The sequence below is a fragment of the Brevibacterium sanguinis genome (genome assembly GCF_039528855.1).
Classification (GTDB): Bacteria; Actinomycetota; Actinomycetes; order Actinomycetales; family Brevibacteriaceae; genus Brevibacterium; species Brevibacterium sanguinis.
The window spans coordinates 219050-264204 of the sequence record NZ_BAAAMB010000006.1; the positions used below are offsets into that span (position 1 = coordinate 219050).

A 45155-nucleotide genomic window follows, 5' to 3' on the forward strand; every position below is an offset into this window, starting at 1 on the left:
GTGTCAGTTCCAGACTCCGCGGGTGTCGTGGACGATCTTCTGCGCGAGCAGAGTGCGATCGATGCGGGCGAACTCGTTGTGGTCGACGAGCAGGAGCACGATGTCGGCTTCTTTCACGGCCTCGTTGAGTTCGGTGAGGGTGACGTTCGCACGTGCCGAGAGGTCAGAGGGCAGGTCATCGATGTTCGGCTCGACTGCCATGATCGTCGCTTCCGGCAGCTCGTCGGAGAGCTGGTTGACGATCTGCCGGGCGGGGCTCTCGCGCAGGTCGTCGATGTTCGGCTTGAAAGCGAGTCCGAGTGCCGCGATCTTCACGTCCGAGATCCGCTTCGCCTGGGGGAGGAGCTTGTCGAGGACGAACTGCGGCTTCGAGTCATTGACCTCGCGCGCGGTCTTGATGAGCGACGAGTGCTCAGGCGTGGTCGCGACGATGAACCACGGGTCGACGGCGATGCAGTGGCCGCCGACGCCGGGACCCGGCTGGAGGATGTTGACGCGCGGGTGATGGTTGGCGAGGTCGATGAGCTCCCAGACATTGATGTCGAGGTTGTCGGCGATCATCGACAGTTCGTTGGCGAACGCGATGTTGACGTCGCGGTAGGCGTTCTCGGTGAGCTTGGACAGCTCTGCCGTGCAGGCATCGGTCATGAGGAACTCGCCCTCACAGAAGAGCTGGTACAGGTCGCGGGCGCGTTCGCCGGCGTTGCCGTTGAGCGTCCCGACGATGCGGTCGTTCGTCCGCAGCTCGATCATGATGCGACCGGGAAGCACGCGTTCGGGGCAGTGCGCGAAGTACACCGACTGCGAGGTGCCCGGCTTGAGAGTGAGATCAGGACGCGCGGCGAGGATCGTGTCGGCGAGGAACTCGGTGGCACCGGGGGGTGACGTCGACTCGAGGATGATGAGCTCGTTGCCTTCGAGGAGCGGGGCGATCTGCTTGCCCGCAGTCTCGATGTAGGAGAGATCCGGCTTGTGACCGTCGGTGAACGGCGTCGGCACCGCGACGATGTAGTTGTCAGCGTGAGGCGTCTCGGTCGTTGCCCGAAGGAATCCCTGCGAGACGACGCCGGCCACGGTAGTCGCCATATCGGGTTCGACGAACGGAACTTTGCCCGCGTTGATGACATCGACATTGTTCTGATTGATGTCGACACCGACGACATCCGCGCCTGTGCTGGCCAGGATCGCTGCAGTCGGCAGGCCGATGTAGCCGAGACCGATGACGGCGACGGAGGGGCGGATGCTGTCTGTGGGCGCGTTCATGAACGGTGACTCCAAGCTGTCGGTGTACGTGACTTTGCATGACGGAATGCAACTTGGTCGCGGACGCGGCGAAATCGATGCAGAGCATTGCTTTCGGGCGAGGGCATCAAATGGTTGCAATTCGACGAAAATCAGGTTCAACCATATCAATGACATAAAGGTGAATATCCAGCGGCGCAGTTGTGAACAGCACCCGTCTGGCCCGAAATCACGGGTCTCCGCGGTGCTATATTGGCTGAGACGTTGCCGCATCCCCGGTGCACGGCAAGTTGGTCTTCGGTCGTAGTGCGATCTTCACGCCCCTGCGACTGACGGCAATTCCCAACGACAATTCGATGATTTTCAGTGGGCTTGATGCCCGAACAGAGGAGTATGCGTGAGCAGTGCCGATTCGGCAGCCCAGCCGACAGTCCTGGTCATCTACGGCACCCGCCCCGAAGCGATCAAGGTCGCACCGCTGGTTCGCGCGATCGAAGCCAGCACCGAGCTTCGGGTTCGCACCCTCGTGACTGCTCAGCATCGGGAAATGCTCGACCAGGTCAATGAGCTTTTCGACATCGTGCCCGACACCGACCTCAACCTGATGGCGCAGGGTCAGACCCTCAACAGCATCGCGGCGCGGGTCATCGCGGAACTTGACGCGGCATTGGATACCGAGCAGCCGGACGCTGTCCTCGTCCAAGGTGATACGACCACTGTGATGGCAGCGGCGATTGCTTCCTTCAATCGGGGAATTCCGGTCATCCACCTCGAAGCCGGGCTGCGTTCGGGCAATCTGCTCAGTCCCTTCCCGGAAGAAGCGAACCGCAAGCTGACCAGTCAGGTCACCAGTCTTCATCTTGCTCCTACCCAGCAATCGCGGGACAACCTCGTCGTCGAGGGAGTTGACTCCGCGAGTGTCGTGGTCACCGGCAACACGGTCATCGACGCACTGCAGATCGCGGTGGACATGAACGTCACTCCAAGCGATCCCGACGTCGCTGACTACGTGCGCACGGAGGGTCCGACACTCCTTGTCACCACCCACCGCCGAGAGAATCTCGGCTCGGCCATGGAGAACATCGGCGATGCCCTTGCTGAGCTCGCCGCGAGCCGCCCCGAACTCACGATCCTGCTCCCCGCTCACCGCAATCCGCTGGTTCGGGAGTCCGTCCTGCCGCGAGTGGCACCGTACTCCAACGTCCTCGTCACCGAGCCGCTGTCGTATGGCGAGTTCACCTCGGTGATGGCAGCGTCCGATGTCGTGCTCACCGACTCGGGCGGCATCCAGGAGGAAGCCCCGAGCCTGGGCAAGCCGGTTCTCGTGATGCGGGAGAACACCGAACGGCCCGAAGCCGTCGAGGCCGGCTCCGTGAGGCTGGTCGGCACCGATCGCGAAAGAATCGTCTCCGAGGTGTCGCGTCTGTTCGATGACCCCGTTGCGTACGAGAGCATGGCGCGTGCAGTGAACCCGTACGGTGACGGCGCTGCTGCCGACCGGTCCGTCGCCGCGATCGCGCAGCTGCTGGGAGTCGGGCAGCGAATCGACGACTTCTCGCCGACTCTGACTCTGACCGTCTGAGCGGCGCAATCTGTGGCCGTTTCGACGCGCACTGTACTTGTCACCCGCATGGGAGTGGGGGTCTTCGATCCCCTCTGGTGGAAGGCAAGGCTCGGTCTGTTCCGCAGCGTCACCGCCGCCAGCGTGGCTGCCATGGGCGACAGAGACCTCGTTTGGGCCGTCCTCGTCGACGCGGACCTGCCGACACCGATACTCAGCGACATCCATGACGTCTTCGACGAACGCGGCCTGTCGGACCGGGTGCGCTTCCATTTCGTGCCCGACCATTCGCATCTCAGCGACGCTGTGCGGCACGCGGTGCGGGCAGAGACTCATCCACGACAACCCATCCATGCACAGCTCCTCGATGACGACGATGCGATCTCTTCACGACTGCACGATTCGCACTTGGCCGCATTCGAGCCGCAGACCCGAGGCGCTCAAGCAGCAACCACCCCGCGCGGCGTCGGTATCGACGCGCCCCGGGGAACGCGCGGTGAACTCGTCTATCCGAGTCACGTGCCCAATACGACATTCTTCGGCAGTGCCGAGGACGTCGGCGATCTCATGCTCTCGTCGCATCGGAAATGGCTGCGCACGGCCGTCCAACGCGGCGGCTTGGCGCACAGCGTGGAGTCAGCCACTGACGATTGGCTCTACCTCTACCACCAGCAGGGCGATGGTGACTACGAGTCCCGAATCGCGGAGTTCGGAGGCGCGATGCGACCATTGGGGCCGTCCGTTCTCGACCCGTTCGGCATCGACCTCGATGACTTCCGCGACAGCGTGCGAGCTCACTCATCCACGCCGCCGACGATGGGCCTGACCTGGCGGCGCACCCAGCCGCAGCAGTATGAGCTGCTCGACCTCCGGAAGCGCGCCCAGGCGATCAAGGGACAATGCGTCCGCATCAATTCGGATATCTTCGGTGATTCGGCGCCATTCTTCTATCTGCGGTCGCCTGTCCCCCGCAGGAGGCGTCCGGTGGGTTCCACCGAGTTCCTCGGCGTTGGCACCCCGGGAACGCGGATCGAACTGTGGCTCAAAGGCAGCCGCGACTTCAAACGGATGGGCACTGCGCAGTGCGACCCGCAGGATGGAACGTGGTCGATCACGCAGAACTTCCGCGCCGCGCGGTGGCAGATCGAGCTGAGGCAGATCGCGCGGGAGACCGTGGTGAACACGCTGTCCTACGTTCTGCACGTGGCCTGAGACACTCGAGACCCAGCGTCAGTGCAGAGCAGGCGCCGCATCAGCTGTTGTCGACGACCTCGCTGAGGATCTCGCCGAGGAGGCTGCGGGACGGCGGCACATGGCCTTCTCCCGCATCGACGAGCATCGGCGCAACGCGGTGACCACCGGGCAGACCGTTCATGAACGGAGTGTAGTGGTTGGTCAAGTGGTCGGCATCGCCGGTGTTCTGCACATAGACGACAGAGTTCTCGAGTGAACCGCTGTAGAGGCTTCTGACCTCTGTCGTCGCAGGGATCTCGGTGATCGTCTCCGCGTCCCAGGCACAGGACAGATAACGTTGGACGCTGGCGGGGACGTAAGCGGAGATGTCGGTCTGCGGATTGACCGGGACGGCGATCGACCCCGGGAACTGCGCCGAATAGTACAGAGAGGCGAACCCGCCGCCTGAGGCACCGAAGAAGATCAACCGATCCGGCTCTCGGACGAACCGGGAGATCAACCGGGCCAGGTCGTCCTGGAGGCGCGGCTGGTGCTTGTTCCCCGCATACCAGCCGAGCTTGAGGCGCGGATCGACATACAGCGAAGGATCGCTGACGAACAGTCTGTTGGCCGGGATGTCTGCAGAGAACGAAGCACCCGAGAACACGGGGTAGCGTTTGACGACCTTGGTGATCGCCGCGTGGAAGAACACGACGGTGGCGTCGCAGCCCCGGTCGTCGTACCTCAGGTCGATAGGCACTCCGCCGACCGTGACACCGTAGGTGCTCGTCGGTGCCGAGACCGGCCCATCGAAAGCATCGATCGAATCGAACTCGTAATGACCTTCAGCGGGAACGCTGCGCGAGACCATCGGTCACCTCTTCTTCTCGGCGCGCAGCCCACCGTCGGGCAACGGGTTCATGCGTCTGTGTCTGCCGGCCTGTTCATCCGGTCCTCGAGGTCGCTCAGCGATTTCCGCACCTTGGTCAGCGCTTCGTCTTCTGCTCGTCTCAGGCCGACCCGGTACAGCGCCGCCAACGCCTGAATTCGCAGTTCGGTGACGTCGAAGTCGTCGACGGGCGGTTGCTGCAGGGCTTCGGAGAGCCACCTGCGGCCTGCAGACCTGTTGGCCTTCACACGGTTGCGCGTGTCCTCGATGGCTTCGACGGCGACGGCAAGCGCGCTTCCGAGTTCAGTGCGCACCGTGTCGATGTCGCGGTCGTCGAGGCGGACAGCGCAATCGGGCAGCCGGAACATATCGAAGAGTCCAGGCATCTTGTGCCCGTGTGTCTCTGAGTACACACCTGCGGCGGGCACTCCCTGAGCGGTGGCCAGGATGACTGCGTGGAACCGTGAGGTCACCAGCGCGTCGACGGTGCCGAGCGCTGTGAGATACTCGCGGAAGCCTGTCGGGTCGATGTACTCGACGCTGTCGTTCCCGAACCTCTCAGTGAGGTGATCCGCGAGCACTCGGGAGATCTCTCTGTCCGATCGGGTCTGCACGATGATGCGGACCGTGCCGCCGTTGTCGATATGGGCTTCGGCTGTGGCGGCGAACAGGGCGAACGCCCGGGACTCGCAGTAGTTCGAATCGCGGAATTTCTGGTGGACGAACGACGTGCGCCGTGATCCTGAGCGCAGACCCATGTCCTCGGGACGGAGGACGATGCCGAGCGTGTCTGTCTCTGTGGGCGACTCGTCGGGGAACCGGAGCCCGGGGACATGAAACCCGGGGTCGGGCAGAACAGGTACGTCGCGTTGTGTGGAGTTCAGTCGTCGAGACTCTGTTTCGCGGAAGGCCGCGGCAGCAGTGCCATCGAGAACGAACTCTTCGATCAAGACCCCGAGCTGTGAGTGGAACGGTCCGATCGTGGCGGGCAGCTGCACGACCGGGAGACCCACAGCTGTGGCCGCAAGCCCCGGAAGGACCCGCCAGACGAGGTCGACGACGTTGTCGCCGGCGGCGGATTCGAAGAGATGCTCGCCGGAGTTGAGCACGACCACGTCATGATCGGTCATCCCGGTGTCCTGCGCGAATCGCCCTGGATCTGCCAGGTAACCGGTGAGCAGATCGATCTCCTCACGGCCGCCCCGTGGCGTGGCGTCGACGGGGACAGTGCGAAGCGAGAGACCCTTGAGCGTGAATGTCGCCCGCCGATAGAAGGCGTCGGACGGCGCGAGGGTGACGGCCGTCGAGGACGCGATGTCGATTCCCGCGCGGCGGAGCGTGTCGACGGCGCCCGCATTGATCGCGAGGTCACCCCAGTTCGATGCCACATGTCCGTAGAACAGCATTGCCTTTGTCACGTGGATCGACTGTCCTCCGATTGAGGTCGGTGAGCATCGGTGTGGTCCGCTCCGCTGAGCAGACCCGAGAGCACCGTGTCGACGATCTCGCCGATTCTGCGCCAGCTTCGGTCGCTCCTCACCCATTGTGCCGCAGCTGCGGTCATCCCGGTGAACGAACCCTGGTCCGTGACCGCTGCGGTGAGCGCCTCAGCAAGTGCGTCGACGTCGCCGGCCGGAATGACGAGACCGCGTTCTCCATGTCCGGCGATCTCGGCGAGCGCGGCGACATCCGAGACGATGACGGTCTTCTTCGCCGCCATCGCTTCGAACGGCTTCAGGGGCGAGACTGCCCTGGTCGCCGGGGTCGCCAGCCGGGGATACGCGCACACATCGATCATCGAGTACAGGCGGCTGACCGCCTCGTGGGGCATGCGGCCGGTGAAGTGGAGGACCGATTCGTCGAGGCCCACCTCTTCGGCAAGTACGCGCAGGCGATCCGACTCCGCCCCGTCTCCGACGAGGACTGCACGGAATTCGACGTTCCTCTCTTTGAGTCGAGCCAGAGCGCGGATGAGAATGTGCAGACCTTCGTACTCGACGAACGAACCGACGTAGCCGATGACAGGAACTGAGGCATCCCACCCCATGTTGGAGAGGAGAGTCTCATCCTTCTCTCGGGCGGAGAACTCATCGATGTCGACGGCATTGGGCAGCAGCTCCACGGGACGTGTCGTGGAGACGCGGGAGCCGATGATGTCCTTCATCGCTTCGGTGAGCGTGACAACGGCATCTGCCCCGCTCAGCACGGCATCCTCCAACCGCACGGTTCGAGCACGTCGGCCCTCCATGAGAGCGGAGTTCGACGCTTCGTAGACCAGCTCCCACATTCCGGAGACTTCGTACAGCACGGGCAGACCGAATCGCTTCGCAGCGATGAGTCCCGGCAGTGCCGAGACGTATGTCGATCTGAGGTGGACCAGGGACGGTCGCTCTCTTCTGATCAGTTCGACATAGTGGTCGACGGACTCCTGCATGTAGGAGTACTCACCGTCCCTGCGCGTGCGGCCGGAGCCGATGCGAACATAGCGCACGCCGTCGTGGTCGAGTGCAGAAGTCGCACCGGGAGAAAGGTGGTTGGTCGCTTCGGGGAACCCAGGACGAGTCGCTGCAACGACCTCGTAACCCTGGGCGCTGATGGCCTTGAGGATGCTGTGGGCCCGGACAGCGTAACCGCCGCTCTGCTCCGGTGCGCTCGCATGGAGGATGGAGAGGACTTTGCCGTCGATCCGCTCGATCTGCTCGGGCTTCTGTGACAGGGCATCGTCTCGCGCGGAGATGAGCTGAGCCGCCGCTGCCGCCTCACGCCGCAGGCGTTCATCGGAGGCCGACCGATGTGACGGTTTGGCGGGCAGGGCCGCGTCTTCGAAGCGTCCGGTGCCGAAATTCGCCCGCAGGAGACGGGCCGCGTGCGCCTTGCTGCGTTGGGATGACGGCACGGCGTGCAGGAGTGCCACGGCTTCCTCGAAGAAACCCGAGGCTCCGAGGTGTCCGGTGAGTCGGGTCTTCAGCTCAGGGCTCGAGTGAGCCGGCTCGCTGAACTTCACCGCTCGAGCGAACCCGCGACCGGCGGACTTCAGCGGCAACAGCTGCGCGAGTTCGGTTCGCATGGAGTCGACGACGGATCCTCGGTGGGGGAGGAGGGCGTCCGAGCGATACAGGGACAGGGCACCGACGGCAGCAGCGATGGTGGCCAGGTCCGCCTCGTTGTCGATGACGAGGTCGTCCGGCTTGCCGGCGAGCAGAAGTTCGCCCCCGCCTGCGGTGATGAGGCCGTAGCCCTCGGTGCGCAAGGGAGCGACCACCACCGGTTCCATCCATTCGAGGTGCCACGGCGCGATGTCGGCGACGAGGTGAGCCGCGTGGATCGGAGACTCGGTGACGAGCACTGGGACGACGGGGAGCAGCTGAATGGTGGTGAGCACCGATCGCAGCGCTTCTTTCGTCTCCGCCCCCGACTGAAGGTGAATGGTGAGCACATCGTGGTGGATTCCGACAGGTTGAGCGTCGAGGCGCTCAAGGAGAGCTCGCAGCCACGGGCTTGATCCATCTGCTGTGTCGGCGTCGACAAATTTCACAGAACCGTCCGCCCCGATGATCAGCGAATAGTTCTGACGTGCGTTCGCAGGCAGTTCAGTCCCGGGCGATACCTGCCTGAGCGCCGTCAGCCTGCGCTTCTGCCACGGCTTGGCGGCGGCGGGAGCGGCGTGGTCGGCGAGGAAACGCGCGGTCCCAGTATGACCTTGAGCTGTGAGGACGTCCGTGACGAAGCGGGCGCGATGCGGCGTTCCTTCGCGAACGGCGCAGCGGAACAGCACTCGGCAGGTGAGATTCGAAGACACCGTGGGGTTCAATGTCGCGCAGATCCGCCTGACTGCTCCGCTCAGATCGTTCGCGTGGTCGGACAGCAGGGCTGCCGACAGTTCGACGGCTTCGACGAGGTCGGTAATGGCAATGCCGTCGTCGGGCAGTGCGGTCGCCCGGGAGTCGACGGCCAGCGTTGGGGATTCACTCGTCACTGTTCACCTCCAACTGGTCGAGGACGCGGTTGATCTCGAGGATCGTCTTCGGTTTCGAAAGAGGATTGTGGCCGCCGGCCTGGTCGACGTACACCGCCACATCAACTCGTGGCGAGGGCGCACGGCCAACGGCGGTGCGCATTCCCTTGATGAGCGCAGGCAATTGGGCGTTCGCGTCGTTTCCGCTGGCGGCGTTGACGAGATATCGGGTTGTCGGGACGTGGCCGAAGGCTGCGAATGCGTGCGCGACTGACGTTCTGTCGGGGAACTCCTCCGATATCTCCGCTGCCGGCTTGCCGTCATAGGTGCTATGGCAGATCGTCCGGACGTTCTGCGGCATGTAGAGCGTCCAGTCGATCTGAGCGTTGTTGACCAAGGACGATGCGCCTTCGTCGCGTGCGGCGACTTGCAGTGCTTGGAATCCTCCGGCGCTGCTTCCGTAATAGAGACGTGACCGACTGGGAACGTCGAGGGCGGCCGCCACGTAGAACGCCGCTTGTGCCAGCGCAGGAATGGCGTAGCCGGTGCCTGAGCCCTGTCCCCATCCGATGGTGATCTGATTGTCGGACCGCAGGGTCGGGTCGGCGAGGAAGAGCACATCGGCAGAGATTTCATCGACCCAGGTGCGGCGTTGGAAGACCTCTGCAGGATCCTTGTCCTCCTGCCGACGGACCGCTCCGTTGAAGGCGATGAGCAGACGACCGGCGGTCTGGTCTCCGCTCCACAGCATTGCGGGGACCGTCACTGTTCCCGCGAGGACGTCGAATCGCTGTAAGCGCCCCGGCCGTCTGGTCAGCGGGTCGCCGACGAGCAGTGTTCCGAGTCGGTCTACAGGATGCTCCGCGGTGGTGTCGCGGTCAGTCATGCGGTCCTGCGTGGAACGTCGCAAGTTCGGGGTCGGTCCACGACGTCTTCCCGTAGAACTTCGTCAGTCGGCGGATCAGCGAGCGGCACTCGCTCTTTTCTTCGGGCGCGACGAATTCGAGCTTCTGCAGGAACCAGCCCTTGACGAAGGGCTCCAATCGCTTCGTGTTGTAGTCGTCGAGCAGACCGATATCACGCAGCCAGGTTGAACGGTCCTCTTCCAGGGGAAGGTATTTCTCGTAGAACCGCGGTCCGATCGCGTTCACTGTGGAGTTCGTGACCGCCGCATAATAGGTGTGAATCACAGTATTGGTGATGCCGATTCGCCGGGCGTGGAAGAGCATCTGCTGGAAGAAGTACGAGTCCTGTCCCACCGCACCGACCGGCTGATAGATGCCCAGACCCTTCAGCCACTGTGCGTCGGCAACGAGCGCCTGAATGCTCATCGGCTGGAACTTCACGCGCGAGAGGGCGTTGTCGGCAAGCACTCCTCCTTCACCGACGACCGGGCGGAGGATTCCTGCGTTCTTCACGGCGACGCGATTGTGCTTGAATCGCATCATGTTTCCTATGGCGAAGTCGTAGCCGTTCTCCTTGACCATGTCGAGGAGAAGAGCAAAGCCGTCATTGCTCTGCTCGTTGTCGGGATCGAGATAGGTCACATAGGGAGTGGTCGCGAGCTCGAGGCCCTTGTTCCTCGGTCGTGAGGCGCTTCCGGAACCGCCCGCAGGGAACCTGTGCACGCGGACATTGGGATATGTCCGATCGAGTTCGCCGAGAATCGCAATGGTTTCGATGTCGGTGGATCCGTCGTCGACGAGGAGGATCTCTGCCCGACTGAAGATCGACGACCGCCGCAGCGATTCGAAGCATTTGAACTTGAGATGCCTGCCGTTGTTGTAGACGGGGACGATGATGGTGATCTCGCGGTCTGTGCTCAGCTCGATGCGATCGGTCGGCGCCTCAGTGAGGTCGGTTGCGACAGACAGGGTGGAGGAAGAGGGGTTGCCGTTGGAACCCAGCGGTGATCCGCCGTGGACCCACCGTGCGCGGAATCGGGAGGATCGATCTTCGTGATCCCTGAACTCGTAGAGGGCCTCGGGTGCGGCGACCGGATGAAGTGAGATCTCGTCAGCGTTGGCGAATTTGAAGGCGTTGACGGCATCCTGCACCAGATTCGGGCCGGCGGCGTTTGCATCGTCGAGTTCGAGCACGATGTCCCCGTCGTCACCGGCACGTCGATGGTCGTCATCCGATCGCAGCTGAGCGATCGGACCGGCAAAGGTCTGAGCCGCGGTGAACTCGGCGAAGGCGCCGTTCTCGAGCCCCTTGACGTACACGGTGTGCTCTGGAGTCGGCGTGGTGATTCCCAGACTCGAGGTGATGGTGTCGATGCGGTCGAACGCGGTGTTCCCGGTGAACGCACTCCGGATGCCTGCAACCTGAGCCTGGCGAATGCTGGTCTCGGTCAGTGCTTCGACAGTCTGCTTCATATCGATCACGCTGTCGGGGATGCAGACATGCGGGTAGAGCGAGTTCACCCCGGCGTTGTAGTTGGACACGATGAACGTGCCCATCGCCTGCAGTTCGATGACGCGATTGGCGAACATGCTCTGACTTGCGATCACCGAATTGAGGTTGATCGCCACCGGCAGCAGTCTCTGCAGTCCAAGCAGCACATCATGGTCGAGCGGTCGGTGCAGATGCGAGATATAGCGTTCGGGGAAGAGGTACCGCTCAGCATTCGCGAATCGCTTGCCGTCGATTTCGAGATTCCGGTCGATGATCGTGAGATCGGCCTTGGCTTCGAGGAGACCGTCGAAGATCTTCTGCGCGGAGGATTTGCGTTCGTGGTACTTGTGGTCCAACCACGATCCTGCGAAGACGAACTCGCGTCCCTGGTGGCGCATGCTGCCCAGCGGATTGTGGTGGACGTAGTTGACGGCGAATGGCAGCACCGAGACCGGAATGTCGGCCTTGAGATAGGCCTGGTACTTCGGCACGCATTCTGCGGCGCTGGTGAACACGTGATCGGCGTACTTCGCCAACGACGCGAACCGCGCGTAGTTCGGAGGGTCCTCCTTCGAGTAGTACGCGACAGGAATGCCGCGCTCGCGGGCGAAGGGGATGACCCCGTTGTCGAGCGCGTTCCGAGAAGGAGACCCGGACAACGACACATGGAACCACTCGTCGTTGAGCCCTCGCCACGCCGATGTGAGGAGAAGAAGGTCGATGTCCTCCATCTGCTCGGCGTACAGATCGGGATGGATCGGGACAAGGTGAGCTGCGTCCTTGAGCGAATCGTAGAGGAACCGGTCGGCGATGATGCCGATGCGGACGTTTCGACGCTGGTCCCAGCGCTGGCCGTGTGGAACAGGGAGACTCTGCGACTCAGCGACGAGCGCTGCGACCTTCTCCTCGACGGGACCTGCGAAATCGGCGTACCGTTCGAGGTACTCTTCGCGTGTTGTCGCCAGATCGAGATAGGGGTGCTGCCCGAGCAGCCCATCGAGGAAGTAGTCGGAGCGGACGTGGTCATGCATCGTCCGATTGCGGGTGCGAACAGCGTTGAGCTGCCGGACTCGCAGGTTGATCTGATCTTGGCGCTTCTTGACCTCTGCACTCTTCATCAGCGAACCCCTGCCGATGTTCCGGCAGAGCCGTTGGGACGCCGGAACCGCCAGTAGGCGCGTTGCAGCCGCATTGCCTTGGACTCGAGGAGTCGCTCAAGTCGCTCGTTCACAGACGCGAGCTTCGTGTCCCGTTGGGCCAGCTGGGTCTTGAGCTTGGTGATCTCCTTGTCGCGCTTGCGAATGCCGCCGAGCAGCTTTGACTCCCGGTCATAGACCGCAAGAAGCTCCTTCACCATGGCGTCGTTCTCCTTCGACGTCTCGTCAACGATGCGAGCAACGTTTCGCCGGACGGTGTCCAGGTCGTCGGATTCACGCGTATCGATCATCTAGTCAGGCTCCAGGTGTCCGTTGTGCACAGTGAGACTTCGGCACACGACGACCAGCGTGCCGCGCAACGGTCGGCACACGCTGCCGAAAGTGAGCGATCCTGGCGCCATCGGCGTCAGGCGGCAACGGGATCCGCATCATGCTGCGTCGTCCACCATGCCTGACGGCTCAAAGTCCCACCGTGAGATTTCACAGTCTCATCGCCACGTTACCGACGGCCAAGTGCGAAATCCGCTGTCTTCACCAACAGTTCACATTGCCCTTGCGAAGTGTTCTGCCGCGTTCACCTGGAATGGGCTGTTCGCAGGTTCGCCTGCGGCCCGTTGGTCAGAAGCAGTAGTGGCCATCGGCGTAGCCGAAGGCGTGGACGTCGCTGTTGGCGAGCAGAAGGCTCTCCTCGACCGACCACGTATGGGCATGGTCTCCGCGGACCTGAACGAAGTTGAAGCGATCTGCAGAGTAGATCCGGGCACCGCGGTCGACCAGTCGACGTTGCAGCTCCGTGTCTTCGCCCAGTGTGCGTTCGGCGAAGGGGTTGTCGAGGAGCGTCGACCGCTTCGCCATCATGGTCGGCCCCATCACGAGATCCGTGTAGCGGTGCTCGCGCTCCGGGAAGCGGAGCATGACGACGTCGTTGCCGCGCAGGTGGAGATAGTGCGCCTGTTTGCCCACCAGATCGGCTGCCGAATAGCGCAGTGCAGCCAGCTGATCCGACAGGTAATGATCGCCGTAGACATCGTCGTCGTCCATCTTGGCGATGACTTCTCCGGAGGCCGCTTCGATTCCCCGGTTGAGGCACACGCCGAGCGGGAGGTCACCGGCGACCTCGACGACCTCGATGTTCTCGATTCCGGCGTCGCGTGCGCGCGCTGCGAGGTCTGCGGGCGGACGGAATCCGTGGGCGACAAGGATGAGCTCCCTGTCCGCATGCTGCTGCCGTGCATGCGTGGCGATGACTGCGCCGAGGTGGTCGGGCCGGTTCGTCGACACCACTGCGGAAACGCTGCTGGAGAACGGAGAGGCATGGGGGATCCCGATCGCATCCATCACGTCCATCGCCCTGTGACTGTATGTGTGCTCGGCCCAGATTCGCCGCTGTGCCAGATGCACCATGCGATCACGCAGCTCCGGGCTGCGGACGAGTGCGCGCAGACTCCATTCGGCTTCCTCTTCCGTCTCCGGTTGGCTCACCTCGGTGGTGGGGAAGAACGCCCGGGTCGCAGCGCTCGGTGTCGACACGACAGGAGTGCCGGCGGCGCTGATCTCGAAGATCCGGCGAGCGCACATGCTCGGAGAGTCGACGACGGAGTTCACATTGAGGAAGACCTTGTAGTGCTTGTAAGCGGTGAGCAGGTTCCGATAGGGGAGTGAGCCCACAACACGTTGCGCCAGCTCTCCGGGGAACTGATAACGGTCATCGTCGCCGAGGAACCGGGAGAAGATCTCCAACCCGTGCTCCATGCGACCCGACACGGTGTCAGCGGCACCGAGCAGCAGATCCATCTGCTCCCGGCGTTCAGGATACTTGTGAGCGAAGTACATCCCCGCGAAGGCGATGTCACGGGCTGCGGAGTTCTTCGCCGGGCGGGCAGGGTTGTGGATCGCAGGCTGCGCCGCGAAGGGCAGAGCGGCGACACGGTCATGGCCCAGATGATCCCGATACCGGGGCACCAGCCGGACATCGCTGGTGAAGACCACGTCGCAGAACTCGGCGAGCGGAAGGAAGTCGTCGAAGTGCGGAGGGTCCTCCTTGTTCCAGAACACAGTGGGAATTCTGCGGCGACGACATTCGGTCAGCAGTTCGAGCACCTCACTGCTCGGCCCGACAGGGCCCGTGAGCTTGTACTTCCACTCACCGGAGTTGCCGCTCCACGCCGATTCGATGAAGACGAAGTCCACATCGTCGAGCTGAGCTCGCCACGACCTGGGAGACAGTGCGACAGTGTTCCACTCGTAGCCGAAGCTCATTGCGGAGAACTCGTCGAGAATGACCCCGACCGTTGTCTCACCGAAGACCGGTAAGCGGGTCGGAACCGGTGCCTCGGGGAACAGTTCGAGGAGTACCTCTGGTGAGAGGCTGCCGGTGACCACGCGGTTCGTTGACTCTGCGGCTCCCTGGACCAGGGTGCGGCGCCGCGCCCAGGTCGCCAGTTGGCTGCGTCCGCCCTTCCGTAGATGCCACAGTGCGGTGCGCAGAGTGCGGAACGGCGTGTTGGCCAAGATGCGGTCGCCTTTCGGTGAAGTCACGGTGAGAATCGGCACAGTCGGAATCGGCAGCGTCACGATGAAGCATTCGGCTGCCGGCCGATCCATGTGGTGTGGACCCAGAATCGGCAGTGTCGAGAGTGAGCGTGTTGCGGTTTCGAGAGCCGAGTCACGAATGCCCTCACTGCCGAGTCACAAATGCCTTCTCGCTCAATAGTACAATCGTGAGGTCGGCCGAAGCCGACCGGTGTCGCGACGGCAAAAACAGCAATGACGGTGGTATGGCAGAGCGATGCGCGCCCATCGAGTGAAATGAGGATTGTGGGAAGCAGGACCGGGCCCGAAGCCTCACGCACCCGTTTTGCCAAGGATCTTCTGGCCGTTGTCCGATCCCTGGCAGACGGCCTGATCTTCGCACTCATCGTCTGCGTGATGGTGCTCTTCCGCTTCGACTTCCATCTCACGTCGCTCAGTCTCGCGGGGATGCTCGTCTCCGCGGCAATCGCCGTCGTCGTCTTCCTCGTCTGCGGTCCCCTCGCGGTTTACCGCGGTCGCTATCATGACGGATCCCCGGATCAATTCGCGGCAATTGCCGGTACCGTCGCTCTTGCCGTCGGCCTGATGTGGGTGGCCGAATTCGCATTCGTTTCCCGACTTCTCATTCCCACCAGCGTCCCCATTGCCGCAGGCGCAATGATGCTTGTAGTGAAGAGTTTGGAGAATTGGGTTCGACGGAACTATCGGCAGCGATTGCGGTCGGGTTCCCGCTCGTCCAAATCCGCGCTCATCATCGGTGCCGGAACCCAGGGCATGCGGGCTCTCGACATGATCGCAGAGGATCGCAGCCATGAGTACTCGGCTGCGGGACTACTTGACGACGATCCCCACAAGCGCCATCTGCGCTACAACGGGATTCGCGTCCTGGGACCGATCTCCGACGTGGCCAATCAGGTCGACAGGACCGGTGCGTCGGTCATCATCATCGCGATCGCCGATCTTCCTCCCGAAATGCTCCAGCGCATCGCCTCGAGCCTCGACGGCCGCCCCGTCGAGATCAAGATCCTCCCGACGATCGCCGAGTCCGACCTCGGCCGTCAGGAATCGCACGTCCCTGCTGTTTCGGATCTGCGGACGAGGAACTTCCGCGACATCAGCCTCGAAGACCTCATCGGACGCAAACCGATCTCAACGAACATCGACGACATCTCCTCCGCGATCAGCGATCGGGTCGTCCTCGTCACCGGGGCCGGCGGCTCGATCGGGTCGCAGCTGTGCCGACAGGTGGCACGGTTCTCTCCTGCGCGACTGGTGATGACCGACCGTGACGAATCCGGTCTCCACGCGACCCAGCTCGGGCTCGAAGGTTCTGCCCTGCTGACCAGCGACGACCTGGTGCTGGGTGATCTGCGGGACACGGCGTTCATCGACTCCCTCATCGCCGACGTCAAGCCGGACATCATCTTCCATGCTGCGGCCCTGAAACATCTGACGTTCCTCGAGCGATTCCCCGAGGAGGCCATTCGCACCAACGTCGGCGCGAGCCTGGATCTGCTCAACGCCTCTCTCGCCAATGACGTCGAATCATTCGTCCACATCTCCACCGACAAGGCCGCGAATGCGATGTCGGTTCTCGGGAGGACGAAATTCTCGATCGAACGCGCCATCGCCTCGGTGGCGGCGGAATCGGGGCGCCGGTACATGTCGGTGCGATTCGGCAACGTCCTCGGCTCGCGCGGATCGGTCCTTGAGACCTTCGTCGCCCAGGTCGCTGCCGGCGATCCGGTGACCGTGACCGATCCGGACGTGACGCGCTACTTCATGACGGCAGACGAAGCATGTGAACTGGTGCTCCAGGCCGCAGCGATCGGCCAGCCGGGTGAGACTCTCGTCCTCGATATGGGTGTGCCCATCAAGATCGACGATCTCGCTCGTCGGGTGATCGCGTTGAGCGGACGCTCGGACGCCCAGATCGTCTACACAGGGCTGCGCCCGGGGGAGAAGCTCACCGAGTCGCTGCTCTCGCCCGGTGAGGAAGACAACCGCCCGATTCACCCGCTGATCACGCAGGTGAAGATCGTCCCCGTTGAGATCTCCGCCTTGCGCGACCTGGTGACCCGCGCCCGAGACGCCAGCGCCTTCCGCAGGCGCGACGATCTCGCTTCCGACCTCGAGGCCATCCTCGACAGCTCTGACTCGGGCGGCGACCGCACGCTCACCACCGGCAGCTCGGATTCGGCCGTGCCTGCGAAGTCGCTGACCAGCACCACGGCGGATCCCTCACCCGACAACGGCACAGGTGCGGGGGACGCGAGCAGATGACTGTGCTGCCTGTTGTTGTCCTCATCGTCGCGGCAACAACGACGATCGGCACTGCCTTGGTGGTCTTCCCTCTGCTCCGCCGTGCGGGGGTTGTCGACGTGCCGTCCCATCGCTCCTCGCACACCGAGCTGACGGTACGCGGTGGGGGAATCGCGATCGGCTGCGGCGTCACCATTGCGACGATCGTCGCCACCGTCTGGAACATTCTCGAGAACGGCGCCTTCGGTCTCGGAGGCATTCTCATGTCCGTCGGCTTCCTCGTCCTCACGTGGTGCTATTCGGTCATCGGCATGAGCGATGACCTCGATTCGCTCCAGCCCATAGCCCGCCTGATCGGGCAGGTGGCACTGGCCCTGATCTTCAGCGGTTGCATCGCTCTGGTGTCGGATCACGGAATCTCCCAGGTCATCGTCTTCGCCGTCATCGGCGTGACCCTGGTCAACGCCGTGAACTTCGTCGACGGACTCAACGGCTACGTCACCGGCTGGGCGATCGTCACCGGGGCCTGGTACGCCTTCGTCGCTTCCTGGACCGGACAGGACGACGTCATGATTCTCGCCCTGGCGCTGACCGGGTCCGCATGCGGCTTCCTGCCCTTCAACGTCGGGAAGGCGCGAGCATTCCTCGGCGACACCGGAAGCTACGGGATCGGAGCCGCAGTCTTCGCTCTCGCCGTGTGGCTCTTCGTCTCGGGCGTGCCGATCGTCGTCGTCATCGCTCCGCTCGTCTTCGTGCTCTTCGATGTCGGTTCCACGATCGCGTGGCGGCTGTTCCAGGGAGAGAACATCCTTCTAGCCCATCGGAAGCACATCTATCAGCGGATTCAGCAGGCGGGCTGGTCCCACGGGACGGTGTCGCTCTTCCACGCCGCGCTCACCGTGCTGGCATGTGTGCTCGCCGTTCCGACTCTCATCTCCGGGAACACGGCATCGACCTATCCGGCCCACGTGTTCTGGGTGGGACTGCTTGCGCTCTACGCACTCGTTCCGCTGTGGCTGCGACGCCGCGATTCGGTGCGGGCGGTGCCGGCATGAGAATCCTCCTGCTCTCGCACTACTACTGGCCGGAGGTCGGAGCGCCGCAGCGTCGATGGGGCACCATGGTCGGTCATCTCATCGCCAGCGGTCATGAGATCGTCGTCGCCGCCCCGCATCCTCACTACCCCTACACCCGGCGTGACGAATTCTTCGGGTCGTCGGTCGGGCATCGGCGAACCCGTGTCCGAGCCCGTCTGGGCGGCAGCTGGGACACCGGTGAATTCGGTGAACGGATCATCCGCGTGCCCTATCTCCACAGCGGAACATCGATGGCTCGGCAGCTGCTCGATCAGGCCGTTGCCGCGACCGGGGCGATCAGCACCTCGCTGCGCACCATGAGGGGAACACATCGCCCTGACGTCATCATCTCGACGACACCGGCCCTGCCGACGCTGCTGGCGGGGGATTTCGTGTCCCGACTTCTCCGCGTGCCCCATATCGCCGAGGTGCGCGATGCGTGGCCGGATCTCATCCACGAACTTTCCCTGGTGACCAATGCGACGGGACGGTTCCTCCCGACGACGCTGACCGGGAGACTCGAAGACTCCGTGCTGCCCGGATACCTCACTCGCGCACAGCGCCGCGCCGCAGCCGTCGTCGTGACCACCGAGAGCTTCGCCCGTCGTCTGCGTGAGCGGGGGATCAACGCGACAGTGGTGCGCAGCGGGGTGAGCCGTGCGGAGATCGACTCCGGCTCATTTGACATCGTCGAACCGCTGCAGGGCCGCGAGCGCGTGAATCTCCTCTACGTCGGCACCGTCGGCCGGTCACAGGATCTGGGATCTGCCATCCGCGCCTCGGTACTGGTGCCCGGCGTCCGCCTGCGGATCGTCGGAGACGGCGCGGACAAGGCCGCCCTCGTCGCACTCGCTGAGGAGCTCGGTGCCCCGGTGGACTTCTTCCCGCAGACGACGGGCACCGAACTGGCAGCGCACTGGGAGTGGGCGGACGCCGGCCTCGTCAGCCTCGGCGACGTTCCCGCACATACGCGCACCGTGCCGTCGAAGCTCTATTCGCTCATGGTGCGCGGCGTCCCCGTGCTCGGCATCCTCGCCGGCGAGGCTGCGGAGATCATCACGGTCAACGGTGCCGGAACCGTCGCACATCCTGGTGACGTTGCGTCGATCGCCGAGGCGATGCGGCTCTTCTCCACCTCCGTCGTCGAACCGAGCCACCGGGCACGCCAGTGGGCGATCGACCACGCCTCGGTCGAGGTCATGGGCCGTGCCTACGAGGCTCTGTTGGAGGACGTGTGTCGGTGAATCCGCTCTTTCTCGGCCGCCAGATCGTCAATGCGATCGCCACGACCACGGCTCATGTCCGTGAGGACAGGGTGTTCTTCGGCATGCAGCTCGCCCGGCGTCTGCCCTCCTCGGCATCGCGAACGGTCGGCCGACTGCTCAATCGTCTGCCCGGTCCTGCGTCGCGCACGGCGGCGGCATGGCTGCTCGGGCAGGAGTCTCACGCCCGCGAACTCGTCTGCGAGTACGAAGAGGCGCGGCCGTCGCGTCTGCTCGGCGAGATCGCGCTCAACCTCGGACAGCTTGAGCCGGCGGCGCGGATAGCGGATCGCATCGCCAACGGCTCGTCACTGCGCTCACGCATCCTCTGGAGCGATGGTCACATCGATGATGCGATCTCAGCACTGTCCAAGGGCGGCAGGCGCCGGCGTCTCGTCGCGGAGAAGCAGTCCCTTGAGCCCGGTTGGTGGCCGGAGGTGCCGAGTGGTGCGCTGCCGGACCGCGGCCTGAACGGCCATGGCTCCGCGCTCCCGACGTCGCTGCACGTACTGACGAATTCCCTGCCGCACACACGCTCGGGCTATGCCTACCGGAGCCACCTCATTCTCAGGACCCTGCGTGATGCCGGTCATTCCGTCGTGGCCGCGACCCGTCCGTCGTACCCGATGACGATCGGCCGGCTCAGTCCGACTCCCGTCGAGTCTGTGGACGGAGTCGACTATCTTCGCCACGTTCCGCTGCTGCCGACGGACACACCCACTGCGCGGCTCAGCGAGCAGGCGAGCTGGATCGCCGGACAAGTCGCCGAGCGCGGAGTCGATGTCCTGCACACCACCACGCATTACGTCAACGGGCTGGCCACCGGCGCCGCAGCGCGCGCGACGGGCGTTCCCTGGGTCTACGAAGTCAGGGGAGTGCTCGAAGAGACATGGGCAGCCGCCGGCGGCGGAGAAGCGGCGCGCGCGGCCCGACGCGCCAGCCAGCGCTTCGCAATGATGCGGGAGAAGGAGATCGAGGTCGCCCGCGCCGCCGATGCCGTCATCACATTGGGGGAGACCATGCGTGAGCACCTCATCGCCAATGGCGTTCCCGCGGACGCGATCACTCTGATCCCCAACTCGGTTTCGGAGGCTGTGGTCGGTGCCGACGTCACACGGTCTCCCGCAGAGGTGAGAGCCGAACTCGGACTGCCCACCGACGGCATCTGGGTCGGAACGGCAGCCTCGATCGTCGGATACGAGGGTCTCGACGACCTCGTCGATGCTGTGGCCATCGCCCGGGGCCAGGGAGTCGATCTTCGGCTCCTCATCGCCGGGGACGGTGTCGCGCTTCCCACCCTGCGCGAACGGGCTGCTGTGCTCGGGGACAGCGCCGTGTTCGCAGGCCGCGTGTCACAGACCTCTGCGATCGAATATCAACTGGCCCTCGATGCCATCGTCGTGCCGCGGAAGAACGAACCGGTATGCCGACTCGTCACACCGATCAAACCCGTCGAAGCAATGGGTCTGGCCCGACCCGTTGTCATCTCCGACCTCCCGGCTCTGAGAGAATTGGTACCGGCCGACGCTGGGCTGTGGACGGAACCGGAGAACCCGCAGCGCCTGGCCGCCGTGCTGGCCGAGCTCGCTCTCGATGCCACGGCAAGGGAGAGCTTCGGAAATAATGGTCGGGAGTATGTATTGTCTTCGAGGCGATGGAAGGACATCGGTCAGCGCTATGGTGAGGTCTATTCTCGGCTCGTGGGAGTGGAGTCGACGTGAGTGATACGCGGAATCCGCTGGGGCTGACGTCCATCCCTTCGGTCTCGAGTGAAGGCCTTGTCCCTGTCGGCAAACGCACGAGCCTGCGCAGCTACCTGTCGAGCCTGTGGGACAGGCGCCACTTCATCATCGCCGAATCGCGGGCGAAGATGTCCGGGTCGACGCGGAAGAACCTCCTGGGCTACGGATGGATGTTCCTCAACCCGTTACTGTCCGTCCTCGCCTTCTGGTTCATCTTCGGCTTCATCCTGGAGTCATCGAAGGGCATCGACAACTTCATCGGGTACCTTGTCATCGGCGTGTTCTTCTTCCAATACACAGGCAAGAGCATGACGGGCGGGACGAACGCCATTCGGTCCGGTTCATCGATGATCAAAGGCTTCCAGTTCCCTCGAGCGGCTCTGCCGATCTCCACGGTGGTGCGGAACTTCCTTGATTTTATTCCGAGCTTCGTCGTCATGGTTCTCCTCATCGCCGTCATCCCGCCGCTGGAGAACATCACGTGGCGGGTCGTCCTCGTCCTGCCCGTCATTGCCCTGCAGACGATCTTCAACATCGGTCTGGCCTGTCTGCTCGCACGGATCGGGCACAAGATCCCCGACCTCAGCAACTTCATGTCGATCATCAGCCGATTCTGGCTCTATGGTTCGGGTGTCTTCTTCTCAATCGAGGACAAGTTGGCACGGTACCCTGAGCTCCTCGCAGCGATGCAGCTCAATCCCATGCATTCGTTCCTGACGCTGACGCGGAATTCGCTGCTCTACGGAGTCGATTCGCCGCTGTGGATGTGGCTCATCGCCACCGTGTGGTCCTTCGGCCTGCTCATCGTCGGATTCTTGTACTTCTGGCGAGGGGAGGAGAGCTATGGCCGGCTCTGACCTTGACGAACCGAACATCATCGCTGAGAACGTCCAGGTTCGCTACACCGTCAACACCAACGACCCGACCCAGCAACCGAAGAATCTCGTGCAGCGGGTCAGCCGGACAATCACCGGCCGCGGTGGAACGACCACGGTCCGCGCACTGCGCGGCGTCAACTTCGTCGCCCGCGAGGGCGAGATGGTGGGGATCGTCGGGACGAACGGTTCGGGCAAATCGACGTTCCTGCGCAATGTCGCCGGTGTCGAGCAGCCTGATCGCGGTCGGATCCTGGTGCGGTATCAGCCGCTGCTTCTCGGTGTCAGTGCTGCACTCCAACCAGCGCTGTCCGGCAGTGAGAACGTCCGTCTCGGCTGCCTCGCGATGGGGCTGACCCCGGACGAGGCGGCGAACGCCTTCGACTACGTGGTCGAACTGTCGGCGCTGGGACCGGCGATCCACCGTCCGATGGGCACGTACTCCTCGGGCATGGGGTCCCGGCTGAGGTTCGCGATCGCCTTGGCTGCCCGGCCGAAGATCCTCCTCATCGACGAAGCCCTGTCCACCGGGGATGCGACCTTTGCCGAGCGTAGCGAACGGGCCATGGACGAACTCCTCGCCGAGGCGGGAACCGTGCTGCTCGTCAACCACGCGGCGAAGGTGATTCAGGAGCTCTGCACCCGGGCAGTCTGGATGCACAAAGGTGAGATCCTCATGAATGGGCCCGCCGAGGCGGTCGCCGAGAAGTACCGCTGGTGGGCGTGGAATGTGGCCAAAGGCAAAGAGGACATCGCTGACAAGCTGCTCCACGACGTGATGAGCAATGCGAAGCACGAAGGCATCAACATTCTCGAACCCGAGTTGGTTAAGAATCCGATTCCTCGACACGCCGCGAGGCCGAGCACCCGCAAGAAGAATGCGGCAGCTGCGCGGCACGTCCGTCGACAGAAGCGTGAAGTGGAAGTGGAGGAGACTTCGCCGGAGCTGCTCGCCTCAGCCGAGTCACAGGCGTGGCCGGAGCGCATCGAAGCACCGGTGTCGCAGGCGAAGTTCCCCGTTCTTCCCAAGCCCGCATCGGAAGCGGTCAGCGCCCAGGCGAAGTATGACGAGCCGCCACCGCTGCGTCTTCGTCCCGGCGACAAGAAGGTCGTTCTCCGTGCCGCAGACCCGAAGGATCGTGCCTCGTCTGTGGCTGCGGATCATGACCTGACCGGTCGTCGTCTCGCGTCCCAGGCCAGGCGAATCGCAGACCAGCGATACCAGGAACGCCAACGCCGCCGGGACCTCGACGGCACCTCGCCGTCTCCTGAGGCCGCTGGCGACGCTGCAGAGCCTCGCGACCACTCGACGGTCCCGGCTGGACGGAGCAGCTCTCAGTGAACATCGCGATCTTCGGCTCGTGCGTCAGCCGGGATACGTGCGAGTTCATACCGGACGCCAAGGTGCTTGCCTATGTGGCTCGCCATTCCGTGACCAGTCTGGAGAATCCTCATGGGGTCGGACAGTTCGACCTTGCCGGTCTGAGCTCTCCGTTCCAGAAGCGCATGGTCACCAGTGATCTGCAGGGGAGCGGGCTTGACCGCATCCGCATGGCCCGTGGCGACGTCGACCTGGTGCTCATCGATCTCGTCGACGAACGGCGCGGGTTCTGGATATTTCCCGACGGCACGACGATGACGAACTCGCTCGAAGCAGAGGCGTCTGGTGCGGCGGCAGAAGCCGAACGGGCAGGAGCTCGGCTCGTGGACTTCGGTTCGGACGAGCATTTCAAGGCGTGGCGTCGTGGTTTCATCTCCCTGGTCGACGGGTTGAAGGAATCCGGTCTTTGGGCGAAGACGGTCATGCTCGATGTCGAGTGGGCCTGTGCGATCGACGGTGCCCAGCACCCGCAATCCGACCCCGTGGCCAAACTCGGCCGACAGTGGCGACGACTGCAACGGGGTGCGAAGGAGGCGAACCGCAGCTTGGCCAACCGGCGCTCGGTCCGCGAAGCGTGGTCGAGCCTCACCAAAGTCAGGCCCACGGAGGCGGAGACCTTCGCGGACAGGGCGGCTGCCGCCAACCGCGACTACATCCGGTATCGTAATGAGGCACGTTCGCTTTTGCGGTTCGCCATCGTACGTTCGAGCAATGAGGTTCGAATCGATCGCGGCCACAAATGGGGCCCGCAGCCGTTTCACTACCGAGAGTCGGACTACCTCTCGATCGTGGACAGCATCCGCGACAAGATGAAGGAGATCGGTGGTGAACCCCAATGAGCGGTCAGCAGTGGCGTAAAGCCCTGTGGCACTTCCGCAATGGGGGAATCGAGGGTCTTCGTGAGTTTCGGCGGAGAACGCGACAAGACAGTGCAGCCTCGACTCCCGCGGGCGAAGCTGCGGCGACGTCGCTTACCGAACGCGAAGCAGCGCCCCTGCTCAGCGTCGTCATACCCGCATTCAACGCAGCTGAGTTCATCGAACGCTGCCTCCGCAGTGTCGTCGCACAGAGAGACGTCAGACTTGAGGTGATCGTCGTCGACGACGGTTCTCGCGACAAGACGACCGCGCTCGTTGGGGAACTGATCGACGATGATCCACGGATCACGCTCATCAAGAGCACCAACGCAGGGCCTGCCGCGGCTCGCAATCTGGGTGTCGAAGCATCGAGTGGTGACTTCATCACGTTCGTCGATGCCGATGACGAGGTGCTCCCGGGTGCATTTTCGACGATGGTCGATTCGCTGCTCCGGACAGGATCTGACATCGCCACAGGATCCTACGTTCGGATCGGAGCGACGGGGCGGAACCGTCCGAAGCTCACCGCGCGCGTACATGCCCGCCAGCGTCTGGCAGTGCGACTCTCGGATATGCCAGAACTCCTCGAGGAGCCGGTGCTGTGGAACAAGGTCTACGGCCGCGAGTTCTGGTTGCGTCACGTCGGCGAGATGCAGACTTTCGCCAACTATGAGGATCAGGAACCGGTCTACCGCGCATTGGTCAGCGCTGCCGCGATCGACGTCCTCACGACGGACGTCTATGCCTGGCGTCTCGCGGACGGGCGGCGAACCCGGTCGCGGCGCAAGGGCAAGCTCACCGATCTCCGGGCCCGACTTCGTGTGATCGAGGCGCTCAAATCGACGCTGACTCACGAACCGGGGAATGTTCGCCGTTACGCATTCGCCATCTGGATGGGCACCGACCTGGCCATGCATGCGGAGTACCTCGACACCGCCTCGAAGAAGTTCAGGAAATCTCTCACCGGGGCCGCATCCAAACTGCGCAAAGAGATGCCGCGCAGTGCATGGGAACTCATCTCCGCACAGTCTCGTCTCTACATGTGGGTAGTGGCATCTGGCCGCCTCGAGGACATCGAGGAGGTGTTGGGCACCCGGTCCGAGGAGACGACCGCGGTACCACTTGACTTCGTCAACGGTCATTGGGCTGTTGCCCCCACTTACCTCACTCGATTGACGACACGCATTCCCCCGCGTCTCGTTCGGGCCCACGAGGTGGATTTCAATCCTCGGTTCATCGTCCGTAATGTGCGGTGGGTGGATGATCGCATCATCGAACTTCAAGGGTGTGCGTATGTGCCCGGCATCCGACCAGAAGATCTGGAGTTCAGGGTCCGCGGAGTGATGGACGGGGCAACTGAGTTCGACACGGCTGTCGAACGCGTCGATGACAACCGCGTTGATCTTGACATGGGAGACCCCTGGCGCACCTACTCGTCGGGTGGGTTCAGGGTTCGTCTCGACCTCGGCGACGTCGGCGATGTGTCTCCCCGAGGGATCCAGATCATCGGGGCCTTCAACGCCCACGGTGTCGAACTCACGACCCCAGCCACGTCCACGGCGGTCGTCGGAATGATCGCACCGAGCCCGATCACTGAAAGCAGACGAATCACTGTCGTCGCAGACGACCATGACGAGCTGTCGATTGTGCCCGTGACGCTGCCGAAGCCGATCGTTCTTGCCGATGAAGTGACGATTGCCGGCGAACACATTGGCGTCGAGTTGAACGGCCAGATCGACATTGCGGCCGTCGAGCTCATCGCAGGCTCAGAAGTGGTCGAAATGCGAGCCGACGGTACCTCAGCTTTCCGAGTGCAGCTGCCACCGCTTCCCGACCGATATCAGGGCGGCGGCGAAGTGGTCTGGTCCCTGAGAGCACGAACTGCCGACGGCCGCGATTCGGACGTCTACTTCTCCGGCGTGGACTACTTGCTACCGGGGACGGGAAGAGTGCGCTCGGCACCGAACATCGACGGCCGAGTTCAGCTGTCTCAACGGATGCTTCGTGTCACCATCACGGGCGCCAGCAGCGATCGCGATCGCCTGCTCCTCACGGGCCGAATCGATCCTCCGCAGAAGCTCAGCGTAGTGCTGAAATCGACGGAGCAGACGATTGTTCCCATCGATTTCCGGTTGCATGCCGACGGTGAGTTCACCGCGGTTTATGAGTTGACGGAATCGGGGCCCGAGGGCGGAACGGTTGCCGCACTCTCCGGTGGTTACCACATCCGTTTCGGGTCGACCCCAGAGTCTGCAGAACAGTGGGCCAGGGTAGCCGGAAAGCTCGCCCTGCGACCTGTCGACAGCTTCACGGAATGGAACACAATCCGCGTCGAGGGCAGGCCATCGGGAATGGTCGCTGTGACTGCATCCCCGCCGTGGTCGGCAAAGGAACGCACCCGATTCGGACGTTTCGCGCTTCGCGACGTCGATTGGGGACCGTTGCAGAAGGGCATCGTCTTCGAGTCGTATAACGGCAAGTCGGCGAATGACAACCCGCGCGCGATTTTCGACGCGATCCGCGAGGAGGATCCGACAATCCCCCTCTACTGGTCCGTCCGTGACCGACGGGTGGACGTGCCCCCTGGCGGCATTCCAGTCGTCGAAGGCACAGCGGAATGGCACAGGGCCCTTGCAACGTCCAAGGTGTGGGTGAACAACAACAACTTCCCGTACTACGTGCGGAAGCGCGAGGGGCAGTTCTATCTGCAGACCTGGCACGGCACTCCGATCAAGAAGCTCCTATGGGACATCCCTCGCCGAAAGGTGCCGCTGACCTACAGACGTTTGATGAAGACGGAAGTCGCTCAGTGGGACCTTCTGCTGGCGCAGTCAGAAGATGCAGCGGCGAACTTGAGGACGGGGCTCGGGTACAGGGGTCCTGTCGATGTCATGGAGTATCCGCGGAATGTCCGAATTCGCGACTTCACCGATAAGGTCGATGCGCTCCGTCGGAAGTTCGGAATTCCTGACGAGGCGAAAGTTCTGCTGCTCATGCCGACGTGGCGGGAAGAGCATCGACAAGGGCGAAGGATGCGGTGGAACGAATTTCTCGATCCTCACGAATTGGCAAGAGATCTGAACTGCATGGTGATGATCAGATCACATCATGTTTCCCGGACCGACCACGTGGAATCGGCTCGGGTCGTAGACGTTTCGGAATATCCTCACATCGATGAGATCATGGCCGTTGCAGACCTCCTGGTGACCGACTACTCATCGGCTGCATTCGATTTCAAACTCACAGGTCGGCCCGTAGTGCACTTCACCCCGGACATCGATCTCTATGTGAAGGAACGAGGGCTCTATCCCTCGAGTATCGCCGACGATCGATGGTCAGTGCGCACCTACACAGATCTGGTGGCTCGTATCGACCAGGAGCTTATTTCAGTGCACTGCAGAGCTACTGAGGCCTCGTTGCGGAGCATCGAACCGAATGCCGATCCGTCTCGGATAGTTGCCGTACGGCTGTTGAGGCACAGTACATCTACCACCGAACAACTCCCGAACCAGTCGTCCAGGCTGGGGACTGTCAGAGAGGCAAAATGACCAGCACAAAGAACCTTCTCGCGGAAACGTATCGCAGAGCAAAACGCTTCGGCTCCACAGCTGCAAAACGCGCACGAGGCGCGTCCGGCAAGCGAGACACCGCTGAGCCGCCGACAACTTCTGTTTCTGATTCGACCTCGGCGGCACCGAAGGCCAAGACGCCGACGGAACCGAAGATCAAGACGCCGGTGGTCCCGAAGATCGAAGTGCAGGCGTCGGAACCACAACTGGCAGTAATCGTCCCCGCATACAACGTTGACGAGTACCTGACTGCTTGCGTCAAATCTGTCATCTCACAGTCATTCACCAACTGGGAGATGATTATCGTCGATGATGGCTCTCCCGGACGTACCGGTGAGATCGCTGACCAGCTAGCAGGTACCGACGAGCGGATCACCGTTATCCACCAGGAGAACCAGGGCCTCGGTGCTGCACGAAATACAGGAATCGCAGCGTCGTCGGCACCGTTTATGACGTTCATCGATTCAGACGACTTCATCCCGGCCGGTGCATTCGAGAAGATGATGACGTCTCTGAATGCTACTGGCTCAGACGTCGCGATTGGGGCTATCGACCGGTTCAACTCGAAGCGGCACTGGACTCCGTTTTGGGTTGAACTAGTCCACGACGAGTATCGTCAATCGATTACCGCAAAAGATCTTCCCCCCGTGATGTGGGACGTCTTCGCCTGCAACAAGATCTTCAAACGCGAAACGTGGGACAAATACGTCGGGAAGTTTCCGGTCGGAACGCTGTACGAGGACCAGGAGTGCACGGCGAAGCTCTTCGTCAACGACGCGCGGCTCGACATCCTTCCGGAGATCGTCTATCACTGGCGTCATCGCGAAGATGGACAATCCATCACGCAACAGAAGTCCAATATCGATGACCTCAAACAGAGACTGAAGGTGGCTGGCGACGTTCAGGCGATCATCGAATCGTATGACGAAGCCTATCGCCAATACTGGTACACCAAGTGCCTCGGCGAAGACCTCTTCTATTACTACCGTGAGGTGCCGCGAACTGGCAAAGAGTTCTTCGAGGCGCTCCAGACTGGAACCGAGCAGTTCTACAACTCAGCGCCGGATGAGTCCATCGCCAAGATGGCACCAGAACGTCGGTGGTTGGCCTACTTGGTCGCGTTCGGATCGCGTGACGACGTTGTCGCCGTCCTCAACGCTTTCGATGCATATCGAACCTACTACCAGGTCAGGGAAAATGACGGCGCATTGACCGGAATAATCCCGGGGCTGGAGCAGGTGTTCTCCCGTATACCTGAGCCACTGTTGCACGTCGATCCAGACCAGCTGCTCCCGCAGGGAGTTATCACGCGCGTGGACAGTGACCGATACGGTGCTCTGATCATCGAAGGATTCGGTTATATCCCCAACTTCGACCAGCAGCTGACTTACTCCGCAGAACTGATCTCAGACGGTCGCGTCATCGCCTCGACGTCCAACCACGTTCTTAACGAAAATCCAGGACACCTGACAGCTGATCCGTACACCGAGCACGCGCGGTCGAAGTTCCACGTCGTCTTCTCACCAGAGGCGCTGGACCAGGGACTCGCCGATCTCGACAAAACGGAGTCCGAGGTCTGGGACCTCGTGATCCGGATTGACAGCGGCAGCCATTCTTGGGAGCTGACGAATCCCAAGCGCTCAGTTGAGGGACAAGCCTGTTGGCCGAAGCCCGGGAATCTGACCGCGCACGGTATCCGGTTCATCGTCATCGGAGATCCGCGGATAGGAACCCAATTGAAGTTCCTCAAACCTCGCTTCGAAGTTGAAAGCCTGAGCCTCACAGGCGAAGTGTTGACCCTCAGTTTTCGACAAAACCTGGACAACGGCTTGCCGAATCATAATCGCTTCGATATGAGCCGAGCCGTCGTCAGGGTACGAGACGGTCGAAGTGCCCACGCTTCGACGCCCGTCACGAAAGAAGACGGGTCCTATCGAGCGATCCTCAACATAGCCGACTTGGGTGGCGGGTCAACCGATCAGATCAGAGACTCGTTGACAGTCGATGTGGCGTGTGGAGGCAATATCGCCGCTCCTCTAGCCATCTCCGTGCCGCTATTGGCCGGAGTGCCGAATCAGAACTTGATCATGCCTTCGGCCAGTGGGTTCGGTTACCTGCAAATCGAGCGCGCAGTTCTCGCCACCACTGTCGATTCGATCACCGTCGACAGGCGCTCAGGCGCCCTTGTCTTCGAAGGTACCTATCGAGCCGATGCAGAAATCATCCGGACGTACGCTCCTTCCTTCGCGCTGGTCGGCAAGACGCAGACATTGCGACTGACACGTTTGGTCTGGGATCAGTCCAACGGCCGATACGAGGCCGCCTTCGATCTTTCGCCGGGCGGAGTTCCTATCGGCAACGACGTGTTTATCCTGCAATCGTTTCTGCCGACCAAGCAACCCAGACCGGCCACAGTGTGGGTGGGGGTCAGCCCCGCCCTCGAATCCACTTTGCCCGCAGAGCGGTCACCCAAGGATCACAGCATTCGCATTACGGCAGTTGGCAAGAGCAGATCGGTGCAGATCCAGGTCAGCGGACCAGGCGATACCAAAGCTCAGTCTTCTGCCTACCGGATGCGTGCGTTGGCAGGGGCGCTCTTCAACGATCGATCGAGGATCATCGATGAGGGGTCGGTTCTCTTCGAGTCCTTCGGCGGGAACACAGTGTCCGACTCACCGAAGGAAATCGATCACGTGCTCGCAGAGAAACACCCTGAGGTGCGGCGTTACTGGTCCGTTCGAGATCTCTCCGTAGAGGTACCTGACGGAGCTATCCCCTTGGTGGTGGGAACCGAGGAGTGGATGAGGCGCCTGTCGACGTGCAAACTGCTCGTGAACAACAATAATTTTCCGCACTACTTCCGCAAGGCCGACGGACAGCGGTACCTACAGACGTGGCACGGCACACCACTCAAACAGATAGGCAACGACGTACCCGCATCGAACCTGTCATTGCGGTACAGGGCTTTGATGAAAAAAGAGGCGGAGCAGGAATGGGACCTGCTTCTCGCGCAGAGCGAATGGGCTGCACAGCGGCTATCCAGCGCCTTCGGCACAGAAGCCCCGGTGTTCAGCGACGGTTACCCGAGAAACGATGCGTTGGTCGACCCGCAGCGAGTCAAGGCCGCAGCGGAGAAGGTTCGCCGCCGTTTCGCCATCGACTCCGATACGTCCATAGTGCTCTATGCCCCGACGTGGCGCGACAACGTCAAGGACAAGTCAGGAAGATACAGCAGGATTGACTTCCTCGGACTGCCAGAGGCGTCCAAGGAGTTGGGTGACGACTTCGTAATTCTCTACCGCGGACATGCTAATTCTGTGTTCTCCGAACAGAAGGCGCTTCCGGATCGCGTTATCGACGTGTCCACCTACGAGGATGTCAACGACTTGATCTCTGCGGCGGACATGATGCTCACCGATTACTCTTCCATCATGTTCGATTACGTTGTGACGGGGAAGCCTATTGCATTCATGGCGCCCGATCTCAGCGAATACCGCGACGAAGTCCGCGGCTTCTACTTCGATTTCGAGACTCAGGCTCCCGGCCCGATTCTGCACAAGAAGTCGGATGCCGTGGAATGGATCCGTTCAGCGAAGGATTTGGATTTCACGATCACCGAACGCTATCTGCAGTTCGTTGCGCAGTTCGCCCCGAGTGACGACGGAAACAGCGGGAAGAGACTGTTGCCTATGGTAGAGCGACTGCTTACGGATACAGGGAGAGAACTATGAACCAAACGCGAAAGATCTGGCTGTACTGGGAGAATGTCTATTCGGATTCCATGCCGGAATATATTCGACTGTGCTACGAGACAATAGTCGCGCAGTCCGGCGACTGGGAGGTCGTTCTCCTCACTCCCGAGAACGTCCGGGATTACGTACCGGCATTGCGTCATGATTTCTTCGATATTCCCGAGGTTGCTCACAAAGCTGATTACATCAGGGGTGCAATCCTCGACGAGCTCGGTGGAATGTGGATGGATATCGACACTGTTGCATTACGTCCGGTGTCGTTGATCTCCGACTTGCTGGCGCTGGACGGAGCCGTTTTCTACGGGTGGCAGTCGTTTCAGCCAAGCATCGGACTGGTCGCAGCCGAGCCAGGCCATCCGCTCATCGCGGAGTGGCGAAAGAAGATGGATGAGACGCTCGATTCGAACCTCTCACAGAAATGGGCGGGAATTGGTTATGACCTGCTGTGGCCGCTGGCCAAAGAGCACAAGTACACACACATCGCCCATACTATTTGCGCTCCCACTCACTACACGGAAACTGAAAAGTTTCTCGCCGATGTGGACCCCAGTCAGGTGCTCAAGCCCGAGACCGTGGTGATGCAGCTTTACAACAAGATGTTCTTCAAGACCTATGGGTCGATGGACCGTGAATCGATTCTCGAGTCGAACTCGCTGATTGCTGAGTGCTTCCGCAGGTCGCTAAATCCGGATCCGCTTTGGGAGGAGGTCTCCGCTGAGATGTCGCAGAATCCGTCGCTCGCAGCTCACGCCTTGCGGCGTTCCCGCGACGGCCAAGGCAACGTCGGAACCATCTATGTCAAGATGGCGACGGACCGCCGAAGTTCTCTCACCGGGTGATTCTGTCGCGAGTTCTCGGACTGTTCGGACTCCGGGGCAGCTGCCGTTGAGCATCATGGGTCCGGTCTGTTCGGACGTGCCGCCGAAGAGTATATAGCGGAACCCGGATCGGCCAGGATTGCAATCGTTACTTCGCCGCGTTTACCGTTGTTCGGATCTGTTGAAAGGCTCGCGGCAAAGAACCCGTCGCATTCTCTGTTGTTGGCATCTAGCAACGACCCACTTATCAAGGGCCATCCAGATGTGAGCGGGCGCACGCTACGCTTCGTGACAGGTCTGCTGACCGTGTGGTCGGCCGGTTTGAAGGATCCTGGCGATCGCCTCGCCATAGATTGAGTGACGCGTCTTTAGGTTTCTTCCCTGGTATTGCTGTGTGCCTGGTGTCAATCGCGCGTTATTGCGGCTGTTCAAAGGGTTTTGGAGAATAGGACAGTTTGCCGTAGTGGCAGACCGTGACGAACACGGCTTTGGATCGGGCGTGCAGGGCAATCGCCTACCATTGCCCTGACGGCTCTCGCAGGCTGTCGCAGTTCGCTGCCGAACAGTCTGCAGGAGTGATGGGTATGAAAAATTCGGTGTCGATCGTTGCCGCGATGGCAGCGACATTGGTGATCTCGGGGTGTTCGGTCTTCACTCCGCCGCGTGACTCTTCGGACGGATCCCAGTCCCAATCGGGTGATCTCTCTACAACACCGTCGACGTTCGTTCAGCAACTCAACTCTCGCGCTGCCGGCGTCGCGGGGACGATCGAGGTGACCGGCGACCGGGCAGATCGATCATTCAGCCCCGCCAACCTCGGCATCTCGTTCGAAGCGACGGACCTCGCCGATCCGCGGCTGGACCCCGACGCCTCGAACCTCGACGATCTGCTCAACTCGATCGGATCGCCGGCGCTGCGCTTCGGCGGCAACGGCCTCGACCGTCGGACGTTCTGGACCTCGACGGGGGAGCGGCCGCCCAAAGCCGAACAAGTGGCCGTTACCCCCGACGATCTCCGCCGTCTCAAGAAGCTCCTCGACCGCACCGGCTCAACGGTCACCGTCGGCATTCCGCTCGGTACCTACGACCCGGAACGCGGAGCCGACATGGCCATCAATGCGATCGACATCCTCGGCGATTCCCTGGTCGGTCTGGCCATCGGCAACGAACCGAACGGATACACCGTCAAGGACGTCCCCAACGGCGCGGTCCGCGGTGACGACTGGAACCGCACCGAATACGTCACTCAGCTCGAAGCCTACGCCGACGCGATCCACGCCCAGCGACCCGATGCCCCCATCATCGGACCCGACGCCTACGACGGCGCCTGGATGGACGCCTTCCTCAACTCCGACGTGAGCAATAAGACCGCGCTCTCCCAGCACTGGTACCAGCTCTACGAATGCGACTCGACCCAGGTTCCTGGGCGCGGGCCCTTCGCCGAGAACCTCGTCGATCCGCTCGCCAAACAGGCCGCGAAGGACAACATCGAGATCGGCCTCGCCAAAGCCGACGCCGCCGGACTGCCCCTCTGGATGGAGGAGACCGGCCCGACGAGCTGCGCCGGCACCAACGACACCTCGCTGACCAACGCCGTCTCTCTCTGGGCCGCCGACTACACCCTTTACGCCGCCTCACTCGGCGTTGAACGCATGGCGATGCACTCGATGCTCGGGGCCTGCAACGGCGGAGCACCGATGTCGCTCGTCTGCGACCCTGCCGACCTCGGTCAGACCTCGAACACCTTCGAAGGCCGACCCCAGTTCGCCGCGCTCCGGTTGCTCGTCCCGAGCATCGGCGGAACCTTCACCACGACATCCGTCGACGGCGGCGACGACATGAGCGCCTACACCGTGAGCAAGGACGACGGCCGGACCCTCGTGACGACCATCATCAATGCCAACGACGCCGCCAGCATCAGCGCCAACCCCGTCACGCTCGAGATCCCCGACGGATACTCCGTCGACAAGGCCTCACAGATCTACGGACCATCGAACGACGCGAAGAACGCCACGTCGGTGATCCCATCCAGCCCGCTGCCCGACGATGTTCCCTTCAGCGGCCCCACCCCGACCACCGATGCCAGCGACGGCACAGCTGAAGCGGGGGAGGGGCCCGACAACGACCTGCGGATCGACCTCGCGGCGAGCTCGGCCACTGTCTTCATCATGACGAAGGACTGACCGCGGCCGGAAAGTGCGCGAGCATGAAAACGGCGACTTCGGAAGCCCAGCGCCGCTCAGTACCCCAGTGACGCGAGGTAGTGGAGGAACTCCTTGAGATCCGTTCCCGCCAGGGCCTGACGCAGGGCCGGAACCGCCTCGGCGTCGAGGGTCACCTGCACGGTCCCATCGTCGAGGCGCTCCGACTTCGACGGCACGGTCACCGTGACGACATCATCCTGGGGGATCTGCCGGATCGCATTCGCCACCTTGCCGAGCACGACCGTCGTCAGCCCCGCATCGGTGAGCACCCCGGCAGACACCGTGCCGAGCACCGTCGTCAGCTTCGCCGGATCCTTGACCAGGCCACCTTGCCGCAGTGCCTGAACGAGCGCCCGCAGCAGTGCGCGCTGATTCCGGGTGCGCGTCTGACCGGCATCGTCGACCGCCTCGGCGGCGGCGAACGACATCGCCGAGGCGCCGTCGAGGGTGTTCGTGCCCTCGGTGAACGTCGCGTCGCCGGCACTGAACGCCGACCGGCTGTAGACCGCGACGGACCCGAGCTCATCGATGACCCCGGCCAGCGCCGTCGCCGTGAGCTCGATGATGTGGTCGATGCGGATGCCGAGGACCTCCTCGGCGATCGCGACGAACACCGGCCACCCGCCCTCGTCGACGAGAGCGGCCAGCGTCAGCCCCGATTCGACCTGGACGGCGGGATTGAGGACGAGGATCGCCGCGATGTCACCGTCGGCGGCGACATGGATGATCGCGAACGTGTCGCCCTGGCTCGTGGTCGCATCATCGGTCGTGATCCGCACGGCGATCGTCTGCGCCTCCGAGGCGACCGGGCGGATGTCGGCAGGAGGGAACGCACGGTCGTCGGTGTACTTGCGTGCGGCGTCGTCGAACTCGCTGCGGGCCTTGTTGAGTCCTCCGAGCGACCCCAGCGCTGACGCCACCGTCTTGAGCTTGACCATTGCGCTGCCTCTTCCTCTGTCATGTCTGTCGATTCGCCTGCCCCACCCCGCGCCGGCGGGCACCGACGTCAGCACCCGCGGCACTGCAGGTGAGGGGTTCACAGGGTCTTCTCAAACTCTATCGCCAATGGTCGTCCGGCTCCATCTCCCCACACCCCGAAGAGTCCGCTAATCCGGAGGAGAAGAGACTCGGGGCGGGTGCTCGCGCTGCACCCGCCCCGAGAGTTCATCGGCAGTTCGGTCTCACGCCGAACAGCAGCCCGTCACGCCCGCGACAACGATGCGTCGGTGGCGGCGGTCCGGTCGGTCGCCTCGGCGCCGGGGGCCGCCTCCGCACCCGCAGGGGATCCCGAACCTGCGCCCGACGGAGAATCAGCCGCGGAACCCGCGCGGGCAACGGAATCGGCACCCGAGCCGGAGCCGACACCCGCGGCACCCTCGTCACCGTCGTCGCCCGCCACCGGGTGACCGTGGTTCTCCGGGTCGAGGCTGAGCTCGTCGAACGGGCTGGTGCCGTTGAGCGCCGCCCGGGCCTGGTCGAGGTCGATCTCCTTCGTCCACTTGCCGATGAGCAGGGTCGCCACGGCGTTGCCGGTGAAGTTCGTCAGGGCCCGGGCCTCGGACATGAACTTGTCGATGCCGACGATGACGCCCATGCCGTCGAGCAGCTCGGGCCGGTGCGCCTGGAGGCCGGCGGCCAGGGTCGCGAGTCCCGCACCGGTGACACCGGCGGCACCCTTCGAGGCGATGATCATGAACACGAGCAGGGAGATCTGCTGGCCGAGGTCCATCGGCATGCCCATCGCCGTGGAGACGAAGAGCGCGGCCATCGTCAGGTAGATCGCGGTGCCGTCGAGGTTGAACGAGTACCCGGTGGGCACGGTGATGCCGACGACCGGCTTCGACACGCCTGCGTGCTCCATCTTCGCGAGCAGACGCGGCAGCGCGGACTCCGACGACGAGGTCGAGAAGATGAGCAGGTACTCCCGGGCCAGGTACTTCATGAGCTTGAAGATGTTGAAGCCGGTGACGATCTTGAGCAGCCCGCCGAGAACGATGACGATGAAGAGCGCACACGTGAGGTAGAAGGCGCCCATGAGCACGGCCATCGACCCGATCGCGGCCCATCCGGTGGCGCCGACGACCGCGGCGATCGCACCGAACGCGCCGATCGGGGCGACCCACATGATCATCATCATGATCTTGAAGACGACGGCCTGGATGTGGCGGATGCCGGTGATCACCGGCTCGCCGGCCTTGCCCATCGACTGCAGCGCGAACCCGACGAGGAGCGCGAGGACGAGGGTCGGCAGGACGGGGATGTCACCGGGGATGAGGCTGAGGAGGAACGCGACGGTCGCATTCGACTCCCCGCCCGCGGCATCCTCGTAGGGCCGCAGCTGCAGGCCGTCACCGGGGTGGATGAGGTTGCCGACGACGAGCCCGATGATGAGGGCGAAGGTCGCCATGCAGAGGAAGTAGATCATCGCGAGACCGCCGACCTTGCCGACCGTCGCGGCTTTCGCGACCGATCCGACGCCGAGGACGATCGTGCAGAAGATGATCGGGGCGATGATCATCTTGATGAGCGCGACGAACGCGGTGCCCAGCGGTTTGAGCGCGATGCCCACCTCGGGGGCGATGAGGCCGATCGCGGCACCGGCGAACACGGCGGTGATGACCATGATGTAGAGCCAGTGGGTGCGGTCCTTCTTCTTCGCAGGGGCCTGCCCGGTAGCGTCGTGGGCGGTGGCGCCGGCGGGAGCGCTTCCTGCGGGTCCCTGGTGGGCCCCGGTCGGTGTGGTGTTCTCAGGCGGCATTGCCTTCCCTCCTCATTGAGTGGTGGACTCGGAGATGATGGTCGAGTCATGGTGCGTGTCCCCGGCGACCGTGCGCCGGATGGGTGGTCAGTGCACCAAGAGTGGCAAGATTCGTAATCTGAGTCACGGTTGCGTTCATAGTGTTCATGGAGAGAGGAGGAGTGCGATGAGAGCAGGCCTGCGCGCCGGCCGCCGCGGCCCCCGGCATCTGCCGCTGGCCCGTCGGCTCTTCGTCTCCCAGCTCGTCCTCATCGTCATCGTCTGCGCGGTGCTGAGCATCACGAGCTACGCCTCGACGCGCAGCGCGGCCCGTGACGCCGCCGGTGACCGGGTGCTCAGCATCGCCGAAACGCTCGCCCACGACCCCTACGTCACCGAGGCGGTCGCCGGCCCTGACCCCTCCGCGGCCCTCCAGCCGTATGCGGAGACCGTGGTGAGCACCGCCGACGTCGACTTCGTGACGATCATGGACCGCGACCGCACCCGCTACACCCATCCCGACCCCAGCGAACTCGGCAAGGACTACATCGGCACCATCGACACCGCCCTGAGCGGGCAGAGCCAGACCGAGGAGTACGTCGGCACGCTCGGCCCCTCGATCCGGGCGATCGTCCCGATCGTCGACGACTCCGGCGAGGTCACCGCGATGGTCGCCGTCGGCGTCACGCTCATGGCGATCTCTGTCGCCCAGGCCGCCGCCGTGCCCCAGATCATCATCGTCGCGGCCGTTGCGATCGCCCTCGGCGGGCTCGGGTCGTGGATCCTCGCCCGCTATCTGCGCCGGGTCACCCTCGGCTACGGTCCCGAACAGCTCAAGCGCCTCTTCGCGTTCTACGACTCCGCCCTCCACTCCCTGCGCGAGGGGCTCATCCTCATCGACGATTCGGGCCGCCTCGTCCTCTACAACGATGAGGCGGCGACGCTCCTCGACCTGCCCGCTCCCGATGAGCGACAGCCGGTTCCCCTCGCCGAGGTGGCCCTCCCGGCTTCTGTCCGTGCCCTAGTCGAATCCGGTCGGGTCGCCGTCGACGAGACCCACCTCACCGCCGACCGTGTCCTCGTCATCAGCCAGAAGCCCGCGACCCAACCCGATGACCGCGACCCCGAGGCGACCGGCGGCACCGTCGTCACCCTCCGTGACCGCACGGACTTCTCGGAGCTCGCCGGGGAGCTCGAGACCCTGCGCACCCTCTCCGACGCTCTGCGGGCGCAGACTCATGAGCACGCCAACCGGCTCCACACGGTCTCGACCCTCATCGAACTCGGCCGCCTCGACGAGGCGCTCGAGTTCGCCGTCCGCGACGAACAGGAATCCCAACGGCTGACGGACACGTTCGTCGACTCTCTCGACGAGCCGTTCATCACCGCGCTGATGATCGGCAAGGCCGCGCAGGCCCATGAACGCGGCATCGAGTTCACCGTCACCGCTGCCGGCGAACTGCCGCCGGGCAGCCTCGATGCCCGCGACCTCGTGACGATCGCCGGCAACCTCGTCGACAATGCCCTCGACGCCGCCGCGGACTCGGCCGAACGGCACGTGTGGGCCGACTTCGTCGCCACCGGGGCCGGCGGGGAGCTCATCATCACGGTCGCCGACACCGGTCCGGGCATCGCCACTGCCGAGGTCGATGCGCTCTTCCGGCTCGGGGCCACAGACAAGGAGGCCCCACCGGAGGCGGGCGGTCGGGGATTCGGGCTCGCGCTCGTCCGGCAGGCGGTGGGCCGCCTCGGCGGGGAGCTCACCGTCGACTCCGACGCCGGGGCGATCATCACGGTCACCCTGCCGCTGACGGCGGCGGACGACGAAACTGCAAACGATGACATGGGAGGTCGCGATGGTCGAGAGGTCTGAGGAGCGGGAGCTCACCGTCCTCATCGTCGAGGACGATCCCCTCACCGCCGAGGCGCATGCGGACTTCGTGCGCCGGGTGCCGGGGTTCGCCGTGGCCGGGATCGCACTCGGCGGCGTCGAGGCGCTCGCCCGCTACGACGAGTTCGTCGCCGCCGGGCAGCCCGTCGACATCGTCCTCCTCGACATGAACCTCGTCGACGCCCACGGCCTCGACGTCGCGAAGCGGATGAACAGCCGCAACGTCGGCACCGACATCATCGCGATCACCGCGGTGCGGCACCTCCAGGTCATCCGCGCGGCGATCTCGACTGGGATCACGCAGTACCTCATCAAGCCGTTCGCCTTCGCGGCGTTCCGGGACAAGCTCGAGAACCAGCGGGCCTTCCGGCAGGGACTGACGGGGGAGGGGTCGCTCGCGACGCAGGAGGCCGTCGACAATGCGCTGAGCGCCCTGCGCTCGGTTCCCCGCGGCCGGTTGCCGAAGGGCCTCATCGAGGAGACCCTCGAAGCGGTCTCGACCGCGGTGCGCACGGCCGACTCACCCGTCTCGGCGACCGAGGTCGGCACGCGCCTCGAGCTCTCCCGGGTCACGGTGCGCCGCTACCTCGAACACCTCGTGACGACGAAGCAGGCGATCAAGCAGCCCCGCCACGGCACCCCCGGACGGCCGGAGTACGAATACCGCTGGGCGTGAGAGAGCTGACTGTCTCGACTCGGAGCACTGGCTCAGGGGCCGACGCTCAGATCATCCACTGGGCCGGTGACGCTGCGGCTGCGGGAGACGCGGCGCTCGGGGCCGGGGCCGCAGCAACCGCAGCGTCCGCCGGGTCCTCCGCCGCCACCTCGGCGAGGTCGCCGGTGAACCGGTTCGCCCACGCATAGACGTCATGGTCGGCGACGACCTCGGCCATCGCGTCAATGCGGGCACGTGCCGCACCGGCATCCATCGCGACCGCCTCGGCGATCGCCTGGACCATCGCCTCCCGGTCATGGGGGTTGACGATGAGGGCATCGGTGAGCTCGTCGGCGGCCCCGGCGAACTCCGAGAGCACGAGCGCCCCGCCCCGGCCGGCCCGCGCGGTCACGTACTCCTTCGCGACGAGGTTCATGCCGTCGCGCATCGACGTCGCCAGGAGGACGTCGGCGGCGAGGTACCACGCGATGACCGACTCGAACGCGTAGTCGCGGTGGAGGTAGTGGATCGTCGTCCCGGCGAGCCCCGCGAACTTACCGTTGATCCGCCCCACGGTGCGCTCGATGTCCTCACGCAGCTGCCGGTACGCCGGGATCCTCTCCCGCGAGGGCACCGCCACCTGGACCATCCGCGTCGTCCGCGGATCGAGCGTGCCGTTGTCGAAGAGCTCCTCGAGGGCGAGCAAACGTTCGAGGATGCCCTTCGTGTGATCGAGCCGGTCGATCCCGAGCAGGAGGGTCTCAGGTTCCCCGAGGTCGGCGCGGATGCGCGTGGCCTCTGCCTGCGCCTGCCCGCTGCCGGCGATGTCCCGAATGTGGCCGACGTCGACGGAGACGGGGTAGGCGTCGATGACCGTCGCCGAGGCGGTCGATGCGGGGCCGAGCAGGGCCGCGCAGGCGGCCTCGAAGTTCCGCACGTCCCGCCGGCGCTGGAAGCCGATGACATCGGCGCCGAGGATGCCTTCGAGGATCTCCGTGCGCCACGGCAGCTGGGCGAAGAGATCGACGGACGGGAACGGAATGTGCGAGAAGAACCCGATGCGCACATCGGGACGCAGCTCCCGCAGCAGCCGGGGGACGAGCTGCAGGTGGTAGTCGTGGATCCAGACCGTGGCATCGGGCGCGCAGACCTCAGCGGTCACCTCGGCGAAGCGCCGGTTGACCGCGACATAGGCCTCCCACCACGATCGGCGGAACTGCGGGGTCGAGACATTGGTGTGGTAGAGCGGCCAGAGCGTCGCGTTCGCGAACCCCTCGTAGTAGGCGTCGATCTCCGCTGAGCCCAGCGCCACGGGGATGAGCGGCATTCCGTGGTGCGTGCGCGGCTCTTCGGCGGTCTCCCCGCCGGCCCAGCCGACCCATGCGCCGCGGCTGTGCTCGGTGACCGGCGTCAGCGCCGTGACCACACCGCCGGGCGATGCCCGCCAGGCATCGGCGGCGCGTTCGCACGGCAGCCTGTTGGCCACCACGACATAGGGATGTGTGTTCATGCCTACCAACGACCTCGTCTGTTCGAAACGCGCGCGCCGGGCGCGGCGCAGCGCTCGTCGCGAAGAGAATACGCCTCTATTTTTACGTTGTAAAAGTATGAAATAAAACAGCTGGTGGACGCCCGGTTTCCACCCGCCTCTACGGCGTAAGATGGAGTTTGTTGGTTAATGGTCTGAACATGGATTACAGTGTAAGCAAGCGGTCAGGTTCAGCGCCTGATTGCGGTGACGCTGACCGTCCCTGCGCCTCTGCGCTCCGGGTGCTGCGGCACGTCGCGCGCACCCGCGCGACGCATCGCGCCGATACCCCGGAAGCGGGCATCGGGCACGGTCGGCACCGTGCTGGACAACAACATAAGGAAATAAGCTCATGGGTTTCATTGCATACCTCATCCTCGGCCTCATCGCCGGCGCCATCGCCAAGGCGATCCTGCCGGGTCGTCAGGGCGGCGGCTGGATCGCCACTCTCATCCTCGGCGTCCTCGGCGCCCTCGTGGGCGGCTGGCTCGGCGGGATGATCTTCGGAGTCGAGATGGACGCGTTCTTCTCGCTCTCGTCGTGGCTGTGCGCGATCGGCGGATCGCTCATCGTCCTCGTCATCTGGGGTCTGATCACCGGTCGTTCGCGCGCGGCGCGGGACTGATTCAGCCGCCTGTGATGATCGCTTGATCAGCCCTGCCGGTGGGCGCGTTCTGTGGACTAAACTGAGCCGAGAACGCGTCCGCCGGTCACGGGTCGGGCGCGGTCGCACGTGAAGTGCAGGACCTCGCGACAGATGGAGGGACGGGGCATCCCCTCGCACCTCTGATCAGTGATTCCAGGAGTAGTCATGGCCCGCCAGCGTTTGCGCCAAGAGGACATTGTCAAGGCAGCGATTGCCTACATCGATGAATTCGGCGTCCAATCGCTCTCTATGCGGAGGTTGGGAATGTCGCTCGACGTCGAGGCGATGGCACTGTACAACTACGTTTCCGGACGCGAACAGCTCGTGTCCCTCGCCGTCGACGAGCTCATCGACGACCTCTTCGACGAAGAGCTCATGCAGGAGCAGCCCGAATCCTGGGAGGCGTTCCTGCGCTTCGTTGCCACCGCGATGCGCGATCTCGCACTCGGCCATCCGCGGATGTTCCCCCTGATGATCACGCAGCCGCCGGAAGCTCCCTGGCTGCGCCCGCCGCTGCGCAGCGTGCGCTGGGTCGACTACTTCCTCACCGCGCTCACCGAGTACGGCTTCTCCGACGACCGCGTCGTCGACACCTACAAGGCCTTCACGAGCTTCCTCCTCGGCCAGCTCGTCCTCGAGGTCTCGGCGATGGGCATCGACATCGCTTCGACTACCGATGCCGATGCCGATGCCGATGCCGACAGCGACGAGGACGAGGGACTCTCCGGGTACCCGACGCTCAAGCAACTGCAGGCCAAACTCGCCGAAGATCACTCGGACCGCGAATTCGACGACGGCCTCGACGACCTCATCGAGCGCATCCGCGCGATCAAGGACACATAAGCACCAATACCACCGCGCGGCACCGCGGCCGACCTGTCAACCACTCCTCGCTATTCCCAATGGGAGCGTGACCCCGAACCGTGACCCCTGCTTCCCAAGAATGGTCTCCTCATGCACACCTCAACCACTGCCTCACCGTTCACGCTCATCACCGATCCGCTCACCCCGTGGTGGGAGTCGGACCTCGCCTCCGACCGCGGCACCGCGCTCGTCAGCTGCGTGAACAACAGCGCGCCGGTGCGCAAGATGATCACCGGGCTGCAGGAGTTCTGGGGTCTGAGCGGGACCTCGACCCAGCTCGAGCAGTGGGACGCACTCGCCGCGACCGCGGCGATCGACGTCGCGGCGGCCCGTATGCTCGAACCGCATCTCGACGCCCTCGGCATCCTCGCCGAGGCGGGGAGCGGCACGCCTGAACCCGGCACAACGTGGGGTGTCTTCGCCGCAGAGGCGCCGGGCACCGTGCTCAGCGCCATCGACCTCGACGAGGGGACGGTCCATCTCATCGGGGAGAAGCCTTGGTGCTCCCTGGCCTCCCAGCTCTCCCACGCCATCGTCACCGCCTACCACGGGCAGATGTCCCGGGCCTTCGCCGTGAGCCTCACCGATCCCGGGGTGCACCCGTCGACGGCGCCGTGGCCGAGCCTCGGGCTCAGCGAGATCCCGAGCGGGTCGGTGACCTTCGACTACGCCCAGGCCACGGTCGTCGGACCCACCGGGTGGTATCTCGACCGACCGTCGTTCGCGTGGGGCGGGATCCGGGTTGCCGCCTGCTGGTTCGGCGGTGCCCTGGGCCTGGCCCGCAGTGCCGCACAGCGACACTTCGCCCGGCCGCAGCCCTCACCGCTGGGCAACCTCACGCTCGGACAGCTCGACGCGGAGATCTTCGCCGCCCGCTCGGCCCTCGCCCAGGCAGCACAGGCCGCCGACGGCTCCGAGGCCTACACCCGTGACGAGGCCTGGGAACTGGCCCTGCGCGTGCGCAACATCGTCTACCGTGGGTCTCAGCGGATCGCGCAGCTCGCCCGCGAACTCGCCGGCCCCGCCGCGCTGACCGGCGATCGGAGCTTCGCGAAGGCCGATGCCGACCTCACCGTCTACCTCAGCCAGCATCACGGGGCCCGCGACGAGGCGGCGCTCGGCGACGTGATCGTCACCGGATGATGTTCACCCACCTCGAGACCAGCACCTCGGAAGACGCGTGGATCCGCGCCGGGGTCCGCGACCTTCCGCGCCTGCAGGAGTGCGGCGGATCCGTCGTCGTGCTCCTCGCCCACCCCGATGACGAGGCGCTCGGCTGTGCGGCACTGCTGCGCCGCCTCGGCGAGACCGACGCCCACGTGACCGTCCTCCTCTTCACCGCGGGGGAGAACTCCCACCCGGGGTCCCCGACGCACACCCCGGCCGACCTCAGGACGATCCGCCTCGACGAGTTCGATGCGGCGCTCTCAACCCTCAATCCGACCGCGGCGAGCACCCTGTTCGACCTCGGCGACGGGGCGCTGGCTGCCCACCAGGAGACGATCCTCGCCGAGGCGGTGGCTGCAACCGCGGACCTGCCCGGTCCGCTCACCATCGTCGCCCCGCACCACGCGGACGGTCACAGCGATCATGATGCCGTCGGTGAGGTCGCCCGCGAGGTCGGGCGGCTGAGAGCGGCGACCGTGCTCGAGTTCCCGATCTGGTACTGGCATTGGGCTGACCCCGACGATGCCGCCTGGCGGTCGTGGCGCTTCCTGCCCGACCCGGACGGCCTTGACCGGGAGGCGCTGTGGGCGCACTATCCGTCCCAGATGGAGGATCTTTCGGACGCTCCCGGCGACGAGGCGATCCTCCCGCTTGATGTCCTCGCGCACTTCGCGCGCGGGGGAGACACCTTCGCCGTGACCCGATTCGCCGGCGAAGAGCAGGAGCCGCCGGAGGCCGCCGAGGCGGTGGCGAACGATGCGCGGACGGCCGAGGCCGTCTTCGACCGCGTCCACTCCGAGCTGGTCGACCCGTGGGAGCTGCGCTCATCGGACTACGAGATCGCGAAGCGCGCGGCACTGCTGCGGGCGCTGCCGGGCGGCCGGTTCTCCCACGTCCTCGAGATCGGCAGTTCGATCGGGGCGCTGAGCCGGGAGCTCGCCGACCGTGCCGAGCGCGTTACCG

Annotated in this window: 30 protein-coding genes; 19 read left to right on the top strand and 11 right to left on the bottom strand. The window is 63.8% G+C overall.

Features of this window, described 5'->3' with window-relative positions; all coding sequences use genetic code 11:
• Positions 1–3 precede the first annotated feature (3 nt).
• The gene (gene wecC / locus ABD154_RS07790; protein WP_344250984.1) at positions 4–1263 is read right to left on the bottom strand and encodes a UDP-N-acetyl-D-mannosamine dehydrogenase; all 1260 of its coding nucleotides are present in this window, start codon (positions 1261–1263) and stop codon (positions 4–6) included.
• A 376-nt stretch (positions 1264–1639) separates the two neighbouring features.
• Here wecC and wecB point away from each other — a divergent pair, with 376 nt between their 5' ends.
• Together wecB and ABD154_RS07800 are read left to right on the top strand one after the other, a co-directional pair.
• The gene (gene wecB, locus ABD154_RS07795; protein WP_344250986.1) at positions 1640–2824 is read left to right on the top strand and encodes a non-hydrolyzing UDP-N-acetylglucosamine 2-epimerase; all 1185 of its coding nucleotides are present in this window, start codon (positions 1640–1642) and stop codon (positions 2822–2824) included.
• A gap of 54 nt (positions 2825–2878) precedes the next feature.
• Positions 2879–4015, top strand: a complete 1137-nt coding sequence (locus tag ABD154_RS07800) for a glycosyltransferase (protein ID WP_344250988.1) — start codon at positions 2879–2881, stop codon at positions 4013–4015.
• Between the two features lie 40 nt (positions 4016–4055).
• On the opposite strand, the gene ABD154_RS07805 is transcribed toward ABD154_RS07800, so the two are convergent.
• From ABD154_RS07805 to ABD154_RS07835, 7 genes are all read right to left on the bottom strand, one after another.
• On the bottom strand, positions 4056–4847 hold the full coding sequence (locus ABD154_RS07805; RefSeq protein WP_344250990.1) for a hypothetical protein: 792 nt from the start codon (positions 4845–4847) through the stop codon (positions 4056–4058).
• A 47-nt stretch (positions 4848–4894) separates the two neighbouring features.
• Positions 4895–6283 carry a polysaccharide pyruvyl transferase family protein gene (locus tag ABD154_RS07810; protein WP_344250992.1) on the bottom strand — a complete coding sequence of 463 codons (1389 nt, stop codon included), beginning with the start codon at positions 6281–6283 and terminating at the stop codon, positions 4895–4897.
• Positions 6280–8247: a glycosyltransferase family 4 protein gene (locus ABD154_RS07815; protein ID WP_344250994.1), complete on the bottom strand. Its 1968-nt coding sequence runs from the start codon at positions 8245–8247 to the stop codon at positions 6280–6282. Before ABD154_RS07815 ends, ABD154_RS07810 begins: the two co-directional genes overlap by 4 nt.
• Before the next feature lie 583 nt (positions 8248–8830).
• Positions 8831–9706, bottom strand: coding sequence for a hypothetical protein (locus tag ABD154_RS07820; RefSeq protein WP_344250996.1), 876 nt, complete (start codon positions 9704–9706; stop codon positions 8831–8833).
• The gene (locus ABD154_RS07825) at positions 9699–12335 is read right to left on the bottom strand and encodes a glycosyltransferase (protein ID WP_344250998.1); all 2637 of its coding nucleotides are present in this window, start codon (positions 12333–12335) and stop codon (positions 9699–9701) included. The genes ABD154_RS07820 and ABD154_RS07825 overlap by 8 nt, the downstream gene beginning before the upstream one ends.
• A complete protein-coding gene (locus ABD154_RS07830; protein WP_344251000.1) occupies positions 12335–12664 on the bottom strand; it encodes a hypothetical protein in 330 nt (109 codons plus the stop codon). The genes ABD154_RS07825 and ABD154_RS07830 overlap by 1 nt, the downstream gene beginning before the upstream one ends.
• Positions 12665–12992: 328 nt before the next feature.
• Positions 12993–14912, bottom strand: coding sequence for a glycosyltransferase family protein (locus tag ABD154_RS07835; protein ID WP_344251002.1), 1920 nt, complete (start codon positions 14910–14912; stop codon positions 12993–12995).
• 579 nt (positions 14913–15491) lie between these two features.
• Here ABD154_RS07835 and ABD154_RS07840 point away from each other — a divergent pair.
• From ABD154_RS07840 to ABD154_RS07890, 11 genes are all read left to right on the top strand, one after another.
• A complete protein-coding gene (locus tag ABD154_RS07840; protein WP_344251047.1) occupies positions 15492–17189 on the top strand; it encodes a polysaccharide biosynthesis protein in 1698 nt (565 codons plus the stop codon).
• Complete coding sequence (locus ABD154_RS07845; RefSeq protein ID WP_344251004.1) at positions 17186–18223, top strand: MraY family glycosyltransferase; 1038 nt, start codon at positions 17186–17188, stop codon at positions 18221–18223. Before ABD154_RS07840 ends, ABD154_RS07845 begins: the two co-directional genes overlap by 4 nt.
• Complete coding sequence (locus ABD154_RS07850; RefSeq protein WP_344251006.1) at positions 18220–19488, top strand: glycosyltransferase family 4 protein; 1269 nt, start codon at positions 18220–18222, stop codon at positions 19486–19488. The genes ABD154_RS07845 and ABD154_RS07850 overlap by 4 nt, the downstream gene beginning before the upstream one ends.
• Positions 19485–21227 carry a glycosyltransferase family 4 protein gene (locus tag ABD154_RS07855; RefSeq protein ID WP_344251008.1) on the top strand — a complete coding sequence of 581 codons (1743 nt, stop codon included), beginning with the start codon at positions 19485–19487 and terminating at the stop codon, positions 21225–21227. Before ABD154_RS07850 ends, ABD154_RS07855 begins: the two co-directional genes overlap by 4 nt.
• Positions 21224–22105 (top strand): ABC transporter permease, encoded by an 882-nt coding sequence (locus ABD154_RS07860; RefSeq protein WP_344251010.1) that lies wholly within the window; start codon positions 21224–21226, stop codon positions 22103–22105. The genes ABD154_RS07855 and ABD154_RS07860 overlap by 4 nt, the downstream gene beginning before the upstream one ends.
• Entirely contained in the window at positions 22092–23465 is a 1374-nt protein-coding gene (locus tag ABD154_RS07865; protein ID WP_344251012.1) for an ABC transporter ATP-binding protein, read from the top strand. Before ABD154_RS07860 ends, ABD154_RS07865 begins: the two co-directional genes overlap by 14 nt.
• Positions 23462–24343, top strand: a complete 882-nt coding sequence (locus ABD154_RS07870) for a DUF6270 domain-containing protein (protein WP_344251014.1) — start codon at positions 23462–23464, stop codon at positions 24341–24343. Before ABD154_RS07865 ends, ABD154_RS07870 begins: the two co-directional genes overlap by 4 nt.
• The gene (locus ABD154_RS07875; protein WP_344251016.1) at positions 24340–27909 is read left to right on the top strand and encodes a bifunctional glycosyltransferase/CDP-glycerol:glycerophosphate glycerophosphotransferase; all 3570 of its coding nucleotides are present in this window, start codon (positions 24340–24342) and stop codon (positions 27907–27909) included. Before ABD154_RS07870 ends, ABD154_RS07875 begins: the two co-directional genes overlap by 4 nt.
• A complete protein-coding gene (locus ABD154_RS07880; protein ID WP_344251018.1) occupies positions 27906–31661 on the top strand; it encodes a bifunctional glycosyltransferase/CDP-glycerol:glycerophosphate glycerophosphotransferase in 3756 nt (1251 codons plus the stop codon). The genes ABD154_RS07875 and ABD154_RS07880 overlap by 4 nt, the downstream gene beginning before the upstream one ends.
• Entirely contained in the window at positions 31658–32521 is an 864-nt protein-coding gene (locus ABD154_RS07885; protein WP_344251020.1) for a glycosyltransferase family 32 protein, read from the top strand. The genes ABD154_RS07880 and ABD154_RS07885 overlap by 4 nt, the downstream gene beginning before the upstream one ends.
• Positions 32522–33273: 752 nt before the next feature.
• Positions 33274–34683: a hypothetical protein gene (locus ABD154_RS07890; RefSeq protein WP_344251022.1), complete on the top strand. Its 1410-nt coding sequence runs from the start codon at positions 33274–33276 to the stop codon at positions 34681–34683.
• A gap of 56 nt (positions 34684–34739) precedes the next feature.
• Here ABD154_RS07890 and ABD154_RS07895 read toward each other — a convergent pair whose 3' ends face one another.
• Both ABD154_RS07895 and ABD154_RS07900 read right to left on the bottom strand, forming a co-directional pair.
• Positions 34740–35642 (bottom strand): LCP family protein, encoded by a 903-nt coding sequence (locus ABD154_RS07895; RefSeq protein WP_344251024.1) that lies wholly within the window; start codon positions 35640–35642, stop codon positions 34740–34742.
• Positions 35643–35905: 263 nt separating this feature from the next.
• The gene (locus tag ABD154_RS07900; protein WP_344251048.1) at positions 35906–37327 is read right to left on the bottom strand and encodes a cation:dicarboxylate symporter family transporter; all 1422 of its coding nucleotides are present in this window, start codon (positions 37325–37327) and stop codon (positions 35906–35908) included.
• A gap of 301 nt (positions 37328–37628) precedes the next feature.
• Between ABD154_RS07900 and ABD154_RS07905 the strand changes: the two genes are divergently transcribed.
• Both ABD154_RS07905 and ABD154_RS07910 read left to right on the top strand, forming a co-directional pair.
• A complete protein-coding gene (locus ABD154_RS07905; protein WP_344251026.1) occupies positions 37629–39314 on the top strand; it encodes a sensor histidine kinase in 1686 nt (561 codons plus the stop codon).
• Complete coding sequence (locus ABD154_RS07910; RefSeq protein ID WP_344251027.1) at positions 39280–40008, top strand: response regulator; 729 nt, start codon at positions 39280–39282, stop codon at positions 40006–40008. Before ABD154_RS07905 ends, ABD154_RS07910 begins: the two co-directional genes overlap by 35 nt.
• A gap of 46 nt (positions 40009–40054) precedes the next feature.
• Here the strand turns inward: ABD154_RS07910 and ABD154_RS07915 are convergent, their stop codons facing one another.
• Complete coding sequence (locus ABD154_RS07915) at positions 40055–41497, bottom strand: alpha,alpha-trehalose-phosphate synthase (UDP-forming) (RefSeq protein WP_344251028.1); 1443 nt, start codon at positions 41495–41497, stop codon at positions 40055–40057.
• 370 nt (positions 41498–41867) lie between these two features.
• Between ABD154_RS07915 and ABD154_RS07920 the strand changes: the two genes are divergently transcribed.
• The 4 genes from ABD154_RS07920 to ABD154_RS07935 all read left to right on the top strand — a co-directional run.
• Positions 41868–42140: a GlsB/YeaQ/YmgE family stress response membrane protein gene (locus tag ABD154_RS07920; protein ID WP_137824771.1), complete on the top strand. Its 273-nt coding sequence runs from the start codon at positions 41868–41870 to the stop codon at positions 42138–42140.
• Between the two features lie 285 nt (positions 42141–42425).
• Positions 42426–43004, top strand: a complete 579-nt coding sequence (locus tag ABD154_RS07925) for a TetR-like C-terminal domain-containing protein (RefSeq protein ID WP_232623823.1) — start codon at positions 42426–42428, stop codon at positions 43002–43004.
• A gap of 111 nt (positions 43005–43115) precedes the next feature.
• Positions 43116–44168, top strand: a complete 1053-nt coding sequence (locus ABD154_RS07930; protein ID WP_198500446.1) for a hypothetical protein — start codon at positions 43116–43118, stop codon at positions 44166–44168.
• The coding region (locus ABD154_RS07935; RefSeq protein WP_344251029.1) for a PIG-L deacetylase family protein at positions 44165–45155 on the top strand (991 nt) is incomplete at its 3' end. The genes ABD154_RS07930 and ABD154_RS07935, both read left to right, overlap by 4 nt.

What these genes read in the sequence shown, in the direction of transcription:
- wecC (WP_344250984.1), bottom strand. Translation starts at nt 1,263, where the DNA reads ATGAACGCGCCCACAGACAGCATCCGCCCCTCCGTCGCCGTCATCGGT.
- ABD154_RS07805 (WP_344250990.1), bottom strand. Translation starts at nt 4,847, where the DNA reads ATGGTCTCGCGCAGCGTTCCCGCTGAAGGTCATTACGAGTTCGATTCG.
- ABD154_RS07820 (WP_344250996.1), bottom strand. Translation starts at nt 9,706, where the DNA reads ATGACTGACCGCGACACCACCGCGGAGCATCCTGTAGACCGACTCGGA.
- ABD154_RS07825 (WP_344250998.1), bottom strand. Translation starts at nt 12,335, where the DNA reads ATGAAGAGTGCAGAGGTCAAGAAGCGCCAAGATCAGATCAACCTGCGA.
- ABD154_RS07830 (WP_344251000.1), bottom strand. Translation starts at nt 12,664, where the DNA reads ATGATCGATACGCGTGAATCCGACGACCTGGACACCGTCCGGCGAAAC.
- ABD154_RS07840 (WP_344251047.1), top strand. Translation starts at nt 15,492, where the DNA reads ATGTGGGTGGCCGAATTCGCATTCGTTTCCCGACTTCTCATTCCCACC.
- ABD154_RS07845 (WP_344251004.1), top strand. Translation starts at nt 17,186, where the DNA reads ATGACTGTGCTGCCTGTTGTTGTCCTCATCGTCGCGGCAACAACGACG.
- ABD154_RS07850 (WP_344251006.1), top strand. Translation starts at nt 18,220, where the DNA reads ATGAGAATCCTCCTGCTCTCGCACTACTACTGGCCGGAGGTCGGAGCG.
- ABD154_RS07865 (WP_344251012.1), top strand. Translation starts at nt 22,092, where the DNA reads ATGGCCGGCTCTGACCTTGACGAACCGAACATCATCGCTGAGAACGTC.
- ABD154_RS07875 (WP_344251016.1), top strand. Translation starts at nt 24,340, where the DNA reads ATGAGCGGTCAGCAGTGGCGTAAAGCCCTGTGGCACTTCCGCAATGGG.
- ABD154_RS07880 (WP_344251018.1), top strand. Translation starts at nt 27,906, where the DNA reads ATGACCAGCACAAAGAACCTTCTCGCGGAAACGTATCGCAGAGCAAAA.
- ABD154_RS07885 (WP_344251020.1), top strand. Translation starts at nt 31,658, where the DNA reads ATGAACCAAACGCGAAAGATCTGGCTGTACTGGGAGAATGTCTATTCG.
- ABD154_RS07895 (WP_344251024.1), bottom strand. Translation starts at nt 35,642, where the DNA reads ATGGTCAAGCTCAAGACGGTGGCGTCAGCGCTGGGGTCGCTCGGAGGA.
- ABD154_RS07900 (WP_344251048.1), bottom strand. Translation starts at nt 37,327, where the DNA reads ATGGTCATCACCGCCGTGTTCGCCGGTGCCGCGATCGGCCTCATCGCC.
- ABD154_RS07905 (WP_344251026.1), top strand. Translation starts at nt 37,629, where the DNA reads ATGAGAGCAGGCCTGCGCGCCGGCCGCCGCGGCCCCCGGCATCTGCCG.
- ABD154_RS07910 (WP_344251027.1), top strand. Translation starts at nt 39,280, where the DNA reads ATGACATGGGAGGTCGCGATGGTCGAGAGGTCTGAGGAGCGGGAGCTC.
- ABD154_RS07915 (WP_344251028.1), bottom strand. Translation starts at nt 41,497, where the DNA reads ATGAACACACATCCCTATGTCGTGGTGGCCAACAGGCTGCCGTGCGAA.
- ABD154_RS07920 (WP_137824771.1), top strand. Translation starts at nt 41,868, where the DNA reads ATGGGTTTCATTGCATACCTCATCCTCGGCCTCATCGCCGGCGCCATC.
- ABD154_RS07925 (WP_232623823.1), top strand. Translation starts at nt 42,426, where the DNA reads ATGTCGCTCGACGTCGAGGCGATGGCACTGTACAACTACGTTTCCGGA.
- ABD154_RS07930 (WP_198500446.1), top strand. Translation starts at nt 43,116, where the DNA reads ATGCACACCTCAACCACTGCCTCACCGTTCACGCTCATCACCGATCCG.